50 protein-coding genes and 3 pseudogenes (2 of these 53 cut by a window edge) are annotated in these 56812 nt (G+C 68.0%); 23 read left to right on the forward strand and 30 right to left on the reverse strand.

Features of this window, described 5'->3' with window-relative positions:
* On the forward strand, positions 1 to 342 hold the 3' end of the coding sequence (locus ACFVTM_RS19490) for an aldo/keto reductase (protein WP_390205607.1). Its footprint begins 669 nt before the window's first position; 342 of the gene's 1011 nt are visible here — the last part of the coding sequence; its start codon lies off the left edge, out of view; it ends in the stop codon at positions 340 to 342.
* 21 nt (positions 343 to 363) lie between these two features.
* Entirely contained in the window at positions 364 to 1014 is a 651-nt protein-coding gene (locus ACFVTM_RS19495) for an MBL fold metallo-hydrolase (protein ID WP_390205608.1), read from the forward strand.
* A gap of 115 nt (positions 1015 to 1129) precedes the next feature.
* Here the strand turns inward: ACFVTM_RS19495 and ACFVTM_RS19500 are convergent, their stop codons facing one another.
* Positions 1130 to 3049: a DEAD/DEAH box helicase gene (locus ACFVTM_RS19500; RefSeq protein WP_390205609.1), complete on the reverse strand. Its 1920-nt coding sequence runs from the start codon at positions 3047 to 3049 to the stop codon at positions 1130 to 1132.
* 342 nt (positions 3050 to 3391) lie between these two features.
* On the reverse strand, positions 3392 to 3733 hold the full coding sequence (locus ACFVTM_RS19505; RefSeq protein WP_390205611.1) for a hypothetical protein: 342 nt from the start codon (positions 3731 to 3733) through the stop codon (positions 3392 to 3394).
* Positions 3734 to 3937: 204 nt separating this feature from the next.
* Here ACFVTM_RS19505 and ACFVTM_RS19510 point away from each other — a divergent pair, with 204 nt between their 5' ends.
* From ACFVTM_RS19510 to cycA, 3 genes are all read left to right on the forward strand, one after another.
* Positions 3938 to 4684, forward strand: coding sequence for an SAM-dependent methyltransferase (locus tag ACFVTM_RS19510; protein ID WP_390205612.1), 747 nt, complete (start codon positions 3938 to 3940; stop codon positions 4682 to 4684).
* Between the two features lie 169 nt (positions 4685 to 4853).
* A complete protein-coding gene (locus ACFVTM_RS19515; protein ID WP_390205613.1) occupies positions 4854 to 5042 on the forward strand; it encodes a hypothetical protein in 189 nt (62 codons plus the stop codon).
* 503 nt (positions 5043 to 5545) lie between these two features.
* Complete coding sequence (gene cycA / locus ACFVTM_RS19520; protein ID WP_390205614.1) at positions 5546 to 7051, forward strand: D-serine/D-alanine/glycine transporter; 1506 nt, start codon at positions 5546 to 5548, stop codon at positions 7049 to 7051.
* Between the two features lie 82 nt (positions 7052 to 7133).
* On the opposite strand, the gene ACFVTM_RS19525 is transcribed toward cycA, so the two are convergent.
* Positions 7134 to 8585 (reverse strand): MFS transporter, encoded by a 1452-nt coding sequence (locus ACFVTM_RS19525; protein WP_390205615.1) that lies wholly within the window; start codon positions 8583 to 8585, stop codon positions 7134 to 7136.
* Between the two features lie 228 nt (positions 8586 to 8813).
* Entirely contained in the window at positions 8814 to 9845 is a 1032-nt protein-coding gene (locus tag ACFVTM_RS19530) for an Lrp/AsnC family transcriptional regulator (protein ID WP_390205616.1), read from the reverse strand.
* Positions 9846 to 10025: 180 nt separating this feature from the next.
* Between ACFVTM_RS19530 and ACFVTM_RS19535 the strand changes: the two genes are divergently transcribed.
* Entirely contained in the window at positions 10026 to 11282 is a 1257-nt protein-coding gene (locus ACFVTM_RS19535; RefSeq protein WP_390205618.1) for a M20 family metallopeptidase, read from the forward strand.
* A 23-nt stretch (positions 11283 to 11305) separates the two neighbouring features.
* Positions 11306 to 12595 carry an MFS transporter gene (locus ACFVTM_RS19540; protein WP_390205619.1) on the forward strand — a complete coding sequence of 430 codons (1290 nt, stop codon included), beginning with the start codon at positions 11306 to 11308 and terminating at the stop codon, positions 12593 to 12595.
* Positions 12596 to 12731: 136 nt separating this feature from the next.
* On the opposite strand, the gene ACFVTM_RS19545 is transcribed toward ACFVTM_RS19540, so the two are convergent.
* Positions 12732 to 13991: an MFS transporter gene (locus ACFVTM_RS19545; protein WP_390205620.1), complete on the reverse strand. Its 1260-nt coding sequence runs from the start codon at positions 13989 to 13991 to the stop codon at positions 12732 to 12734.
* Positions 13992 to 14117: 126 nt separating this feature from the next.
* On the opposite strand from ACFVTM_RS19545, the gene trmB reads away from it, so the two are divergent.
* Positions 14118 to 15074, forward strand: a complete 957-nt coding sequence (gene trmB / locus ACFVTM_RS19550; RefSeq protein ID WP_390205621.1) for a tRNA (guanosine(46)-N7)-methyltransferase TrmB — start codon at positions 14118 to 14120, stop codon at positions 15072 to 15074.
* Positions 15075 to 15177: 103 nt separating this feature from the next.
* A complete protein-coding gene (locus ACFVTM_RS19555; RefSeq protein WP_390205622.1) occupies positions 15178 to 15981 on the forward strand; it encodes a DUF1206 domain-containing protein in 804 nt (267 codons plus the stop codon).
* A 16-nt stretch (positions 15982 to 15997) separates the two neighbouring features.
* Here ACFVTM_RS19555 and ACFVTM_RS19560 read toward each other — a convergent pair whose 3' ends face one another.
* Complete coding sequence (locus ACFVTM_RS19560; RefSeq protein WP_390205623.1) at positions 15998 to 16681, reverse strand: zf-HC2 domain-containing protein; 684 nt, start codon at positions 16679 to 16681, stop codon at positions 15998 to 16000.
* Positions 16678 to 17187 (reverse strand): sigma-70 family RNA polymerase sigma factor, encoded by a 510-nt coding sequence (locus ACFVTM_RS19565; RefSeq protein ID WP_390205624.1) that lies wholly within the window; start codon positions 17185 to 17187, stop codon positions 16678 to 16680. Before ACFVTM_RS19565 ends, ACFVTM_RS19560 begins: the two co-directional genes overlap by 4 nt.
* 202 nt (positions 17188 to 17389) lie before the next feature.
* Here ACFVTM_RS19565 and ACFVTM_RS19570 point away from each other — a divergent pair, with 202 nt between their 5' ends.
* The gene (locus ACFVTM_RS19570; protein ID WP_390205626.1) at positions 17390 to 17929 is read left to right on the forward strand and encodes a hypothetical protein; all 540 of its coding nucleotides are present in this window, start codon (positions 17390 to 17392) and stop codon (positions 17927 to 17929) included.
* A 146-nt stretch (positions 17930 to 18075) separates the two neighbouring features.
* Here the strand turns inward: ACFVTM_RS19570 and ACFVTM_RS19575 are convergent, their stop codons facing one another.
* Positions 18076 to 18987, reverse strand: a complete 912-nt coding sequence (locus tag ACFVTM_RS19575; protein ID WP_390205627.1) for a hypothetical protein — start codon at positions 18985 to 18987, stop codon at positions 18076 to 18078.
* A gap of 196 nt (positions 18988 to 19183) precedes the next feature.
* On the opposite strand from ACFVTM_RS19575, the gene ACFVTM_RS19580 reads away from it, so the two are divergent.
* On the forward strand, positions 19184 to 22633 hold the full coding sequence (locus ACFVTM_RS19580; RefSeq protein ID WP_390205629.1) for an SNF2-related protein: 3450 nt from the start codon (positions 19184 to 19186) through the stop codon (positions 22631 to 22633).
* Positions 22634 to 22665: 32 nt separating this feature from the next.
* Here ACFVTM_RS19580 and ACFVTM_RS19585 read toward each other — a convergent pair whose 3' ends face one another.
* Positions 22666 to 23139 carry a hypothetical protein gene (locus ACFVTM_RS19585; RefSeq protein ID WP_390205630.1) on the reverse strand — a complete coding sequence of 158 codons (474 nt, stop codon included), beginning with the start codon at positions 23137 to 23139 and terminating at the stop codon, positions 22666 to 22668.
* 18 nt (positions 23140 to 23157) lie between these two features.
* Complete coding sequence (locus ACFVTM_RS19590; protein WP_390205709.1) at positions 23158 to 25107, reverse strand: primary-amine oxidase; 1950 nt, start codon at positions 25105 to 25107, stop codon at positions 23158 to 23160.
* A 121-nt stretch (positions 25108 to 25228) separates the two neighbouring features.
* Between ACFVTM_RS19590 and ACFVTM_RS19595 the strand changes: the two genes are divergently transcribed.
* The 3 genes from ACFVTM_RS19595 (at position 25229) to ACFVTM_RS19605 (ending at position 27717) form a co-directional block, all read left to right on the forward strand.
* On the forward strand, positions 25229 to 25819 hold the full coding sequence (locus tag ACFVTM_RS19595) for a TetR/AcrR family transcriptional regulator (RefSeq protein ID WP_390205631.1): 591 nt from the start codon (positions 25229 to 25231) through the stop codon (positions 25817 to 25819).
* 133 nt (positions 25820 to 25952) lie between these two features.
* Positions 25953 to 26609, forward strand: a complete 657-nt coding sequence (locus ACFVTM_RS19600) for a D-alanyl-D-alanine carboxypeptidase family protein (protein ID WP_390205632.1) — start codon at positions 25953 to 25955, stop codon at positions 26607 to 26609.
* Positions 26610 to 26745: 136 nt separating this feature from the next.
* Complete coding sequence (locus ACFVTM_RS19605; protein WP_390205634.1) at positions 26746 to 27717, forward strand: helix-turn-helix domain-containing protein; 972 nt, start codon at positions 26746 to 26748, stop codon at positions 27715 to 27717.
* 55 nt (positions 27718 to 27772) lie between these two features.
* Here the strand turns inward: ACFVTM_RS19605 and ACFVTM_RS19610 are convergent, their stop codons facing one another.
* Both ACFVTM_RS19610 and ACFVTM_RS19615 read right to left on the reverse strand, forming a co-directional pair.
* Complete coding sequence (locus ACFVTM_RS19610) at positions 27773 to 28786, reverse strand: isopenicillin N synthase family dioxygenase (protein ID WP_390205635.1); 1014 nt, start codon at positions 28784 to 28786, stop codon at positions 27773 to 27775.
* Positions 28787 to 28965: 179 nt separating this feature from the next.
* A pseudogene (locus tag ACFVTM_RS19615) lies at positions 28966 to 30429 on the reverse strand (APC family permease); the annotation flags it as partial.
* 313 nt (positions 30430 to 30742) lie between these two features.
* Between ACFVTM_RS19615 and ACFVTM_RS19620 the strand changes: the two are divergent.
* Positions 30743 to 32152, forward strand: a complete 1410-nt coding sequence (locus tag ACFVTM_RS19620; RefSeq protein WP_390205636.1) for an aldehyde dehydrogenase family protein — start codon at positions 30743 to 30745, stop codon at positions 32150 to 32152.
* Positions 32153 to 32179: 27 nt separating this feature from the next.
* Here ACFVTM_RS19620 and ACFVTM_RS19625 read toward each other — a convergent pair whose 3' ends face one another.
* From ACFVTM_RS19625 to ACFVTM_RS19635, 3 genes are all read right to left on the reverse strand, one after another.
* Positions 32180 to 34354, reverse strand: a complete 2175-nt coding sequence (locus ACFVTM_RS19625; protein WP_390205637.1) for an elongation factor G-like protein EF-G2 — start codon at positions 34352 to 34354, stop codon at positions 32180 to 32182.
* A gap of 90 nt (positions 34355 to 34444) precedes the next feature.
* Complete coding sequence (locus ACFVTM_RS19630; protein ID WP_390205638.1) at positions 34445 to 34843, reverse strand: hypothetical protein; 399 nt, start codon at positions 34841 to 34843, stop codon at positions 34445 to 34447.
* A 235-nt stretch (positions 34844 to 35078) separates the two neighbouring features.
* The gene (locus ACFVTM_RS19635; protein ID WP_390205716.1) at positions 35079 to 35357 is read right to left on the reverse strand and encodes a hypothetical protein; all 279 of its coding nucleotides are present in this window, start codon (positions 35355 to 35357) and stop codon (positions 35079 to 35081) included.
* Between ACFVTM_RS19635 and ACFVTM_RS19640 the strand changes: the two are divergent.
* Both ACFVTM_RS19640 and ACFVTM_RS19645 read left to right on the forward strand, forming a co-directional pair.
* Positions 35304 to 35480, forward strand: a pseudogene (locus tag ACFVTM_RS19640) (FCD domain-containing protein); the annotation flags it as partial. The gene ACFVTM_RS19635 and the pseudogene ACFVTM_RS19640 overlap by 54 nt on opposite strands.
* A gap of 61 nt (positions 35481 to 35541) precedes the next feature.
* Positions 35542 to 35817 (forward strand): hypothetical protein, encoded by a 276-nt coding sequence (locus ACFVTM_RS19645; RefSeq protein WP_390205718.1) that lies wholly within the window; start codon positions 35542 to 35544, stop codon positions 35815 to 35817.
* Between the two features lie 136 nt (positions 35818 to 35953).
* Here the strand turns inward: ACFVTM_RS19645 and ACFVTM_RS19650 are convergent, their stop codons facing one another.
* From ACFVTM_RS19650 to ACFVTM_RS19675, 6 genes are all read right to left on the reverse strand, one after another.
* Positions 35954 to 36376 carry a heat shock protein transcriptional repressor HspR gene (locus ACFVTM_RS19650; protein ID WP_390205639.1) on the reverse strand — a complete coding sequence of 141 codons (423 nt, stop codon included), beginning with the start codon at positions 36374 to 36376 and terminating at the stop codon, positions 35954 to 35956.
* A 15-nt stretch (positions 36377 to 36391) separates the two neighbouring features.
* Entirely contained in the window at positions 36392 to 37375 is a 984-nt protein-coding gene (locus tag ACFVTM_RS19655) for a DnaJ C-terminal domain-containing protein (protein ID WP_390205641.1), read from the reverse strand.
* Between the two features lie 141 nt (positions 37376 to 37516).
* Positions 37517 to 38188 carry a nucleotide exchange factor GrpE gene (locus tag ACFVTM_RS19660; protein ID WP_390205642.1) on the reverse strand — a complete coding sequence of 224 codons (672 nt, stop codon included), beginning with the start codon at positions 38186 to 38188 and terminating at the stop codon, positions 37517 to 37519.
* A 2-nt stretch (positions 38189 to 38190) separates the two neighbouring features.
* The gene (dnaK, locus tag ACFVTM_RS19665; protein ID WP_390205643.1) at positions 38191 to 40053 is read right to left on the reverse strand and encodes a molecular chaperone DnaK; all 1863 of its coding nucleotides are present in this window, start codon (positions 40051 to 40053) and stop codon (positions 38191 to 38193) included.
* A gap of 322 nt (positions 40054 to 40375) precedes the next feature.
* Positions 40376 to 40831 (reverse strand): hypothetical protein, encoded by a 456-nt coding sequence (locus tag ACFVTM_RS19670; RefSeq protein WP_390205644.1) that lies wholly within the window; start codon positions 40829 to 40831, stop codon positions 40376 to 40378.
* Between the two features lie 91 nt (positions 40832 to 40922).
* Complete coding sequence (locus ACFVTM_RS19675; protein WP_390205645.1) at positions 40923 to 41723, reverse strand: TetR/AcrR family transcriptional regulator; 801 nt, start codon at positions 41721 to 41723, stop codon at positions 40923 to 40925.
* 135 nt (positions 41724 to 41858) lie between these two features.
* Between ACFVTM_RS19675 and ACFVTM_RS19680 the strand changes: the two genes are divergently transcribed.
* Positions 41859 to 42821: an NAD-dependent epimerase/dehydratase family protein gene (locus ACFVTM_RS19680; protein WP_390205647.1), complete on the forward strand. Its 963-nt coding sequence runs from the start codon at positions 41859 to 41861 to the stop codon at positions 42819 to 42821.
* Positions 42822 to 42860: 39 nt separating this feature from the next.
* On the opposite strand, the pseudogene ACFVTM_RS19685 reads toward ACFVTM_RS19680, so the two are convergent.
* Positions 42861 to 45274, reverse strand: a pseudogene (locus ACFVTM_RS19685) (MMPL family transporter).
* A 191-nt stretch (positions 45275 to 45465) separates the two neighbouring features.
* On the opposite strand from ACFVTM_RS19685, the gene ACFVTM_RS19690 reads away from it, so the two are divergent.
* On the forward strand, positions 45466 to 45978 hold the full coding sequence (locus ACFVTM_RS19690) for a MarR family winged helix-turn-helix transcriptional regulator (RefSeq protein ID WP_390205649.1): 513 nt from the start codon (positions 45466 to 45468) through the stop codon (positions 45976 to 45978).
* 16 nt (positions 45979 to 45994) lie between these two features.
* On the opposite strand, the gene ACFVTM_RS19695 is transcribed toward ACFVTM_RS19690, so the two are convergent.
* Entirely contained in the window at positions 45995 to 47338 is a 1344-nt protein-coding gene (locus tag ACFVTM_RS19695; RefSeq protein WP_390205651.1) for an APC family permease, read from the reverse strand.
* A gap of 153 nt (positions 47339 to 47491) precedes the next feature.
* On the opposite strand from ACFVTM_RS19695, the gene ACFVTM_RS19700 reads away from it, so the two are divergent.
* From ACFVTM_RS19700 to ACFVTM_RS19715, 4 genes are all read left to right on the forward strand, one after another.
* Positions 47492 to 48307, forward strand: a complete 816-nt coding sequence (locus ACFVTM_RS19700; RefSeq protein ID WP_390205653.1) for a methyltransferase domain-containing protein — start codon at positions 47492 to 47494, stop codon at positions 48305 to 48307.
* A gap of 136 nt (positions 48308 to 48443) precedes the next feature.
* Complete coding sequence (locus ACFVTM_RS19705; RefSeq protein ID WP_390205655.1) at positions 48444 to 48884, forward strand: hypothetical protein; 441 nt, start codon at positions 48444 to 48446, stop codon at positions 48882 to 48884.
* Between the two features lie 196 nt (positions 48885 to 49080).
* Complete coding sequence (locus ACFVTM_RS19710) at positions 49081 to 49632, forward strand: dihydrofolate reductase family protein (protein ID WP_390205657.1); 552 nt, start codon at positions 49081 to 49083, stop codon at positions 49630 to 49632.
* A 62-nt stretch (positions 49633 to 49694) separates the two neighbouring features.
* On the forward strand, positions 49695 to 50318 hold the full coding sequence (locus ACFVTM_RS19715) for a LysE family transporter (RefSeq protein WP_390205659.1): 624 nt from the start codon (positions 49695 to 49697) through the stop codon (positions 50316 to 50318).
* A 38-nt stretch (positions 50319 to 50356) separates the two neighbouring features.
* Here ACFVTM_RS19715 and ACFVTM_RS19720 read toward each other — a convergent pair whose 3' ends face one another.
* From ACFVTM_RS19720 to ACFVTM_RS19750, 7 genes are all read right to left on the reverse strand, one after another.
* Entirely contained in the window at positions 50357 to 50548 is a 192-nt protein-coding gene (locus ACFVTM_RS19720) for a PaaX family transcriptional regulator C-terminal domain-containing protein (RefSeq protein ID WP_390205711.1), read from the reverse strand.
* Positions 50545 to 52116 (reverse strand): long-chain fatty acid--CoA ligase, encoded by a 1572-nt coding sequence (locus tag ACFVTM_RS19725; RefSeq protein ID WP_390205660.1) that lies wholly within the window; start codon positions 52114 to 52116, stop codon positions 50545 to 50547. The genes ACFVTM_RS19720 and ACFVTM_RS19725 overlap by 4 nt, the downstream gene beginning before the upstream one ends.
* A gap of 12 nt (positions 52117 to 52128) precedes the next feature.
* On the reverse strand, positions 52129 to 53511 hold the full coding sequence (locus ACFVTM_RS19730; protein WP_390205661.1) for an MFS transporter: 1383 nt from the start codon (positions 53509 to 53511) through the stop codon (positions 52129 to 52131).
* An 89-nt stretch (positions 53512 to 53600) separates the two neighbouring features.
* A complete protein-coding gene (locus ACFVTM_RS19735; RefSeq protein ID WP_390205662.1) occupies positions 53601 to 54056 on the reverse strand; it encodes a MaoC family dehydratase in 456 nt (151 codons plus the stop codon).
* 79 nt (positions 54057 to 54135) lie between these two features.
* Positions 54136 to 55380, reverse strand: coding sequence for an acyl-CoA dehydrogenase family protein (locus ACFVTM_RS19740; RefSeq protein WP_390205663.1), 1245 nt, complete (start codon positions 55378 to 55380; stop codon positions 54136 to 54138).
* Positions 55370 to 56275 carry an amidohydrolase family protein gene (locus ACFVTM_RS19745; RefSeq protein WP_390205665.1) on the reverse strand — a complete coding sequence of 302 codons (906 nt, stop codon included), beginning with the start codon at positions 56273 to 56275 and terminating at the stop codon, positions 55370 to 55372. The genes ACFVTM_RS19740 and ACFVTM_RS19745 overlap by 11 nt, the downstream gene beginning before the upstream one ends.
* A 1-nt stretch (position 56276) precedes the next feature.
* A protein-coding gene (locus tag ACFVTM_RS19750; protein WP_390205667.1) for an SDR family NAD(P)-dependent oxidoreductase crosses the window boundary here: on the reverse strand, positions 56277 to 56812 show its 3' portion. The gene runs 403 nt beyond the window's last position; 536 of the gene's 939 nt are visible here — the last part of the coding sequence; its start codon lies off the right edge, out of view; it ends in the stop codon at positions 56277 to 56279.

The following is a 56812-nucleotide window of genomic DNA, read 5'->3' on the forward strand; positions in this document are numbered from 1 at the left end:
GACTTCCGCCGCAACATCCCCCGCTTTGCCGCGGACGCCGCCGACGCCAACCAGGGCGTGGTTGCCGCCGTACGGGCAGTCGCTGCGGAACTCAGCGTCGCCGGGCGGGCAGCGACTCCCGCCCAGGTGGCACTGGCCTGGCTGCTCGCGCAGGGCCGGAAGCTGGGACTGCCGGTGGTCCCCATCCCCGGCACCCGCAAGGCGGACCGGATCGACGAGAACCTGGGTGCCCTGGCGCTGGACTTCACCCCAGCGCAACTGAAGACGCTCGACGCCGCCGCGGACGCCGTCGTCGGCTCCCGCTCCGCGGACCCCAACTGGGTGTCCCAGGGCCGTGAATAGCGCGTCCGTAGACTGAAGCCCATGGATTCGCTCATTCACTCGTTACGTGACATCACCATCCGCCCGATCTCGGTCGGCGAGATGGACAACAACGTGTATCTGCTCACGGCCAAGGCGTCCGGCGCGCAGCTCCTGATCGATGCGGCCGATGATCTGGCCGCCATCCAGGGACTGCTCGCGGACGCCGCCGCGGATACCACCGCGACGCCGAAGCTCGCGCTGATTGCCACCACCCACCAGCACTGGGACCACGTCCGGGCGCTGGCAGGCCTGGTGGAAGCCACGGGGGCGAAGACGGCGGCCGGGGCAGAGGATGCCCCGGAGCTGCCGGTGCCCGTGGATGTGCTGCTGGATCACGGGGACGTCGGCAACTTCGACGGTTTCAACGTGACGGCAGTGCACTTGCGCGGGCATACGCCGGGGTCGATCGCCCTCGTGTACCAGGATCCGCAGGGCCCGGCCCACATCTTTTCCGGCGACTCGCTGTTTCCGGGCGGTGTGGGCAACACGCAGAAGGATCCGGCGCGGTTCAACCAGCTCATCACCGACGTGAGCGAGCGGCTGTTCGACGTGTATCCGGATGACACCGTGGTGCACCCGGGCCACGGCAAGCCCACCACGCTGGGCGCGGAACGACCGCACCTGGAAGAGTGGCGCGCCCGCGGCTGGTAACTGTCGCTGCGCTTCGTGGTTCCCGCTGCGCACAATGCCGGTCGCTGCGGGAATTCCCGTCGCGACCGGCATTATGCGCATCGCCACCTACTTTAGGTAGCGGGCAGGCGAAACCTTAGCGGCTGCGGCGTTCGTTCGACGCCGGTGCGGACGCGCGGCGGGGGCCGCCGCTGCGTGCCGGACGGCCTTCGCTGGAGCGGCCGTTGCCGCCGCCTGCGTAGGATCCGCCCGAGGTGCCGCCGGTGGTCGAGGACCAGACAGCCGCGTTGCCTCCGGACTTGGCGCCGGCTGCTGCGCGCTGGCCGGTTGCCGGGCGTCCGTTGCGCTGGCCGCCGGCTGTGGCACCCGTGCGGGGTGCGCCGCCGGTGCGCGGTGCGCCACCCGTGCGGGGAGCCCCACCGGTCCGGGGTGCGCCGCTGCGGGGAGCCGAAGCGCCACGGGCGTCGCTGCGTCCCTCGGCTGCGCGCCCGTCCGAACCGCGGCCGGCCGCGGCACGGCCGCCGGCGGCCGGGACGTCGTTGTGGTGCGCGTAGGCGGTGGCCCGGCCGCGGCCACGCGCGTTCCGGCGCTCGGCGCGCTCGGCGTCAGCGCGGTCCTGGTTCTGCTCGGCGAGACGGTCGGCGGCGTTGCGGGCGGCAGCCTTGCCTTCGTACGCGACGGCGCGGCGCTCGGCGCGCGGCAGATCGGTGCGGGGAGCCTCGGCTCCGACGCGTCCGCGTCCGCCGCGGCCGCCCCGGCCACCCGCGGTGGGTGAGGCCTGGCGGCGGGCGCGCTTGCGCTCGGCGTTGGCACCGGTGGAGGTACCGCCGCCGTGCTGGGCGGCCTTGGCTGCCAGCAGCGCCGCACGGGTCCGCGGATCAATCTTGTCGGCCATTTCGCCCACCAGTTCGGCAACCAGCGGGGAGTTGGCGGTGACGCGCTCGAAGTTGACCTCGACGCCGGCGGCCTTCATCAGCTTCTTGACGTCGGACTGCTGCTCGGGCAGGGTCAGCGTGACCACGGTGCCGTCGGAGCCGGCGCGGGCCGTACGGCCCGAGCGGTGCAGGTACGCCTTGTGCTCCGTGGGCGGATCCACGTGGATGACCAGTTCGACGTCGTCGACGTGAACGCCGCGGGCGGCGACGTCGGTAGCCACCAGGACCCGGACGTCACCGGAGGCGAACTCGGCCAGGTTGCGGTCACGGGCGTTCTGCGAAAGGTTGCCGTGAAGGTCGACGGCGGGGATGCCGGCGTCCGTCAGGGTCTTGGCCAGCTTGCGGGCGTGGTGCTTGGTGCGCATGAAGAGCACGCGGCGGCCGGCGCCGGAGGCGAGCTCGACGATCAGCTGCTTCTTGACGGTCTGGTCGTTGACCACCAGCACGTGGTGTTCCATGGTGGTCACCGCAGCCTGCGGGTCGTCCACGGAGTGGGTCAGCGGGTTGGACAGGTAGCGCTGGACGATCTTGTCCACGCCGTTGTCCAAGGTGGCGGAGAACAGCAGGCGCTGGCCCTGGGTGGGGGTCATGTCCATGAGCTTCTTGACCACCGGGAGGAAGCCGAGGTCGGCCATGTGGTCGGCCTCGTCCAGTACGGTGATCTCGACGGCCTCGAGGGTCAGGATGCGCTGGCGGATCAGGTCCTCCAGGCGGCCCGGGCAGGCGATGACGATGTCGACGCCGGCGCGCAAGGCCTTTTCCTGGCGGGCCTGGGAGATGCCGCCGTAGATCACGGTGGTGGTCAGGCCGGCAGCCTTGGCCAGCGGCTCGATTGTCGCGTTGATCTGGGTGGCCAGTTCGCGGGTGGGTGCAAGGACAAGGCCCATGGGGCGGCCGGGCTTGCGGAAGTAGCCCGCTTCCCGCTCGGCGAGTCGTGCCACAAGCGGGATGGCGAAGGCGATGGTCTTACCGGAGCCGGTGCGGCCGCGGCCCAGGACGTCGCGTCCGGCCAGGGTGTCCGGCAGGGTCTTGACCTGGATGGGGAACGGCTCAACAATTCCCTGGGCGGTAAGGGTGTCGGCGAGGGCCTTGGGCGTGCCGAGGGCAGCAAATGTAGTCATGTAGTCAAAGGTCTTTCAGGCGGTATCCATGCGGATATCGGCCCCCGGCGCCGGTTGGCTCAGGGGTTCGCCGAAGAAAAGTCAGGTGATCAACCGGGCTGCCGCCAAACATCAGCAAGCTGCGGCCGGGACCAAATGGAACGCGTTCATCGACGCAGGATGTGCCTCTCACATGAAAAAAACCCACTGCCTGCGGCGGATTCCCGAAGGAAGCCGGCAGGGGTCCGGTTGATGGACCGAAGCCGGTCAACCGAAACCAAAGTGGGCATCACTGCACATCAAGTTTCACCAGTCTATCATCCGGCAGGGCCGGGTCCCGTATCCGCGGCCGGCGGCCGGCTCCTAGCCCGCCAGGCTGGGGGCCTGGAACAGCGGCATGTGGGAAGCCCCGGAGGGTGTGTGGGCGGGCGCATGGGAGGGGGCGGTGCGGACGGGCGCCCGCGACGGTGACTTGCCTGCGGCCGGGGCCGCGGGGGCCGCCGCCCGCAGGATCACGAGCGCCTCGGCGTCGATGAGGCGGCGCGTCCCCGTCCCGGCATCCAGAATCCAGAACAGGTCCACGGCTGTGACGGTCTGCGTTACCGTGCCCCGGTGGAAGAGCTTGCCGTTGTGCCAGGCCTCGATTTCGTCCCCCACATTCAACTCAGTGGAGCTGCGGATGTGCCGTGCTGCGTCAACGTCCATGATCATTGCCCTTCCCCAGCGTTCAACCTCTTTGCGCCCAGCATTCACGACACAGGTTTCGGATGCGTTTCCGGAGCGTGATTTTCATGTGTCACCCTGCCTTCGCGCCGCTTTTCCGGGGCGTTTCCGCAGGCCAGGCCGTGTATTGACCGCCGTTGCGTCGCGGAGGAGCATGGTGGGCGGGCAAGGCGACGAGGAGAAGCCATGACAACACACAGCCACGAGCACGACGCCGCCGATCGAGCGGCGCAGGGCACTGCTGCGCCCGGTCCTGCGGCGCAGATGAACACAGCCCAAATCAACACAGTTCAGAGCAACACAGCGCCGATGAACGCGGCACAAGTGTGGGATGAGAAGTACAGCAGCCGCCCCCGAATGTGGAGCGGGGAGCCGAATCCGCAACTCGTCGCCGAGGCGGCGGACCTGGCCCCGGGCGAGGCCCTGGACCTGGGGTGCGGCGAGGGCGCGGACGCCATTTGGCTCGCTGCCCGCGGCTGGTCCGTGACCGGCCTGGACGTTTCCGCCGTCGCCCTTGAACGTGCGGCCGTGCACGCCCGGGACCGCGGCCAGGGCGCCAACATCACGTGGGTCCAACAGGATCTTGCCTCGTGGGTCCCGGACCGGTTGTTCGACCTCGTCTCGGCACAGTTCCTGCATTCCACCCAGATGCCGTGGCAGCAGGCATTGCAGCTCGCCGCCGCAGCGGTGCGGACCGGCGGGACGCTGCTGATCGTCGGCCATCATCCCGATGGACTGCCGCCGTGGGGTGCGCACCACACTCCGGAGAAGTTCTTCACCGCCGAGGACATTGCCCGGGAACTCCCGATCGAAGAGCCGCTGTGGCGCGTCGATGTCCTGGACAGCCGGAATCGCAGCATGGTGGGGCCCGACGGCGGGATCGCGCCACTCACCGATGCCGTGCTGCGGGCCACGCGTCTGGCCACCCAGTAAGCGGCCGGGCAGCAATCTGCAGAACTGTGTAACGCGGCCGGCCATCCAAGCCCGATCCGGGTCCGAATCACCAGTGACACCAGGACCAGGGTGGCTCTTCGAGCGCGCCTGTTGGCCCGGGTGGACGGACCGCTGCGCCGCGTTGGGCAGGAACCACGAGAGGAACACCATGGGACTCGACGACAACGTCAACCGCACGGTCATCCACCACATTGTCGCGGCCAAGGATGGCACCGGCAGGGCGCCGGGCAATGAGTACCTCAAACAGGATGGGCAGCCCGCGCAGGCCCCGCAGGAGGCCGGGCAGCGCGCCACCGACGCCGCCGACGGCAAAGCAAGCGCACGCAAGCTCAAGTAAGGCCAGCTGCGGGGAGTAGCCTCGGCACGCCGCGCACAAGCCACGGGCCGCGCTCTCGCCCGCTTTTCGGGCCCCGGCCCCGGGCCCTGGCCCGTCTTCAGCGGGCAAAAATGTGACAAAGGACAGCGGACGACAACTGAGGCTAAGATGGTCGACAGTTGTCGAACGGGCCCGTGCGCGGGTGGTTCGCGCAGAAGGCGGCGCAGGCGGCCGCGCCGGACTGCCGTGCCGCCGTCGCTTTTTCCCTAGGCCCCCCGATGGACGCGGGTTTCGGAGCCGTTTCCGCACCGCGCGGATTCCCGGTGCCGCCGGGAGAACCTGGGCGCATCACCGGCCGGCCAGCCACCCGGGCAGCCCGCCGCGACAACGGGACCACGAAATACCGGCCCTAATCTGGATCTACCCGCTAAAACTGTTACCTCCGTCACACCCTGACGGACCTGTGCGGCCCGCAGTGCGGAACCCCCGCCCGCTGCGACCGCCCGTGACAAGGAAGAAGCCTCATGTCTGAACGCACCACCTCGGCCGCTCCGGCCATCTCAGAATCTGACACTGCCGCCTCCACCAACAGTGACTCCGGCGCCGGGAGCCGCGAACCGCACCTTGCCCGCGCCCTCGGCAACCGCCACATCCAATTGCTGGCCATCGGCGGCGCCATCGGCACCGGCCTGTTCATGGGTTCCGGCAAGACCATCTCGCTCGCCGGCCCGTCCGTCATCTTCGTCTACATGATCATCGGCTTCATGCTGTTCTTCGTGATGCGTGCCATGGGCGAGATCCTGCTCTCCAACCTGAACTACAAGTCCTTCAGCGACTTCGCCGGCGACCTGCTCGGCCCCTGGGCCGGCTTCTTCACCGGCTGGTCCTACTGGTTCTTCTGGGTGGTCACCGGCGTGGCGGACATCGTCGCCATTGCCGGCTACGTGGACAAGCTGGCGCCCGGCACGCCCCTGTGGATCCCAGCGCTGCTCACGCCCGTAGTCCTTATCCTCCTGAACCTCCCCACCGTGAAGGCGTTCGGCGAAGCCGAGTTCTGGTTTGCGATCATCAAGGTGGTCGCCATCGTGGCCCTGATCATCACCGGCGCGGTCATGATCGCCACCCACTTCACCTCCCCGAGCGGCGCCGAAGCCAACCTCGCCAACATGTGGAACGACGGCGGCATGTTCCCGCACGGCATGTTCGGCTTCATCCTCGGCTTCCAGATCGCCATCTTCGCCTTCGCCGGCATTGAACTTGTCGGCACCGCCGCCGCCGAGACCAGGGACCCGGAGAAGAACCTGCCGCGTGCCATCAACTCCATCCCGGTCCGCGTCCTGCTCTTCTACGTCGGCGCCCTGGTGGTCATCATGGCGGTCAACCCGTGGCGCACCATCGATCCCGCCAGCAGCCCGTTCATCGGCATGTTCACCCTGGCCGGGCTGGGGATCGCCGCAGTGGTCATCAACCTTGTGGTCCTGACCTCCGCCGCCTCCAGCGCCAACTCCGGAATCTACTCGACCTCCCGGATGGTCTATGGCCTGGCCCAGGACGGGAACGCGCCCAAGGCGTTCGGCAAGCTGAGCGTCCGCAAGGTGCCGCAGAACGCACTGCTGTTCTCCTGCATCTTCCTGCTGGCCGGCCTTGTCCTGCTCTACGCCGGCGACTCCGTGATCGGCGCGTTCACGATCGTGACCTCCGTGGCCTCCGTGCTGACCATGTTCGTGTGGTCCATGATCCTGATCAGCTACATCGTCTTCCGCCGCCGCCGGCCGGCCCTGCACGAGGCTTCGGCCTTCAAGATGCCCGGCTCCGCGTTCATGCCGTACGTCGTGCTCGCGTTCTTCGTCTTCATGCTGGTGGCGCTGGCCCAGGCCGATGACACCCGCCTGGCGCTCGTCGTGGCACCCGTGTGGTTCCTGCTGCTGGGTGCGGCCTGGCACTTCAACCGGAAGTCCCCGCTGCAGCAGGCCCGGATTGTCGAATGGCAGGCCGTCCGCTCCGAGGAGGAAGCCCGCGCGGCTGTTTGATCCTCAAGCGAGACGCATAGGAGCCCTGGCCGGATCTTCCGGCCGGGGCTCCTTTGCAGTTCGGGGCTCTTTGCAGTTCGGGTTAGGCGGGCGTCCTGACGGCCGGGACGACGGCGACGCGCGGCGCGACCGCCACCGCGGCGATCCCGATCGCCGCCGTCAGCGCGAAGACCCCGGCAAACGGTGCCGCCGGCGTCAAGGTCGCGAACGCGGCGAACACGATCCCCGTGCCGGCCAGGGCCAGGGCGCCGCCGAGCGAGTCCGAAATGGACATCGCCGAGCTGTTGAAGCCCTCGGTGTCCCTGGTGGAAAGGGCCAGCGTCATGACGCTCAGCCGCGGATACATCAGGCCCATGCCTCCCCCGGCGAAGATCCATCCCGCGATCGCGACGGCCGCCGGCCAGGCCAACACCGTTGTCACAAAGGCCAGAGCGATGGCGCCGAGGACCAGGGCCGAGCCGATCCGCACCGCCCTGCGGTGCTCCAGGCGGTTCCCCAGCTTGCCCTGGACGGCCGACGCCGCCGCCCAGGCGATCGCGCCGCCGGTGAGCGTGAGGCCTGCGAAGGTCGGGGCGAAGGCGTAGCGCTCCACGAGCAGGTACGGCAGGTAGACCTCCGCGCCGAAGAACGCCGCGGACGCGAGTCCCCGGGTGAGGATCACGCTCGGCAGGCCGCGCCGGGCTGTCAGGGTTCCGCGCGGCATGAGCGGACGCACGGCCAGGAGCGCGACGGCGACAGCGGCCGCCGCCAGCACGCCCCCGGCGCCCGGTACCGCGGCGGACAGGTTCAGGCCCAGCACAGCGAGCGCTGCCAGCGCCGCCAGCGCCAACTTTGCGAGGCCGCCCGGCGTGCGGCCTCCGGCACCCTCTTCGCCTGGCGGGCGATCCGCTGGGTCCGGGGAATCGGCGTCGTCCGGGCTTCCGTTCAGGCCGCGCAGGGCCGGGGCCGTCAGGAGCAGGGCCGGAACCACGAGTCCCACCACGCCGACAAACACCCACTGCCAGCCGGCCAGTTCCGCCACGGCGCCCGCAGCGAACGGGCCCACGAGGGACGGGATGACCCACGCCGCGGAGAAGGCGGCGAAGATTTTCGGGTGCAGCACCTGCGGGTAGACCCGGGCGATGACGACGTAAAGCGCCACCGTGAGCCCGCCCCCGCCGAGTCCCTGCACCAGCCGCCCGGACACAAGAACCGGCATGGTCCCCGCAGTGCCGGCGATCAGCAGGCCGAGCACGAACATGCCCACCGCGGCCAGCAGGGGCGCCACCGGCCCCTTGCGGTCCGACCAGCTGCCGGCGGCCACCATGCCGATCACCCCGGTGGCGAGGGGCCCGGCGAAAGCCAGAGCATAGAGGCCAGCGCCGTCGAGTTCCCGGCTGACGAGCGGCATGATGGTGGTCACTGCCAGGGACTCGAAGGCCGCCAGGAACACCAGCGCGCACGCGCCGAGCGTCACCAGCAGGTAGCTGCGGTGGAAGATGCCGGCCGATTCGGGGGCGGCCTTCTGGCGGGCGGGCGGGTCAGTTCGAGGCACGGGCGGGGCCTGATCGGTATTCAGGGACACAGCCCTGGAATCCTCAACTCAACGATGAGGCCAAGGCGGGTCCGGGCGGGTCGGGACTGGTGGCGCGGCTCCTGGCCTGGCCAACTGGAAGATGAAGCAGGTGAAGGGCGCCTAGGGGAAGCATGCCACAGCTCGCAAAGCGGGGCACGCCGCGCGCCGCCTATCAGCAGTCAGTCCGCCGCGGTCAGTCCGCAGCGCTCAGTCTGTTGCGGCCAGCCCCTGGGCCGGCACCACGACGGCGCCGCTCGCCCGTGAGTCCGGGTTCAGCATCCACCCCACGCGCTTCACGGTGCTCAGCATGACCACGCTTTCCACGAGCACGATGCCGGGCACCTTCTGCTGCAGCGCCAGTTCGATGCTCATGACGTCCGCCAGGGACTGCAGCCACATGATGATCACGAAGTTCGTGGGCCCCGTGGTGGAAGCGCTGAGCCGCACGTTCCGCATGGTCCTCAATTCGGCGGCGGCCGCCTCGTGGCGCCCGGCGGGGACGTTGACGAACCATTGGCACGTCACGGGGAAGGCCGAGAATTTCTGGGCCACCTCGCACCGGAACGACAGGATGCCGCTGGCGAGCACACGGTTGAGCTGCCGCTGGACGGTGGCAGGGTGCCTGCCCAGCCCCCGGGCAATGTCCGCCGCCGTGGCCCTGCCGTCTCTGGCCAGGTACGGCAGGAGCGCCAGGTGGCTCTCCGGCAACGCGTCCCGGGCGGCAGCCGGGGCAACTCCGGTGGCCTCGGGACCGGCCAATGCCCGCACGGCGGCCTGCTGGGCCCGGCTCAACACATTGAGCCGCCAGGAGCCGCCGCTCGCGTGCAGCCGGGTGCACAGCGCCGTCTGATATTTCACGAGGCCGTCGATCTCCTTCAACCGCGAGACGACCTTCGAGCTGAAGTCGTCCAGGGAGGGCGTAATGACGGTCAGCATGAGGTCCCGGTTGCTGGCCGCCTCCTCCACTGTGACGATTTCCGGCATCTCGGCGAGCCTGGCGGTGACTTCCTCGCGCCGGTGCATTTCGCAGTCCACGGCCACGAACGCCAGGCACATCTGATGGGGGTCGCCGATCAGGTGGGCGGTGATCCAGGAAACGCCGGACGCCAGCAGCCGTTCCCAGCGGGCGGCGAGGGTGGTGGCGTGAACGCCCAGCACCTGGGCCGCATCCGCCCAGCTCAGGCGCGGCGCGATCTGCAGGACGTTGATCAGGGTGAGGTCGTCCTCGCTGAGTTCCATCACTTTCTCCTCCGTCGATGCACGAAACCTGCAACAGCAGTCGTTTTCTGCATTTTTTCAGGGCTTCGTCGGCATGTGAATCATGTCACTTCAGAATAGACGCAGTAAGTCCCCACCGGACCGAAGCAGGCCACACAGCCAGGCCGCATCACCAACCAAGCGACAAACGAGGAGCAACACGTGCCGATCACCGCAGACGCCCGGGAAATGCAGGCGGACCTCGCCCGGTTCCGCCATGAATTGCATCGGGAGCCCGAGATCGGCCTGACCCTGCCCCGCACCCAGGAGAAGGTGCTCAAAGCACTGGACGGGCTGCCCTATGAGATCACCCTGGGCCGGGACACGACGTCGGTCACCGCGGTATTGCGCGGCCAGGCGTCCGGGGCCGGCGCGGACTCCCGCCCGGCCGTGCTCCTGCGCGCGGACATGGACGGCCTGCCGGTGCAGGAGAAGACAGGCGTGGACTACACGTCCAGGATCGACGGTGCCATGCACGCCTGCGGCCACGACCTCCACACGTCCATGCTGGCGGGAGCCGCCACCCTCCTGGCCGAACGCCGGCATAACCTGGCCGGCGACGTCGTCCTGATGTTCCAGCCCGGCGAGGAAGGCTTCGACGGTGCCAGCCACATGATCCGCGAGGGCGTGCTGGATGCCGCCGGCCGGCGCGTGGACGCCGCGTACGGCATGCACGTCTTTTCCGCCCTGGAACCGCACGGCACGTTCTGCACCAAGCCCGGCGTTATGCTCAGCTCCTCCGACGGTCTCATGGTCACCGTGCTTGGTGCCGGCGGCCACGGTTCGGCCCCGCATTCGGCCAAGGACCCGGTGACGGTGGCCGCCGAAATGGTCACCGCCCTGCAGGTCATGGTCACCCGGCAGTTCAACATGTTCGATCCCGTAGTCCTCTCCGTGGGGGTCCTCCAGGCCGGTACCAAGCGCAACATCATCCCGGAAACCGCACGCATCGAGGCCACCATCAGGACCTTCTCGGAGGAATCCCGGCAGAAAATGATGGACGCCGTGCCGCGCCTGCTGAAGGGAATCGCGGCGGCGCACGGCCTCGACGTCGACGTCGACTACCAGCAGGAGTATCCGCTCACCATCACGGACGAGGACGAAACGAATACCGCGGAGAACGTCATTGAAGGCCTGTTCGGCGATTCCCGGCTCTCCCGCTGGGCCACCCCGCTCAGTGGCTCCGAGGATTTCTCGAGGGTTCTGGCCAAGGTCCCCGGCACGTTCATCGGGCTGAGCGCCGTCCCCCGCGGCGCGGACCATGCCACGTCCGCGTTCAACCACTCCCCGTACGCCACGTTCGACGACGGCGTGCTGGCCGACGGCGCCGCGCTCTACGCGGAACTGGCCATTTCGAGGCTGGCCGCGCTGGCGGCAGCGGACGTTCCCGCGGCCACCGCCGCCTCCACCCTTTCCTAGCCCACCCCCCGAGGGAGAAGACCATGACTGCAACCGCAAGCACCCCGCTGGCGACCCGGACATCCACCCGCAAGACGATCATCGGCACGGGCATCGGCAACGCCGTCGAATGGTACGACTGGGCCATCTACGCCACGTTCACGCCGTTCATCGCCAGCCAGCTCTTCAGCAAGTCGGATCCTGCGTCCGCGGTGCTGTCCACGCTGGCGATTTTCGCCGTCGGCTTCGTTGCCCGCCCTTTCGGGGGCTTCCTGTTCGGGTGGATCGGTGACCGGATCGGCCGCAAGGCCTCCATGACCCTGGCCGTGGGGCTCGCGTCGGTGGGCAGCCTGATGATCGGCATCGCGCCGACCTTCGCGGCGGTGGGCGTATGGGCGTCGCTCACGCTCCTGGTGGCGCGCCTGGTCCAGGGCCTGGCGCACGGCGGCGAGCTGCCGTCGTCGCAGACGTACCTGTCCGAAATGGCGCCAAAGGAACACCGCGGCTTCTGGGCCACCCTGATATACACCTCCGGCACTGTGGGAATCCTGTTCGGGACCCTGCTGGGCGCTGTCCTGAACATGGCGCTGAGCACGGAGGTCATGAACGCGTGGGGCTGGCGCATCCCGTTCCTGATCGGCGCGGCCATGGGTCTCTACGCGCTGATCATGCGGTCCCGGCTGCACGAAACGGACGTCTTTGAGGGCGAGGCCGCCACGGAGAAGCGCGCCCCGATCTGGCCGCAGATCGTCCGCCACCGCAAGCAGGCCTTCCAGGTGATCGGCCTGACCGTGGGCCTGACGGTGATCTACTACATCTGGGGCGTCGTCGCCCCCAGCTACGCCACCACCGCCCTGAAGATCGACCGCGGCGAGGCCCTGTGGGCGGGCGTGATCGGCAACATCGTGTTCATCGCGGCGCTGCCCTTCTGGGGCAAGCTGTCCGACCGGATCGGGCGCAAGAAGGTGCTGTGGGCCGGTGCGATCGGCGCAGGTGTCATGCACTTTCCGATGACCTGGCTGCTGAAGGACGCCGCGTGGCAGCTGGCCGTCAGCATGTCCGTCATGCTGATCTTCATCGCGGCCAGCGCCGCGATCGTGCCGGCCGTCTACGCCGAGCTGTTCCCGACGAGCATCCGCACGGTGGGCGTCGGTGTCCCCTACTCCATCTGCGTAGCGGTGTTCGGCGGAACCGCGCCCTACCTCCAGCAGTGGCTCGGCACCACCGTGCAGATGCCGCAGCTGTTCAACGTGTACGCCGTGCTTCTCCTGGCCATCTCCGCGGTCTTCGTCTTCACCATTCCGGAAACGAAGGGCAAGGACCTGACCGCCTGATCCCGGCCCCGGCCCTGCCCAGACCGCCTGCCCGGTTGCGCTATCAGTTGTTGCTGTTCTGGAGGCCTCAGAACAGCAACAACTGGTAGCGCATCGTGTTTTGGGGGGCGGAGGGTCAGCCGCCGGGTCGAATAGGTTACCCGATAAAACGGTCGCGCCCGGCCCTGTACCCGAACACGGCGGCGAGCGAGCCCACCAGCAGGAACAGCACGCCCGCCGCGGCAAACGATCCCGTGGACTGGTGCAGCTGGCCCACCATGAGGGTGCCGCTGGAGCCGAGTCCGTAACCCACGCCCTGCATCATCCCGGAGAGGTGGGCCGCGGTGTGCCCGTCGCGGGTCCGGACCATGATCAGCGTCAGCGCCGCGGCGGTCAAGCTCCCCTGGCCCAGGCCCAGCAGCCCGGTCCACAGCCAGATCAAGTCCAGGGGCCCAAAGATGCTGAGCGCAAAGCCCCCGCCGGTCATGAGGGCCACCACCGTGTTGATGGCACGCTGGTCCCGGAACCGGGTGGCCAGCGCCGGCGCGAACAGCGAGCCCAGCATCTGCAGCACAATCGAGGCCGAGACGATCATGCCGGCCGTGCCGCCGTCCACCCCGCGTTCGCGCAGGATCGGGGCCAGCCAGGCAAAGACGCTGAAGGACATCATGGCCTGCAGGACCATGAACGCAGTCACCTGCCAGGCCACGGCCGAGCGCCAGACGCTGACGTCGCCGGCCGGCCGGGGCGGTCCGCTGGGACGGGACCGGAGCGCCGCCGGCAGGAACAGGACAAGGACGACGCCGGCCGGCAGCGCCCAGAACCAGAGGGCCGCTGTCCATTGCCCTGTCGCGCGGAAGACCGGGAACGTGAAGCCCGCACCGAGGGCGGCCGAGGCGCAGATTGCCGTGGTGTACAGGCCGCCCATGAGGCCCAGCCGGCGCGGGAAGTCACGCTTGACGACACCGGGCAGCAGGACGTTGCACAGTGAAATCGCGGCGCCGCACGCAGCGGTTCCGGCGAGCAGGGCCGGAAGATGGCCGGCCGCCGGCAGCTCCACGGGCCGCAGCAGCAGCCCGGCAGTGAGCACCGCCATGGCGCCCAGCAACACCCGCTCAGCGCCGAACCGGTGGGCCAGTGCCGGGGCGAGCGGCGCGAACACGCCAAGCAGCGTCACGGGCACGGTGGTCAGCACCATGACCGCCCAGGCCGGCAGCCCGGCGTCGGCCGTCACCTCGGGGAGCACCGCGGCGAAACTCGAAAACACGGTGCGGAGGTTCAGCCCGATCAGGACCAGGCATACGCCCAAGTACGCGAGCGCGCGGCCGCTGGCGGCGCGCGGCGCTCCGGCGGGGTGGTTCCGGAGAACGACGCCGGCCGGATGATCCTGCTCGTCAGTTTTTCCTGCTGGGCTCATCCGCCCATTCTTGCAGTCCTTCCTGCAGCCGCCCGCGCAGTCACTCGTGCTGCCGGCCGCCCGCCGGCCCGCCGCCGGACGGCGGCGGGGCGCTCCGGCCCTGCAAACTCAACTATTCTGGAAGGGATGAGCGAATCCCCAGAATCCCCCGGCACGCCGGCAAACCCGGAGTCCGGCGCCCCGGAAGAGACCCGACTGCCGCGCCCCGTGACCCCCGGCAGCCAGGCCTCGTTCGGCACGTACGGGGGCCGTCCGGTGAGCTTCGTGCGCCGCGGCACGCGATTGCAGGGCCGCCGCCAGGCGGCCTGGGAGGAGCACTCCGACCGCTGGGCCGTTGAGGTCCCCCGCCACGTCGCCAACACCTCCGTGCATCCGGACTACGTCTTCGACGCGGAAGCCGAATTCGGCCGGACGGCGCCGCTGATTGTGGAAATCGGCTCCGGGCTGGGCGACGCCGTGTGCCATGCCGCGGAGCAAAACCCGGACAAGAACTTCCTGGCCGTGGAGGTCTACACCCCGGGCCTGGCCAACACGCTGATCAAGATCAACAGCCGCAAGCTCAGCAATGTACGGGTGGTGGAGGCAAACGCCCCGGAGGTGCTCGCGACCATGCTCCCGGCCGGCTCCGTCACCGAACTGTGGGTGTTCTTTCCGGATCCGTGGCACAAATCCCGGCACCACAAGCGCCGCCTCATTCAGCCGGCGTTCGCCGATCTGGCCGCCCGGGCCATCAAGCCCGGCGGCATCTTCCGGATCGCGACTGACTGGTCCAACTACGCCGTCCACGTCCGCGAGGTCATGGCAGGCTCCGCGGCGTTCGCGAACCTGCACGAGGGCGAGCGTGCAGGTGCCGACAGCCCCCTGACCCAGGTGTGGGAATCCGGCGTAGAGTCCCTCGTGGGCGGGGCGCCCGTCAAGGAGGGCAGGGCCCCGGTCAGCACCGAGCACACCGGACCCAACGAAGGCGTCGACTCGACCGGCGGCTGGGCGCCACGGTTTGAGGGGCGGATCCGCACGAGCTTCGAGAACAAGGCGCACGAAGCCGGGCGCCTGATCTTCGACCTCAGCTACCGCAGAATTTAGGCACCCCCGGTTCGCGGACATCTGTTGCTGCGCGGCTTCGCGTGGCACGATTACGGAACGAACCACGCTCGGTAGCACTAAGGAAACGACCATCAAACGAGAATTGAACGACGCCGCTGACGCCGCCGAAGACGTCACCAATTCGAAGCCCCTCGAAATCGCAGCGCGGGCGGGGTTCGCTGTGTCGGGGGTGCTGCACTTCCTCATCGGGCTGGTCGCGATCCGGCTCGCCATGGGCGGCCAGGGCCAGGCCGATGTCAGCGGCGCGGTGGAAGAGCTCGCCGGGCAGCCGGCGGGGCCGTTGCTGCTCTGGACTTCGTTTGCCGCCTGCGTTGCACTGGCCATCTGGCAGGCCTCCGACGCCATTTTCGATTTCGGGCACCTGCCGACCAAGAAGAAGATCGGCAATAAACTCAAGGCCGCCCTCCAGGCCGTGGTGTACACCGCGTTCGCCCTGACGCTCGCGTCGGTCGCCACCGGGGCCCGCTCGGACAACCGCGAGTCAGCTTCCGATATGACCGTAAACCTCATGAAGTCGCCAGGCGGTGTTGCGCTCTTGGTGGTCATCGGCGTGGCGATAGCCGTCACAGGGATCATCTACGCGATCCGAGGCTTCAGGAAGTCATTCCTCAAGTACCTGCGCGTGCCGTCCCAGCAGACGCGCACTGTGGTGACAGCCGTCGGCGTCGTGGGCTACGTCGCCAAGGGCTTCGCCCTGCTGCTGGTGGGCCTGCTCGTCATCATCGCCACCGTTACGGCGCACCCCGAAGAGTCAACCGGGCTCGACGGCAGCCTCAAGGCCCTGCGGGAGCAGCCGTTCGGCGTGTATCTGCTGGCCGCGGTGGGTGTCGGTTTGATCTGCTACGGCATCTTCATGGTGGTACGGGCCAAGCTCGCGAAGATGTAGGTCCGCGAGGAGGACGCTACCCCTGCGGCACGGCGATGACAGCCACGGTCTTCTGCTTCTCGTCGCGCATCTCGACACTGGCGATCCTGGCCAGCTGCACCGGCGTCGCCCCCGTTATCCGGACCCTGCCGGTGGGTGTGGCCGTCCATGCGCAGGCGCGGTCCTCGCCGCCGTCACGGTCCTTGACCCACAGCGAGAGGGTCCCGGCGACGGGCAGGCTCCGCCCGTCCACCGCCAGCTCCGTGCCCCAGGTTTTCTTCACCAGGCCCACCGAGACCTGCAGCCCGCTGCTGGCCGCCACGGAATAGCTCGCGTCCGGTTTGGCGGGTTGGCTCAGCAGCGGCCCGACCATGATGCCCACGCCCAGGCATGCGGCGGCCGCAGCGGCCACCGCCACCGTCCAGCGCCGCCGCACCTTCCGTCGGCGGGCGGCGACCTCATCCAGGAGCCGGCGCGGGACGGGCACCGGTTCCGGCGGAACAAGCGCCCGCTCCCGGGCGGCCGCAGCCGCCGCGGTGAGCGCGACGGCGTCTGACACCGGGATTGCGTCGAGCAGGGCCGGGAGGCTGGCGAGGTCGTCCAGCTCCTGCCGGCAGTCTGCGCATACGGCCAGGTGCTGTTCGAAGGTTGCAGCCTCGGCCCGCTCCAGTCCGCCGAGCAGATACGCGCCGAGGAGCTGATGCAGCTCGGTTTCGTTCACCTCTGCACCCCCATTTCGTCGAGGATCGTCCGCAGGGCCCGAACGGCGTAAAACGCCCGGGACTTCACCGTGCCGCTGGGGATCTTCAATTGGGCGGATGCCTCCTGGACTGTGCAGCGGCGGTAATGGAGCGCTACGAGGACTTCGCGGTGCTCCGCGCTGAGCCGGAGCAGCGCCTCTTCCATCAGGACCTTGTTGAGCAGGTCATCGATGCGTCCGGCGCCGCCAACGCTGTCGGGAGCGTCCGGGACATCGCGTTCGCCGGCTTCCTGCGGGCGCCGCTGGGCCTTGCGGTAGTTGTCGATCATGATGTTGCGCGCCGTCCTGAACAGGTAGCTGCGCAGGCTGCCGGTGATCTGCGGCGCCTGCTGCCAGACCCGCAGCACGGTTTCCTGGACGACGTCGTCGGCGAGGTGGGGATCGCGGGAGGCGCTGAGGACGAAGCGTTTCAAGGCCATCCCGTGGTCGCGGTAAATCGCAGCCACGACGTCTTCGTCCAGCGGCATTGCGCACCTCCCGGGAGTTGTTGTCCTGCGCCCCTCCGCCTGTATGACGTACGGGCGGCCCCAATAGTTCAGTGTGCCGCAGGACTGCCTACATAAACGGCACTGGCATAAACGGCATTGGCGTGAACCATTCCGCGCTCCACGGCGTCCTATCATGTAGCGCCGGCCTCCGAGTTGGGCTGGCTCGAGTCTAGGAGCAGCTATGAAGAAGAAGCACCTCAGCATTGGCTTGTCCGCATTCGCCCTTGCCGCTCTACTGTCCGGCTGCGGTGGCGGTGCGACCACAACGACGCCGACATCGGCGGCGCCGGCTACCTCCGCCGCGTCTACTCCAACAGAGTCGTCCGCCGCATCCAGTTCGGCGCCGGCGTCCGCTGCGGACCTCACAGTGGCCGAGTCCAAGGCGGGCCAGATCGTGGTGGGTGGCAAAGGACTGAGCGTCTATTACTTCACCAAGGACACGAAGGACTCCGGGACCAGCGCCTGCACCGGCGAGTGCCTCGTGGCGTGGCCTCCGGTCACCTCGACGACGGCGACCCCCACCGTTGAGGGCGTCACCGGCAAGGTCGGAACCATTCAGACGACTGACGGAAAGATGCAGATCACCATTAACGGAATGCCGATCTACTACTACGCCAAGGACCAGGCCGCGGGAGACATCACCGGCCAGGGCGTCGGCGGGGTCTGGTACCTCGTGGCACCCTCCGGCGAGATGATCAAGACCGCACCAAGCAGCTACTAGGCTCGAGGGCCAGGCCCCGTCCTTTCCGGCTGGCCAGGCCGGGCCTGCCGGGTCCGGCGTACGGCCGGCGCCTGCTCTTTGGGGGGAGGCGCCGGCCGTACCCGGGGAGGCCGCTTACGCGCCGGCCTCTCTTATGCGTCGGCCTCCTACGCGTCGGCCGGGTCAAACTCCGATGCCTCTTCAAACTCCACCGCGGCGAGGATTTCCTGGGTGCGGGGATTCAGCATGAAGGCCTCGTCGTCGTCTTCCAGCATGAGGAATTCGCCCTGTTCCGTGGTGAAGTGCCACGCCAGGGTGGTTTCCCCGTTGTGCTCATAGTTGGGATCACCCATGGTGATCCGCTCCAGGGTGTGCCCGGCAATGTCGCACAGCTCCCGGATGATCTGTTCAAACTCCGGCGCGTCCAGGAGGGCTTCCTCCGCGGCCGCCGCCTGGCGCTCCGCAAGGTCCGGAACCCTGGCCACCCGTCCTGCGATGTGGGCGTCGAGGTCGTCGTCGTCAAGGACCAGAAGATCCTCCTGACCGCGTAGCCAGGCGGCGTTCAAAGCCGAGATGTCCTCTGTTTCGAGAATCGACTCGAATTCCCCGTCCAGCTCTTCGATGCGCCGGACAGCGTCGGAGACCCCGTCCCCCGGTGCGCCTCCGTCTGTTTCCCCTGCAAGGGTCCAGCCGCTGCCGCCGTCGAGGTAGGTGTCGACGTCGGTGTCGGTGAGGGCGCCGAAGGCGGCCACGGTGCGGTTGAAGAGGTCCAGGTGCGCGGCGGCACCCATGGCCGCCAGGCCTTCCCGGACGTAGGGATCCACGTCCTCGCGTTCGGGGACGGTGAAGACGTACTGCGCGAAGCCGCCGGCGAGCGCCTGCGTCAGGTAGAAGTCCACGTAGTAGCTGCGCAGGGCTGTCGGGGAGATCTCGTCCGCGTCCAGCAACTCCTCGAACATGGCATTGACCACGTTGACGTTCGCGTCGACAACGTCCTCGTTTCCGCCCTTGAGGCTCTCCGTGGTCAGCACTGTCGGGTAGCTGGGGGCGGACTGGATGGTGGGCTCGCCGTTGGTCATTCGGAATCCTTACTGCTGGCACTACTGATACTCCGGACCTCACCACGGTAGGCGGGTCTTCACGGCGGGCAACCGAGCCCCAGTTGAACGTCAGGCGAAGTTTGGGCGGCGGTTCCGCGGGGACCGGCGAAGTTCCGGGTCCTGCGAAGCGTCGGTAAGATGGATCAGATGACCACCTGCCGAAAGTAGCGCGCACATGCCATCCCATCCGGACGAGAGTGCGGCACTGGCAATACAGACTCCCGCGATCAACGACCGCTCCCTGGCGGCCGGACTGGCCTACGCCATGGGGAGCCGCGTTTCCGGAATGTCCTTCGACGCCGCCACAGGCCTGCTGCTGGGCAAGGTGCGGGGCGGATCCGAGGTGCCCTACTCCACGACGGCGAAGCTTGTCCGGAAGCCCAGCGGCTGGAGCTGCACGGTGGGCGTCTGCAGCTGCCCCGTCCGCAAGGACTGCAAGCACGTGGCGGCCCTGCTCTTCGCCGCCGAAGACAACCCGGCGACCCGCATGCAGCTGCTCGCCCCGGCCGAGGCCACGCGGCTGTCCCGCCAGAGCGCCCCGCCGGAAATGGCCGACTGGGAGCAGGCACTCAGCCCCCTGATCGCCCGCCCGGGGATCACGCCGTCCGACAACGGCACCCCGCTGGCGCTGCAGTTCGACGTCGAGGAACCCGCCCCGCACTTTTCCTACACGGGCCGCCGCGATCCGCTCCGGAGTGTCCGCCAGCTCAAGGCACGCCCGGTGATCATGGGGGCCAAGGGCAAGTGGATCCGCGGCGATGTCTCCTGGAGCACCCTGAGTTACTTGAACTACCGGCGCGAATGCAACGAGACACACGTGGAATGGATGCAGGAATTCCTCGCCTCGCACACCGCCGTGGCGAACCGCCAGCACTCGGGCACCGGACTGTGGCTGGGGCTCAACACCTACGCCGGCAAGAACCTGTGGAACCTGCTGTCCCAGGCCCAGAAGATCGGCGTCGCCCTGGTGCACAGCCGCGGCGCCGAGCCGGTGCGGCTCGTCGAGCAGCCTGCCGCCGTCGGGCTGAACCTGGCGCGCTTCGGCACCGGCGGGGACGACGGCGGGCTCTCGCTCGCGCCGACCATCACGGTCGAAGGCGAAGTGGTGGATCCGGCGACGGTCGGGACCATCGGCCGCCCGGCGCATGGGATCTTCCTGGCCACCGACGGCGACGCCCTGCCCGGCGTCGCCCCCACAGACCCCGTCATCACCCTCGCCCCGCTCGAAAGCGGGCTCAGCGAGGAGCTGCTGACCTTCGTCACCGGCGGGACCACCCTGCACATCCCCGCACGGGACGAAAGCCGCTTCCTGACCGGCTTCTACCCCAAGCTCAAGCAGACCGCCCGGGTGACGGCCTCCGACGAATCTGTGGAACTCCCCACGCTTGCTATCCCCACCCTGTCCCTGCTGGCCAACTACGGGGCGGACCACCGGGTCCGGCTGCACTGGGAATGGCACTACACGTCCGGGAACCTCGTCACGGCCCAGCCGCTGTGGCGGCATCCGGGCGACCACGGCTACCGGGACGACCCCGCCGAGGCCCGGATCCTTGAGGGGGTCGGGCAGCCCTGGGACGTGGTGCCGGCCTTGGGCGAGTCCGCGACGGGCGGCTGGGGCACCCCGCGCCTGGCCGCCACGGCGGAACTGGCCGGGCTGGACACCCTCGCCTTCACCGAGGACGTGCTGCCCCGGCTCCGCGACCTTCCCGACGTCTCCGTGGACACCTCCGGTGAGATTGCGGATTACCGCGAGGCCGAGGAGGCCCCGGTGGTGGCGATCTCCACGAAGGCGACGGACAGCCGTGACTGGTTCGACCTGGGCATCGTCATCACGCTGGAGGGCCAGCCGGTCTCCTTCGCGGCCCTGTTTTCCGCCCTCGCCGCCGGCCAGACCCGGATGCTGCTGCCCAGCGGGGCGTACTTCTCCCTGGACCTGCCCGAACTGCACCAGCTGCGGGCGCTGATCGATGAGGCCCGCTCCCTGCAGGACAACCCCGGCGACAAGGACGCCCCGCTGCAGATCAGCCGCTTCCAGGCCGGGCTGTGGGACGAACTCGCGCACCTCGGCATCGTGGACGAACAGGCTGCCGCCTGGCGCGAATCCGTGGGCGGCCTGCTGGAAGGCGGCATCAAGGGCCTCCCCCTGCCCGCGACGCTGAACGCCGAGCTGCGCCCGTACCAGCTGGAGGGCTTCAACTGGCTGAGCTTCCTGTACCGGCACGGGCTCGGCGGCGTGCTGGCCGACGACATGGGCCTGGGCAAGACGGTGCAGGCCCTGGCGCTGATCTGCGCGGCAAAAGTCGCCGCCGCGGCTGTTACAGAATCCGCCGAACCGCCTGCTGCCCGGACCGCTGGCTCAACCGCGGAGGAGCCCGCCGCCCGAACCGCGCCGTTCCTGGTCGTCGCCCCCACCAGCGTGGTGGGCAACTGGGAGGCGGAGACGGCACGGTTCGCGCCGGGCCTGAGCGTGCGGGCCATCGGCGAAACCTTCGCCAAGAGCGGCTCGGACCCGGCCGAGGCGATGGCCGGCGCGGACATCGTCATCACCTCCTATGCCCTGTTCCGGATCGACTACGAGGCCTACGCCTCCCGGACCTGGGCGGGTCTGGTCCTGGACGAGGCCCAGTTCGTCAAGAACCACCAGTCCAAGGCCTACCAGTGCGCCCGCAAACTGCCCGCCGCCTTCAAGCTCGCCATCACAGGCACTCCACTGGAGAACAACCTGATGGAGTTCTGGGCCCTGACCTCGATTGTGGCCCCCGGACTCTTTTCCAGCCCCAAACGGTTCGCCGAGTATTACCAGAAGCCGGTGGAGAAGAACGGCGACAAGGGGCAGCTGGACAAGCTCCGGCGGCGGGTCCGGCCGCTCATGATGCGGCGCACCAAGGAGCAGGTCATCAAGGACCTGCCGCCCAAGCAGGAGCAGATCCTGGAAGTGGTGCTGAATCCGCGGCACCAGAAGGTCTACCAGACGCACCTGCAGCGGGAGCGCCAAAAGATCCTGGGCCTCATTGAGGACGTCAACAAGAACCGGTTCACCATCTTCCAGTCGCTGACCCTGCTCCGGCAGCTCAGCCTGGATCCCTCGCTGATCGACCCCTCCCTGTCCGGGGTGCGCTCCAGCAAGCTCGATGTCCTGTTCGAGCAGCTCGCGGACCTCGTGGCCGAGGGCCACCGGGCCCTGATCTTCAGCCAGTTCACCGGCTTCCTGGGCAAGGTCCGGGAACGGCTGGTGGAGGAGGGCATCGAGTTCTGCTACCTCGACGGCGGCACGCGCAACCGCACCGACGTCGTGAACGAGTTCAAGAACGGCGCCGCGCCGGTGTTCCTCATCAGCCTCAAGGCCGGCGGATTCGGCCTGAACCTGACCGAGGCCGACTACGTGTTCCTGCTGGACCCGTGGTGGAACCCGGCGTCGGAGGCCCAGGCCGTGGACCGCACCCACCGGATCGGCCAGGCCCGGAACGTCATGGTCTACCGGCTCGTCGCCAAGGACACGATCGAGGAAAAGGTCATGGCGCTGAAGGCGAAGAAATCCCAGCTCTTCGCCGACGTCATGGAAGGCGACGCGCTGACCGGCGGCGCATTGACCGCCGAGGACCTGGCGGGGCTGTTCAACGACTGAGCTTCACAGGAGTCAGTTTCAAGAACTGGCGGTCAGCCGATCACACCCGCAGGTTCACGGCTCCCGGCCAGCGAACCGCGCAGCCGGGCGAGCAGCGTGGCCGCGGCGAGCGCCGTGGTCAGTTCCAGGGCGATGATGGCCAGCAGGGCGCCGGAATCCGACGGCGGTGCGGCGGCCGCGGCGGTCGCGAAACCGTGGTGGCCGTGGCCGCCGGAGGTCCCGGCACCGAAACCCAACAGCAGGACCGCGTGCACCCCGGTCATGGCCAGGGCCGAAGCCATGACCTGCCGGAGCGCCCTGGCCCGGGGCCGGCGCCAGATGTGCACGGCACATGGCAGGCACACGGCCACCATGGCGAGCATGAGCAGGTTCAGCCAGGTCCCGTGCTGGTTCCCGGCGACGAGAAAGAGATGTGCGAGGCACGACGCTGCCGTCACGGCGGCGCAGGTCCGGGGGTGCAGGACGGAGCCGCGTGAACGGCCCCGTCCCGGCATAAGAGTCACCATCACAATCGCCGGGTCCGGCTAGCCACCGCAGTGGCCTGAGCCGGCGTCGCTGTGGCAAGGTGTGGACTGCTTGTTCGGGTTGGCGGGCACATCCAGCACAGGGCTGCGGTCAAAGAAGCCTTCCGGCCTGAGCTTGAAACCGACCGTGTCCACCGGCATGATGGGCCAGTCCTCGGGGCGCGGGAAGTGGGTCAGGCCGAACGTGTGCCAGACGACGATGTCCTGGCCGTCCAGGTCGCGGTCCTTGGCCACGTACTCCGGCAGCCCCGCTCCCCCGGCGTGCTGGTTCACGAAGTCGCCCGTCGGGTACCGCTCGTCCTCGGCGAACCGGGTCACCCACAGGTCCTTCGTGGCAAAGGCGGCACGCCGGGCGATGGAGGACTCCGGGTCTGCCAGCAGGGTGGGCTGGCCCTGGGCGTGGAGCTTGTAAGCCACGGGCTCGCCGAGCCGGTTCCGTGAGTGCGGGTTGGAGATGACCCAGGTCCGGCCGCTGCGGGCATCGGCCTCGCGCACGCCTTCGGATTCGCGGGCGATGACCGTGCGCTTCCGGGAGAAGGCGTTGCCGCGTTCGTTGCCGGCGCCCATCGCCTGCCGGACCACGTCTTCCTCCTCGACCCGGTTGGTGAGGCCATCGATCGCCATGTCCAGGCGGGCGCTGAACAGGTGCTGGTGGTACGGGGCGCCGAGGCCCGGGGCGAGCTGGGAGATGTTCGCCGAGCCGCCTTCCGGGTAGGCGGAGGTGAAGACGACGCCGGTGGCTTTGGCTTCGAACTCGATGGTCCCGTCAAGGTAGAGGTACCAGTAGAAGCCGTAGTCGTAGTTGCCGATGGTGGTGAAGAAGGAGATCACCAGGCGGCGGTTGCGGCGGGTGTAGTTGATGCCGGTCCAGAGGTCGCTGTGCTTGGCCAGGATGCTCCAGTCCTCCTCGTGCATGCAGATGCCGTTGCGGATCTCCCGGGGATTGCCGAAGGCGTCGCTGATGACGGGGCTGAGGTAGGTGATCTCGCCGAGGCAGTCGCAGCCAAGTTCCAGCGAGTTGGCGTACTGGCCCACCAGGTATTCGCCGGTGTCGAAGTAGTTCTGCCAGGACCGGATCGGCGACGGATCCCCGTACGGGACCACCATTTCGGCGATGGACGCGCGGTTGATGATGGGGCGCAGGCGGCCACCGTCCTGGAACGCGAGGTTGTGCAGCACCACCCCTTCGCGGACATCGAAGCCGACGTCCAGGCTCCACTTTTCCCACTCGATGTGGTTTCCGCCGGTGACCGTGAAGCTCGGCCCGTCCGGCTGGGTGATGCTGATGGGTTTCTGCGTGGTCCGCAGCGGCCCCGTCAGCTCGGGGTCCGTGTAATTGCCGTGCTCGGCCGGAATTGGGAAGATGCCGGTGTCCAGCACCTGCGTCACGGTCTTGGCAACGACATCCACGTAGGCCACCAGCCCGTCGACCGGGTGCGCCCAGGCGCTGTCCTCCGGGAAGTCCTGGACAAAAGCCAGCCCGCGGAGGATGCGGCGGCCCTTCTCCTCCGGGTATTCAAAGACGCCGGCGGACAGTGGAGCGACGCGGACTTTGCCGACGTCCAGGCCCCGGACGGCCAGCGCCGTGAGCCACCGTTCGTCTGTGGCCAAAAGCTGCTCGACGACGTCGAACTCCTCCTCCAGGACCGGGAGCTCGCCGGTCACCGCCGTGTCGAGTTCGACGGCGGAAATAACCTCGCCGCGGGACACCGAGACGGTCACGTCGGCAGGCCTTCCCCCGGCGACGTCGTGGACGAAGACCCGGAACCGGCGGTCCGCGGTTCCCTCCGGCGCGTTCCTGGCGGGGTCCACCAGTCCCAGGTACGCGATGCGCTTGGTCTCGCCCAGCAGGCCCGCCGTGCGCAGGATGCCTTGGACTGCGGTGATTTCGGCGCCCGTGGCCAAGCTGTACGGACTATGCGAGGTGCGGATGTCGGTTTGTGCGGTCATCATGACGGCCTTCGTTCGGGGACCCTGGCGGGTCGGAACTTTATTTTCTATAGTTGTAGAGAATACGGAAAAGTAAGCTGTGCCACAAGAGTCCGACGCCAGAAAATTGGGGAGCTGCCCGGTGCCAAAGATTGTCGACCACGACCAGCGGCGGCTCGAACTTGTCGATGCGACATGGCGGACCATCGCCCGGCTCGGCATCGAAAGTGCCACCATGCGGGAGATTGCCCTCGAGGCCGGGTTTGCGAACGGCGCCCTCAAGCCGTACTTCCCCACGAAGGATGACCTGCTGACTTTTGCGTTCGGGCACGTGTTCAACCGCACCAATGAGCGCATCGCGGAGGTCACCGCCGGGCAGTCCGGGCTCGCGGCCCTGAGATCGTTCTGCGTCGAGGTGCTGCCCCTGGATGAGGAGCGGATCAACGAGGCCCGGATTGTGATTCCGTTCTGGCAGAAGGCCATCAACGATCCCGACAAGGCCCGGATCCACCGGGACTCGATGCAGCAGTGGCTGGCGGCGATGCAGCAACACCTCGCCGAGGCGCGCCGGTCCGGAACCGTGACTACCGCCGTCGACGACGCCGCGCTGGCCGGGCAGCTGCTCAACTTCCTCCTCGGCGCGCAGATCACGGCGGCCCTGGCCCCCGAGGGCCAGGTGGAGCTCGGCCTGAACGAGCAGCTGGAGGGATTCCTGACCCTGCTGGGAAGCTGAGGCGCGCGGCCGACGGAGGCCGGCCGGCTCTTGACCGCGACCCTCTCGACGGCGCGCCTGCAGACGGGTACTGTTCCCCCATCTTGTTCCGGACAATTCTTGGGGGGCAACCGTGCTTAGAAGAATCAGCAGGATGACAGGTGCCGTGGCGGGTCTGGTGCTTTCGCTCGGCATGATCGCACCGCCGGTGACGGCAGTGGCCTCGGTGGGTTACGACCTCGACACGGCCTCCAGCCTTCAGGTGGTGGTCAACAAGCACCGGCAGCTGAACCCGACCGGGTATGTGCCGGGGCCGCTGGTCGCAGTCCAGGGGGAACGGTTGCGCGCGCAGGCCGCGGACGCCTACAAGCAGTTTGCCAGAGCGGCCAAGTCGGCCGGCGTGAATGTCCTGCCGATCAGTGGCTACCGCTCGTTCAGCCAGCAGGCCAGCCTTTACGACAGCTACGTCCGCCAATACGGACAGGCGACGGCCGACACGCTTGCCGCCAGGCCCGGCTACAGCGAACACCAGACGGGCCTTGCCATGGACATCGGCAATGCCAGCGGAACCTGCGCCCTGCAGGCCTGCTTCGCAAATACTCCGGCGGGGAAGTGGGCGGCCACGCACGGCTGGGAGTACGGGTTCATCATCCGATATCCGGCCGGCGCCGAGGCCACTACCGGCTACACCTACGAGCCATGGCATATGCGCTATGTCGGACGGGCCGTCGCCCAGGACATGAAAGACACCGGCATTGCCGCCCTGGAGGATTACTTCGGCCTGGAAAAGGCACCCGATTACCTCCGATGACCGGAGATCTTTTTTCGCCGAGTGTCGAAAAAAGATGACATTCGAAGGCGGCGCCGCTACCCTGAAAGGACTGTGTCCCACGACACAGTCCAAAAAACGGTACAGTCCCCAAGATACGACGGCGTCAGGATCTTCGATGACCGCAGTTGCAGCCCGCCCCCTCGCCAGCCCTGCCGGACAGGACGTCCACACCAGCACGGCGGCCTCCTTCGACCATTGGAGGCATCTGGTCGCGGAGTCCTTTGTGCCCCTGGCCGCCTCGACCGCCGATCCGGACAACTTCCGTGGCCGCATGCGGGCCCGACGGCTGGACCGCGTGGCCATCGTCGAAGTCTCTTCCACCGGCCATGAGGTCCACCGCACGCCGGCGCTGATTGCCCAGTCCAACCAGCGCTACTTCAAGCTCAACCTCCAACTGCAGGGCACCGGCCTCCTCATCCAGGACAACCGCGAAGCCCTCCTGCGCCCGGGCGATCTGTCCATTTACGACACCAGCCGCCCCTACACGCTGGCCTTCGAAGAGGACGCCCGGCTCATGGTGGTGATGTTCCCCTGGGACGCAATGTCCCTGCCGGCGGACTGCATCGCGCAGCTCTCGGCGGTGCGGATGGCTGCCGACGGCGGCCTCGCCGCGATCGTCGGCCCCTTCATCGCCCATCTTGCAGAGAACCTGGACGCACTGGGCGGCCCGAGCGGGTCCCGCCTGGCCACGAACGCCCTCGATCTCGTGTCCACGATGCTGCATTCGGAGCTGGACATGTCCGCGGACCGGATGAGGCCGCAGGCCCTCCTGGCAGCCTCTGTCCGCGAGTACATCGACGCCCACCTGGCCGATCCGCTGCTCTCGCCCGCGTCCATCGCGGCGGCCCATTTCATCTCCACCCGGCACCTGCACAACGTCTTCCATGAGTCCGGGACCACCGTGGCGAGCTGGATCCGGACCCAGCGGCTGGAAGGGGCGCGCCGCGAACTGCGGGATCCGCTCCTGGCCGGGATGCCGGTGGGGGCCGTCGCCGGGCGCTGGGGCTTCCTGGACGCCGCCCACTTCAGCCGGTCCTTCCGTGATGCCTTCGGCGAATCCCCCAGCGACTGGCGGCGCGGCGCCTGAGCAGGACCTTCGCCGGCGGCTAAAAGCACCTGCCATCGCCGGCGCCGCGGGGACGTCAGCTTGTGATCAGATCCGCATGGTGATCTGCGGCAACGTTCGGGTGCGCCCGGAGCCGGTAGCGAAGGGCGTTGTCCCCGTAGGTTTCCAGAATCGGGCTGTTGGTCGGGTCAACCGACAGTCCGCGGGCTTTGGCCTGAAACTCCGGGCTCACCGCAAGCTTGGGCATGGTCGCGTCCAGAGCAGGGTTGTAGAAGAACGGCAGAGAGATCCGGTCAGTGCCGCGCAGGGGCGAGATCACGCGGTGCAGAGTCGCCTTTAGGTAGCCGTTCGTGGCCAGCTCGAGCATCTCGCCGATGTTGACCACGAATGTTCCGGGCACCTGAGGTGCGTCGATCCACGTCCCCTGGTACTCGACCTGGAGTCCGCCCTTTCCTGGTTCGACCAGGAGGAGCGTCAGGACGCCGCCGTCGCGGTGGGACCCGACGCCCTGCTTCGGCTCCGGGTTGGATTCCCCTGGATAGCGCACAATCTTGAGCAAGGGGAACGCCCGTGCGGCAAACGCCGCGTCGAAGGTGTCCTCGGGCGCTCCGAGGGACACGGCAAGCGCCCGGAGGAGAGTGAGGGAGATGGCACTTAGCCGCTCGGTCCACTCGGAGACAATCGCCCGCATTTCGGGCAGCGCATCCGGCCACAGGTTTGGCCCCTCCAGGCGCCAGTAGTCAGCAACGCCGGCACCCGGCTCCACAGCGTCACGCTCGACGCCGATGTCTATCTGCTCACGCCAGTCGACAGCTCCGTCCGTGAGTTCGCCGCCGACGCGGGTGTAGCCGCGGAACTGCGGGCTGTGGACGTTCTCGATGGCGAGCTTCTGTTCCTCGGGCAGTTCGAAGAAGCGGCGTGAGACGTCGAGAACAGCGTCGGTGAGCTCTTGCGGGATGCCGTGGCCGGCCAGATAAAGGAACCCGACTTCATGCATGGCGTTACGCAGTTCGTCCCGAAACCGGGAGGCCTCCTCCGGCCCCGCAGTCAATCGAGAGAAGTCAAGGACGGGCAGTGATTCGAGTGACAATGCTTTTAGTCCTTTAGCGCTAGATTGGCAAACCGAAGCCTGTATTTGCTCCAATGTTACGGAAGGAGTTCCGGCTGTGGGGACAAACGTGTCGAAATATGTCATCCGGAGCGGGGCACTGCCTCACGGCAGCCTTGAGGCAGTGCCCATCGCTACGCCGTGATCCCTGCCGGCGCTGCCCGGCGTTCCACGCCGATTTCCACCAGGACGCCGGCCGCAAAGACAACGGGGACCGCGACCAGCAGGCCAATCGCCGTTTCGGCGCTGCCGCCGATCAGTGCCGTGAAGTTGCTGACCACCAGGGACAGGACCCAGCCCAGCAGCACGGTGGCCAGGACCGGCGCCACCGCCGTCTGCCAGAGCTGACCGGCGACCCTTTCGCGGCGGAAGTACGCGACGACGGCCAGGGACGACAGCATGTAGAGCACCAGGAGTGCCGCCACGGCCAGCCCGCTGAACCAGGAAAAGAGGGTCAGGACGGGATCCAGGGACAGCAGGGCGAACGGCGCCACGAGCAGGAGCGCGATCACGGTCTGGACGCGCGCCGCGACGGCAGGGGCGCGGTGCCGGTTGGTCCTTGCCAAGGCGGCGGGCATCGATCCCCGCAGTGCCAGCGAATGGAGGTAGCGGTTGATGCCGTTGTGGAAGGCGATGATGCCGGCGAGCAGGGACGTCACCAGCAGGATGCCGGTAACGGTTCCGGCCCACGGCCCGAACAGCTCCACCATCGGCGTCAACACGAACGACGTCGAGTCACCCGACTCGAGGGCCGCACCTGCGGCATCGATGACGTGCGAGGGGCCGTAATAGCTGACCAGCATCCACGAAATGAAGGAGAAGAACACCGCGATCACGCCCACCGACAGATATGTGGCGCGGGCCACCGTGCGGTGCGCATCCTTGGCCTCGGCCGAGTAGATGGCCGTGGATTCGAAGCCGAACATGGATGCGACAGCGAACATGATGGCCACGCCCGGGGCGCCGGTGGCGATTGCCTCGGGAGAGAAGGACGCCGCCACGCTGAGCCCCTCTGGCCCGCCGCCGCGCAGCAGCACGGTGACCCCGAACATGAGCAGGATCGCGACCTCCAGGCCCACGAGCAGCGCCAGGACCCGCGCCCCAAGTTCGATGTTGAGCGATCCCAGCACCTGCACGCCCGCCATGGTGAGCACGGCGAGCAGCCACCACGGCACTTCGACGCCGGCGGTCCCGAGGACGCCCGAGAACGCCGCACCGTACAGCCCGTACATCGCAGCCTGGACGGTGCTGTACGCCAGCAGCGCGAGCCACGCGGCGCCGGCGCCGGTCTTCCGCCCGAAGGCGGCAGTTACATAGGCGTAAAAGGCGCCGTTGGCCTGGATCCTGCGGCTCATCGCGACGAACCCGACGGCGAAGATCACGATGACGATGCCCACCACCAGATACGCCCCGGGCGCCCCGGCCCCGTTCCCGAGGGCCGCAGCCAGCGGCGACGCCCCGACGATGCCGGTCAACGGCGCCTGGGCGGACAAGACAAAGAAGAGAATGCCCATGACGCCGACGCTGCCGGCGCGCAGCGCGGTGGAATGCTCCGTGCGGGGACGTGCCTCCGCGGTCCGGGACTCGGAATTTGAAATACTCATCGGATCCTTCTTAACGGTCATGAGTCTGGGAAATGACGGCCTGGGAAATGCTGGAAAAATGCGGCCTGAATAATGGGAGGTGCTCCTGCACCGTGCAAACCAGCATGGCAGGTGATGCCCGTCACCCTTTTGTCGATTAGTGACCGGTTGTTGTTCCCCAGCGCAATGGAACCCAGCGCAATGGCCTCCGGGGCCGGCGTGATCATTCGCACTGGGTCAACTGCAGTTCACGCAAAGACAAGACTGCACGCCCGGCGCCGGAGGAGACTCGGACATGACAGAGACGCCCGCGCACAAGCCTCTTAGTGCCTCACCTACTCGATGTGGAGTAACCATGGAAACCTACGACGCCCTTCTCGCCTCGATCACCCCGACGTCCGGCCCGACCCGGACCATCCTGGACCCGGCCACCGGCACCGCGGTCGGCGAAGCGCCGGTCCACACCGTCGCGGACCTCGAGAACGCCATCGCCGCCGCCACTGCCGCGCAGCCGGCCTGGGCCGCGCTGGGCCACGACGCCCGGTCCGCCGCACTGCTCAGGGCCGCCGACGCCGTCGAACGCTCCACCGAGGAACTCGCCCGGCTGCTCTCCCGCGAGCAGGGCAAGCCGCTCAACGGCCCCAACGCCCGCTTCGAGGTCGGCGCCTGCGCCGCCTGGCTCCGCACGGCCGCCGCCACGCCCCTGGACCCGGAAACCCTGGTGGACGACGGCGAGACCCGCGCCGAACTGCACTACCGGCCCATCGGCGTCGTCGGCGCGATCGGCCCGTGGAACTGGCCCATGATGATCACCGTCTGGCAGCTCGCCCCCGCCCTGCGGATGGGCAACGCCGTGGTGGTCAAACCCTCCGAATACACCCCGCTCTCCGTCCTGGCCCTCGTCGAAATCCTCAACCAGGAACTCCCCGACGGCCTCCTGACCGCCGTCTCCGGCGGCCGCGAGGTCGGCGCCCGGCTGGCCGAACACCCCGGGATCGGCAAGATCATGTTCACCGGCTCCACCGCCACCGGCAAGGCCATCATCAAATCCTCCGCCGACACCGTCAAGCGCCTCACCCTGGAGCTCGGCGGCAACGACGCCGGCATCGTCCTGCCCGACGCCGACCCCAAGACGATCGCCGAGGGCCTCTTCTGGGGCGCGTTCATCAACACCGGCCAGACCTGCGCGGCCCTCAAACGCCTCTACGTCCACGAGGACATCTACGACGCCGTCTGCGAAGAACTCACCACAGTCGCCGCCGCCATGCCGATGGGCAACGGCCTGGACGAGAACAACGTCCTCGGCCCGCTGCAGAACCGGGCCCAGTACGACATCGTCGCAGGGCTCGTGGACGCCGCCCGGGACTCCGGCGCCCGGATCCTCACCGGCGGCAACCCGGAGCAGGACCGGCCCGGCCACTTCTACCCCACCACCCTCGTCGCCGACATCGACAACGACAACCCGCTCGTCGCCGAGGAACAGTTCGGCCCCGCCCTGCCCATCATCCGCTACACCACCCTGGACCAGGCCGTCGCCCTGGCCAACGGGCTCGACGTCGGGCTCGGCGCCTCCGTCTGGTCCTCCGACCCCGCAGAAGCCCGCAAGGTCGCCGCCCGGCTCGAGGCCGGGACCGTCTGGATCAACAAACACGGCGCCGTGGACCCGCGCATCCCCTTCGGCGGAGCCAAGCAGTCCGGCTACGGCCTGGAATTCGGCACCGAAGGCCTCAAAGCCCTCGGCATCCCCCAGATCATCAACGGCTGAGCTGGCCCGGCGGCCGGTTCTGGGCCATCAGTGCAGCGGCTGCGGCACGGGTTCGTGCCGCAGGTAGCTGCGCCGGAACCGGCCGCTGCCGGCGGTCAGGGCCCGCAACTCCACCGAGTAGCGCAACAGTTCCTGGTCCGGAACCTCGGCAAGGATCTCCGTGCCGTCGGCCCCTGCGGAGGTGGTTCCGGTCAGCCGTGCCCGCCGGGAGGACAAGTCGCTCATCACGGCGCCCACGTGGTCCTCCGACACGCTGATGGTCACGGACGAGACCGGCTCCAGGAACTGAATCCGGGAGGCCGCCGCCGCTTCCCGGAGGGCCAGCGCGCCGGCAGCCTGGAAGGCGGCGTCGGAGGAATCGACGCTGTGGGTCTTGCCGCCGATCAGCGTGACCTTGATATCCACCACCGGGAACCCCGCGGAGACGCCCTTCTGCATCTGGGCCCGCACGCCCTTTTCCACCGAGGTGATGAACGGCCCGGGAATCACCCCGCCCACCGTCTTGTCGACAAACTCAAACCCGGCGCCGCGGTCCAGGGGTACCACCTCGATGTCGCAGACGGCGTACTGGCCGTGGCCGCCGGATTGTTTGACATAGCGCCCGTGCCCGGCCGCCGGCGCGGCAAACGTTTCGCGCAGCGGCGTGACCACCGGGACGGTCTGCAGGTTCACGCCCTGGTCCCGCAGCCTGCCCAGGACGACGTCGGCGTGGGCCTCGCCCATGCACCACAGAATCAGCTGGTGGGTTTCGGCATTGCGTTCCACCCGCAGCGTGGGATCCCCGGCGGTGACCTTCCCCAGATTCCTGGCCAGGGCGTCCTCGTCGCCGTGCGTGGCAGCTTCGACGGCCACTGGCATAAGCGGATCCGGCATGTCCCAGGGCGCCACCAGCAGCGGAAGATCCTTGGCCGAAATCGTGTCTCCGGTCTCGGCGGTGCCCAGCTTGGTCAGTGCGCAGATATCCCCGGCCACGCAGAACGGCACAGGCCGCAGCCCCGATCCCAGCGGCGAGTAGACATGGGTGACCCGCTCGTCGCTGTCGTGGTCCTCGTGGCCGCGGTCGGCCATTCCGCGGCCGCCCACATGGATGGCCGCGTCCTCACGCACGGCACCGGAGAAGACGCGCACCAGGCAGACCCTGCCGAGGAACGGATCGATTGTCGTGCGGACCACTTCGCCGAGCAGCGGGCCGTCGGGGTCGCACCCCAGCGGGCCGACGGGCACGCCGGCGAGGTCCGTCGCCGCCGGGACGTCGTGCTCCGCGGGCGTTGGAAAGGCGCGAACCAGGACGTCCAGCAGCTCCGCCAGGCCCAGCCCGGACTCCGCTGACGCCGGCAGCACCGGGTGAAAGGACCCGCGCGCTACGGCCGTCTCGAGATCGGCGATCAGGACCTCGGGGGCGATGTCCTCACCCTCGAGGTAGCGGTCCATGAGCGACTCGTCCTCACTTTCGGCAATAATCCCCTCGATCAGCGCACCCCGCGCGGACTCCGCCGCGGCAAGTTCGCCGTCGGTCGCGGCCCGCGTCGTCGGCGTCGGTTCTGCCTGGCCATACTGGGAAACCGTCCCGCTCAGCAGCCCCAGCAATCCGGTGGTGCCGGCGTCCGCGGGGACGGGCAGGTAGAGCGGCAGGATGGTGTCGCCGAAAGCCAGATGGCAGCGGGCGACGGCGGCGTCGAAATCCGCGCGCGGGTGGTCCAGGCGGCTGATGACCACGGCCCGAGGCATGCCGAGCCGTTGGCACTCGCTCCAGAGCGCGGTGGTCGCGGCGTCGATGTCGTCGGTGGCCGAGACGACAAAAAGCACTGCATCCGCCGCCCGCAGCCCGGCACGCAGCTCGCCGATGAAATCCGTGTAGCCCGGGGTGTCCAGGAGGTTGATCTTGATGTCCCCGACCGTCACCGGCACCACCGCCAGCGCAACGGAACGCTGCTGGGCGATGGCCGAGGGATCCGAGTCGCTCACCGTGGTGCCCTCGGCGATCGAACCTTTTCGCGTGATAGCTCCGGTGGCGGCCAGCAAGGCCTCGGTGAGCATCGTTTTTCCGGAACCGGAATGGCCCACCAGTGCCACGTTCCGGATCTTGTCCGGCTGCTCCGGCGGCGCAGCACCGTTGGCTTCCGCCCTCCGGAGGTCAGAGGTGCCCCGGGCCGGGCCCCTTGACGGGCCCTTTAACGGAGTTTTTGCGCCTTTCGACGGCATGGAAACCTCCTGGCGTCGGATCCACTCGAGCCCTGCAGGGCCCTTTGTAAGGATTGGACACCCTGGGACGCCCGGACAGCAAGGGCTTTTTCACGCCGCGGCCGGAGCAACCATGGACCCGGATGCCGCCCGGTTCCGGAGCCAACGGCCCAGGGCCTTGCCTTTGCCCTTCCACCAGTTGTCTTCGTCGGCGCCCTGGTGCCACCGGAAGATGACGGCAACCAGGATGAAGACCCCGGCGCCGACGTCCTGCCAGGAGCCGGCAGCGGCATCGATGAGCACGCTGAACGCCATCACCAGGATCGAAGGCAGGGCAAGGGTCCGGAACATCGTGTTGGCCAGGTACCGCCCGTGGGACCGCGGCACGGACACCGCTCGGAGGAAATCGAAGCACAGGCAGACGACCACGAGGGATTGCCCCAGGGACATCAGGATGTGCCCCGGCACGGTGCCGGCAAACAGGACGGCTGCCTGAAGTCCCGGGCTCACCGCGTGCCCGCAAATGTTGCCGTGGACGGATCAAACTCGACTGGATCATGCATGCGATGCCCCCCGGCGTCTACGCTGCTTCGCTGGCTCCGCGCCCGGGTCCCCCGCAGGATCTGTGAGCGTGTCAGCCAGAACTTCCTGACACTCCAATTCAACGCGCCACGCAGGCCTGAAGTCACGCATATGAGGTACCCGACTATCGGATGGCCGGTTACCTGTTCGCACTCCGGTGTACTCAGTTTTTTCCGGCGGATACTTGCCCGGGCAGCGCCCGCCGTGACAGCGAAAGGTGACCGTTGACACAGCGCGGCAATCCATCGTGGATATCCGTCCCGGCGGCGGAGCCGACGGCGGGGCAGTGCTGGTCGGGGAACCGGGATCCGAATTCGTCAACCTGCTCAAGCTCCAGCTCGCACTGGGTCAATTCGACCAGAACGAGGTACTGGAAACGCGGATCGCATTGGAAACCTGGTGCTGTGAAGCCGCGGTACGGGCCAGCGATCAGGACCACCACGAACTGGCCCTGATCCTGGATGCGATGGATGACCCCGACATTTCAACAGCAGAGTTCAACCGACTGGACGCCGCATTCCACGTCCGGATCGCCGAATCAACAGGGAACACACTTTCCTCCCACCGGATGGGCTCGCTTCGGACGGTAATCAACCGCCAGATGTGGGCTGCCGATCCTCCACGACATGCTCGCCGGTTCCCAGTGCGCCTGGTTCTCCGAGCTGTTCCCCGCCAACACCCGCACCTCCGGGACGTCCATTGGATACCAGTTCTCGGCGGCCATCTCGGGCTTTATCCCCCTGATCGCAGCAGCCACGGCGGCCGCCTGGGGCTGGAGCAGCGTGGCAATCGTCTACATGGCCTGCGGCGCGATCGGGCTCATCGCGGCCCTGGTCATGCGGGAAACCTGGGGTCGGCGCGACCGCGCCGCCGTCGACCAGCTCATCGCGTCCGGCAAGTAGGCATCCGGGCAGCACGCAAGCCTCCAGCACAAGCGGCCCAACACAGGCGGCGCCCCACGCAAGAAACGGCTGTGCCCGGGACCAATTGGTCCCCAACACAGCCGTTTGGCACATCCGTTTGGCACTGCCGCTTGTCCTAGTCGATCCCCCGCGGCCGCCAAACCACCAGCGCCTGCGACCTCGCCTGCGGTCGCTTGCCGCGGGCCAGGCTGACCACGTCGCCGGCAGCCCCGGCGGCAAAGATCCGCGAATCCGTAGTCGGGCGCCGGCGGCCCAGCTCCTCGGTCAGTTCACTGACCCGGCGCTGCAGCGCAGCCACCTGGTTCTCCAGCTGCAGGATCCGCTTGATGCCCTCCAGCGACACCCCCTCGTGCGAGAGCCGCTGGACCTCGCGGAGCATGTTCACATCCCGCTGCGAATAGCGCCTCGACTTGCCCGGGGCGCGGCTGGGCGAGACGATGCCCATCCGGTCGTATTGACGCAGGGTTTGCGGGTGCATGTCCGCCAGTTCCGCGGCAACGGAGATGACGAAGATCGGCTGATCGAAGTCGATGGCCATGGCTGGATCCCGTCCTTAGAGCCGGGCCTTGGCTGCCAGGCCCGTGCGGACGTCCTCATCCGCGGTTGCGGCGGCGAAGGCCTTCACGGCCTCCTCCGCTTCCTTGTTCAGCCTCCGAGGAACGGCGACGTCGATTGTCACCAGCAGATCGCCGGTGGCCTTCGCGTGCTTGACGCCGCGGCCCTTGACGCGCAGCGTCCGGCCCGAGGGCGTGCCGGCCGGAACCCTGACCTTGACCTTGTCGCCGTCGATCGTGGGAACCTCGATATCCGCGCCCAGGGCGGCCTCCGGGAAGGAGACCGGGACGTGGATCCGCAGGTTGTCGCCGTCGCGGACGTAGAAATCGTGGGGCTTCACCGAGACGGTGACCATGAGGTCGCCGTTGCCGGCGGGGCCGTACTGGCCCTTGCCGCGGACACGGACCTTTTGTCCGTCCTTGATTCCGGCGGGGATGCGGACGTCGATCACCTCGCCGTCCGGTTCGCGGAGGCCGATCGTGGTGCCGCGAATTGACCCGGCAAATGAGATCGAGGTGGACGCGTTGCGGTCCGCGCCCTTCTGCGGAGTCCGCTGGAAGGTCTGGCCCCCGCCACCGAATCCGCCGCCGCCGAAGAGATCTGCGAACTCGGGCGGAATGCCGCCGGACGTGCTGTAACCGCCGGAGTGGCGGCCCCCGCCGCCGGTGAAGAGACCGCCGAAGAGGTCCTCGAAGCCGGCCCCGCCGGCAGCCCCGCCGCCACCGCCGGGGGCAAAGCGCGCGCCGCCGCCCATGGCACGGATGGCATCGTACTGCTGCCGCTCATCCGGATCGGAGAGCACGGAATAGGCCTCGGAGATGTCCTTGAACTTCTTCTCCGCCGCCGCGTCACCGGCATTCGTATCCGGGTGGTGCTGCCGAGCAAGCTTCCGGTAAGCCTTCTTGATGTCGGCGTCGGAAGCGTCCTTGGCGACACCAAGGATCTTATAGAAGTCCTTGTCCACCCAGTCCTGGCTAGCCAATGGCGTTTCCTCTCAAATCTGTTCTTACGGGCGCTGAGCAATACATGGGCCCCCGCCCCTTCGCGTGGTGGCTTGGTCCTTGCGGACCAAGCCACCCGGCGGAGGGGCGGGGCCCCCTCATCCGCGAAGGCGAAGGTGACGTTACGCCGGAACAGCCACAATCACCTGGGCTGCGCGGAGGACGCGGTCGCCGGACTTGTAGCCCGCGCGCAGGACCTGACTCACGGTGTCGAGCTCGACGTCGCCGGGCTGCTGGATGAGGGCCTCGTGGATGGTCGGATCGAACTCCACGCCGGTCTCATCGATGCGGACCAGTCCGTACGTCTTCAGCGCGGCCTCCAGCTTGGCTGCGATCGCGGCGAAAGGGCCGTCCGCGAGGTCGCCGTGCTGGCGGGCGGCGTCGACGTCGTCCAACACCGGGAGCAGGGAGTTCAGGACGCCGATGACGGCCATCTCCCCTGCCACGGCGCGGTCGCGTTCGACCCGTTTGCGGTAGTTGACGTACTCGGCCTGCAGCCGGCGGAGGTCATTCCTGAGCTCCTCTGCCTCAGCGGCCCCCACGCCCTGGGCCACGGATTCCTCCGCAGGCACCTGGACGCTGTTCAGGATGTCCTCGGCCTGGGAAAGAGCGTCCCCGGAGTCGGAATCCCCTGCGGTGGCGCGCTCCTGGTCGGGACGGCGGGCCTGTCCGGTCTTCGGGTCAACCTTGCGGTTGTCGTGGATGACCGGTTTCTGCGGCTCGTTCTCCTGATCGTTGCCCTGGCTCCGGCTCCCGGAAGAACCGTGCTCTTCTTCGTTACCGTGGTGCGGCATGATTACTTCTTCTCGTCTTCGTCAACGATTTCGGCATCGACGATGTCCTCGTCGGAGCCGGCCGCCTGCTCGCCTTCGGGGGCACCGTGCGCGCCGGTGGCGCCGTCAGGCGATCCGGCGTGGGCGTAGATGGCCTCGCCGAGCTTGGACTGGGACGCCTGCAGCTTCTCGAACGCGGTCTTCACGGCTGCGTCATCGGTGCCTTCAAGCGCCTTCTTGAGGGCGTCGACGTCGGCCTTGACCTCGGTCTTGACCTCTTCGGGCAGCTTGTCGGCGTTGTCGGCGATCAGCTTGTCCACGGAGTACGCGAGCTGCTCGGCCGTGTTGCGGGTGTCGGCGGCCTCGCGGCGGGCCTTGTCCTCGGCTGCGTGCTCCTCGGCGTCGCGGACCATGCGGTCGATGTCTTCCTTGGACAGCGCGGTGCCGCCGGTGATGGTCATGGACTGCTCCTTGCCGGTGCCCTTGTCCTTCGCCGAAACGTGCACGATGCCGTTGGCGTCGATGTCGAAGGTGACCTCGACCTGCGGGACGCCGCGGGGAGCCGGAGCGATGCCGGTCAGCTCGAACGTGCCCAGCGGCTTGTTGTCGCGGGTGAACTCACGCTCGCCCTGGAAGACCTGGATGGCCACAGACGGCTGGTTGTCATCCGCGGTGGTGAAGGTCTCGGACCGCTTGGTGGGGATGGCGGTGTTGCGTTCGATCAGGTGCGTCATGATGCCGCCCTTGGTTTCGATGCCAAGGGACAACGGGGTGACGTCGATCAGGAGCACGTCCTTGCGTTCGCCCTTGAGGACACCGGCCTGCAGGGCGGCGCCGACGGCGACGACCTCATCGGGGTTGACGCCCTTGTTGGGCTCCTTGCCGCCGGCCAGTTCCTTGACGAGTTCGTAGACGGCCGGCATGCGGGTGGAGCCGCCGACGAGCACGATGTGGTCGATCTCGGAGAGCTTGATGCCGGCTTCCTTGATGACGTCCTGGAACGGCTTCTTGGTCCGGTCCAGCAGGTCCTTGGTGAGATCCTGGAACTTGGCGCGGGTCAGCTGCTCGTCCAGGTGGACCGGGCCGTCGGGGGTGACGGACAGGTACTGGAGGGAGACGTTGGTGCTGGAGGAGGACGAGAGTTCCTTCTTGGCCTGCTCAGCGGCCTCGCGGAGGCGCTGCAGGGCAATCTTGTCCTTGGTCAGGTCGATGCCCTTGACCTTGAGCTGGTTCAGCAGGTACTCCACGACGCGCTGGTCCCAGTCGTCGCCGCCGAGGTGGTTGTCACCGGCGGTGGCGCGGACCTGGATGGTGGAGAAGTTGTCCTCGTCCTTGCCGACTTCGAGGAGGGAGACGTCGAACGTTCCGCCGCCGAGGTCGAAGACCAGGATGAGTTCGTCTTCCTTGCCCTTGTCCAGGCCGTAGGCCAGGGCGGCCGCGGTGGGCTCGTTGACGATGCGCAGGACGTTCAGGCCGGCGATTTCCCCGGCTTCCTTGGTGGCCTGGCGCTGGGCGTCGTTGAAGTAGGCCGGGACGGTGACGACGGCGTCGGTGACCTTTTCGCCCAGGTAGGACTCGGCGTCGTTCTTCAGCTTCATGAGGATACGGGCGGAAATTTCCTGCGCCGTGTACTTCTTGTCGTCGATCGCGACGGACCAGTCAGTGCCCATGTGGCGCTTGACGGAGGCGATGGTGCGGTCAATGTTGTTGACGGCCTGGCGCTTGGCGATCTCGCCGACCAGGACCTCGCCGGACTTGGAGAAGGCAACAACCGACGGCGTGGTGCGGCCACCCTCGGCGTTGGCAATGACGGTGGGCTCGCCGCCTTCGAGAACGGAGACAACGGAGTTGGTGGTTCCGAGGTCAATACCTACTGCACGTGACATGGATGGCTTCCTTACTTTCCTGGAATCTTGCGGAGATGGCCGCGGACCACGGTGGTTTCAACCAGATCGGGCCCGACCGTTATTGAGCGATCTACACTCAACTTTACCCAGACTCGGACATTAGTCAATCCAAGTTGAGCGTCATCCACTCAACTTTGCCATCTAGTCCGGGCCGCGACCGGTCCCCGCACCCTAAATTCCCCGGATTTCAGCACGTGCAACCACCCCCGGGCGGCATTTCGCCCTGCGCGAACCTGCCCGCAGGCCCATGGCGGGGACCAGCCGGCGCCCGCGCCGGCTGGTCACGCCAGCTTCCTTCACGCTAGTCGTCGCCCCGCACGGCGTCGCCGTCGGCAGACTCTCCCGCTGCCGGCCGGCCGGGATGCTCGGGACTGGATGTTCCGGCGGTCCCGTAGTCACCTTCGGGATACTCCCCCTCCTCGACGACGCCGGTGGGCTCACCCGAGACCCCGCCCTCGCCGTAGTCGCCCTCGGGATAGTCGCCTTCCACTTCGCCGACGACGGCCGCTCCGGCCACGCCGGCGTCGCCGTAGTCCCCCGTCGCATATCCCCCCTCGACGGCCGTAGGCGGAACTTCGCCTGCCGCGCCGGCGTCGCCGTAGTCGCCCTCGACGTACTGCCCCTCTGGCACCGCGGCCTCCGCTTCACCCTCGGCTGGAACCGCATCGGCGTTTTTGGGCGCCGCATTTCCGGACATGCTCTCTGCGGACATGCTCTCTTCAGGCCTGCTGTCTTCGGACCTGTTCTCTTCAGACATGGATGGATCCTTCCTGGACGCATCGGGCGCGCCCGTGCGGGCGCAGGGGCAGTCTATCGAGCGCCACCGCGGGGCAACAGGGGAACCTGATTTATAGGGCAGCGCCGGTCGCCGGCAGCCCGGCGACATCGGCCAGCACAGCGAGGTGGTGGCTAAAAAGCTCCTCCCGGGCGGTGAACGTGTCGGCGCCGTACTGGCCAAAGACTTCGAAGCTGACGGCGCCGAAGAGCGAGGTCCAGGCCAGGGCGCCGCGGGCCAGAAGGTCATCCGGCACCGCCAGGCCGAACTCCGCCCGGATTTTTGCCAGATCCCCGGCCAGCCCCGCAACCACGGCAGGACTCCGCCGGCCCGTGGCGGCAAGCCGCCCGGCCCGGAAGGCGCCGTCGAGGATTCCCATGAGGTTAGTAATCACCCTGATGCCGGGACCGGTGGTCCGCTCGGCCGGGGCCTGGTATCCGGGCACCGGACTGCCGAAGAGCAGGGCGTAGCGGGCGGGTTCGCGCAGCGCCCAGTCCCGCACCGCGCGGCCCAGCGCCGCAAAGCGGCCGCCGAAGTCGGCTTCCGGCACCGCGCCGACGGCGGCATCCACGTCATCGCCAAGCTCGTTGTACGCATCAATCAGGAGAAGGGTCAGCAGCTCCTCGCGGTTCTCCACATAGCGGTAGACCGCCGAGGAGACGACGCCGAGATCGCGGGCCACCGCCCGGAGGGACAGCGCGGCGGCGCCGTGCAGCGCCAGGTGCTCCCGGCCCAGCCGGACAATATCGGCGACCGTCTGGGCCCGGGCACGCTCGCGCGGGGTGCGGGGCCGGGCAGTCGCGGCATCCGGAAGAGCATCACCGTCAGCATCAACGTCAGCTTCGATTCCGGCTTTAATCCTGTCTTCTGGCATGAGTCCAGCATTTCACAAACAAGAGCACTGTCAACAAATGTGAGCGCCGCTCTTGACTAATGTGCCCGAGGGGCACATCCTGAGTTGAGAGAGCACTGCTCTCCCATCATTAACGGCGATTCTAAGGAGATCGGAATGTCTCAGCCAGAAGCCTCCGGGCAGCAATCGCGCGGGCTCTATGTCGTGACAGGGGCCGGCCCCGTGGGCTGGACCGTCGCTGAACAGCTGGCCGCGGCAGACCACCGCGTGCGCATTCTGACGAGGTCCGGAGGCGGGCCGACCCACCCGCTGGTCGAGAAAATGTCCATCGATGTTTCGGAGCCCGCCCAGCTCGGCGAGGCCTTCCACGGCGCCGCGGCCGTCTTCCACTGCATCCACGGCTCGCGGTACAACGCCGACGTCTGGGCGAGGGAACTCCCTTCAGCCGAGCACAGCGTGCTCGCGGCGGCGGGCGAGGCGGGCGCCGTCGTCGTCTTCCCGGAAAGCCTGTATTCGTACAGCGAACCGGAGAAGATCATGGCAGAGGACAGCCCCCGGCTGGCCCAGGGCGGCAAACGAGGTGTCCGCACGGCACTTCTAAAGGCCCGCGCGGCATCTGCCACCGCTACAGTCAGCATGGTGGCCGGCGATTTCTTCGGCCCGCGGGTCCGCAATTCGCACGCAGGCGAGCGCATGGTCCGCCCCGTCGCGGCCGGCAAGCCAATGCAGGTGGTCGGGCGGGCGGACCAGCCGCATTCCTTCACCTATGTTCCCGACCTCGCGGCCGCCATGATTGCCGCGGCGGACAAGCCGAACATGTGGAACCGGGTGTGGCATGCGCCGACCGGGCCTGCACTGAGCCAGCGCGAGCTTGCTGGGGCATTCGCCAAGGCAGCCGGCGCCCGGGCCCCGCGTGTCACGGCGGTACCCGGATGGGCACTGAAGGCGATGGGGGTGTTTTCCCCCGATATGCGCGAAATTGCCGAGACGCTGTACCAGTTCCAGCGCCCGTTCGTGATGGAGTCCGCAGCAAGCCAGGCTGCCCTGGAGCTGACGCCGACCCCGCTGCACGAAGCAGCCGCAGCCACCGTCGCCTGGTGGGGGGACGGTGGACAGTGACTGGGGGACAGTGCCGGCGGCTGCGGCATTCGGTTCCGCCTAGCGGACTCCGGCCTCCTCATTTTCCGCCGGCCGCGAGGACGCCGGCCGGGAGGACAGAGCACCACCGCGGGCCGCGGCATCGTTCCCGGGCCGGCCGAGCCTGCCGGGCCACCAGAGCCGCGGGCCGATGTCATAGGCCAGCGCGGGCACCAGCAGGGAGCGGACCAGCACTGTGTCCAGCAAGACACCGAACGCGACGATGAAGGCGAGCTGCACCAGGAACATGATCGGAATGACGCCCAGGGCCGCGAAGGTGGCGGCGAGGACCACCCCCGCCGAGGTGATGACCCCACCGGTCACACTGAGGCCGCGCAGGATGCCGGGCCGGGTGCCGTGGTTGAGGGATTCCTCCCGGACCCGGCTCATCAGGAAGATGTTGTAGTCAACGCCCAGCGCCACGAGGAAGACGAAGCCGAACAGGGGCACCGTTGCATCTGCGCCCGGGAAGCCGAAGACGTTGTTGAACACGAAGGCTGAGACGCCCATCGCCGCTGCGTAGGACAGGACCACTGAGGCGACCAGCAGGACCGGGGCGAGCACCGAGCGGAGCAGCAGCATGAGGATCACCAGGATCACGCCCAGAACCACCGGGATGATGGTGACGAGGTCACGCTGGGCCGTGGTGTTCGTGTCCAGGGCGGTCGCCGTCACGCCACCGACCAGCACGCCACCGTCAATCTTCTTCAGCTCCTGGCGGAGCGACACCACAACGTTTTCGGCTTCGGTGGAGTCCGCGGCGTAGTTCAGCGTCGCGTTGATCAGGACCTTCCCGTCGCGGGCCGCCGGGGCCGTGGGGGCACTCGGGTTGGCCGGGTTGGCCGGGGCGCCAGTCATGATGGGGGCGCCGCCATCGGCCAGCAGGTAGGCGTCCCCGACGCCGTTGCTCACCTTGACCCGATCCAGCACCTGTTCGGCCTTTGCCTGGTCGGCCACGATCACCGCCGGGCTGCCGGACCCGGCGTCGAAGTGCCGGCCCAGGGCATCTTGCCCGTCGACGGCGTTGGAGGCGGTGAGGATGACGTCAGTCTGGGCCACGCCGTTGGCCTTGAGCTGCAGGATGCCGGCACCGGCCACAAGGAGCAGCAGGACCGAGGCAACCCAGACGGTGCGCGGCCGGCGGGCAACGAGGGAACCGCGGTGGCCCGCCACAGTCCCTTCTGGCCCTCCAGCCCGGTCACCAGCTCCGGTTCCCGCTGGGTATCCGGGAGCAGCCTGGGCCGGAACGGCCAGAACGCGGCCCGGCCCAGGAGCGCCATCAGGGCCGGCAGCAGGGTCAGTGCCGCGAAGAGCGCGCAGAGGATGCCCGCCGCTGCCACCGGGCCGAGTGCCTTGTTGGAGTTGAGGTCGGAGAACAGCAAGCAGAGCAGCGCAATGATTACGGTGGCGCCGGAGGCAAGGATCGGCTCCCAGGCCGCCTTCCACGCGGTGAGCGCGGCGGCCGTCCGGTCGGTGGTGTGGGTCAGGGCTTCTCGGAACCGGGCCACGTACAGCAAGGCGTAGTCGGTGGCGGCGCCGATCACCAATATGGACAGGATGCCCTGGCTTTGGCCGTTCAGCTGGATCCAGCCGGCCTTGGCCATGCCGAACACCAGCAGGATTGCGGCGCACAGCGCAAACACGGACGTGAACAGCACCATGACGGGCAGCAGCAGGGAACGGTAGACGACCAGCAGGATCAGAAACACGGCGCCGAGGGCCACGAACAGCAGGATGCCGTCAATGCCGGCGAAGGCACTCACTAGGTCCGCCGTGAGCCCGGCCGGTCCGGTAACGAAGGCCCGCATTCCTGCCGGCGCGGACGCCTGGACCTCGTTGCGCAGTTCCTTGACCACCGTCTTCACTTCCGCCGAGGAAGGAATGGGCACCACGAACTGGACTGCCTTGGCGTCCCCGGAGGGGATGGGGCCGATCACCGTGCTGCCGGCTTGCAGGGCCTCCAGCTTGCCCTTGAGTGCCGCGGCCTCGCGGAGCTGGGCCGGGGTGAAGGCGGAGTCGCTCTCAACCACGATCACCGCGGGAATCTCCTTGGACTCCCGGAACTTGGCCTGCCAGTCCGCGACCTCGGTGGCCTCCGCCCCGGCGGGAAGGAAGGATGCCTGATCGTTCGATGACACCTCGCTCAGGCGGCCGAATGTCGGGCCACCGACGCCGGCGATCGCCAGCCAGGCCACGACAAGCACGGCGGGAACCAGCCATCGCAGCCAGAACGGGACGCGCGCAGTTCGGTTTCTGCCCCGCTTTCGGTTTTCTGCGCCGCTTTCGGACGATCGCGCCGCTGATCCGGGGCGCGGTGGCCCGATTTCGCCGCGGATTTCCGAAAGTGGTGGGCGCGTGGAATCTTTCATGTGTCCTTCCGGGCGTACGTTGCGGTGGGACCGACATTCAGCTCCATAGTAGACTATCTCTATCATGGAGATAACCCTGGGGTGGTGTGGCCGGAGGAGAATGGTGGGAAGGCCATCGCCGTCCGCCGCAGAAACTTCCGGGCTGCAGCAAACACTGCACTAAACTCGCCAAGTGGCCGTGAACGACGCCGGCCGGCCGCGGCCAGACCGCCGCGGCCACACACAAGAACGCCGCATTTACGAAAGGGAGATACGCCGTGTCAGCCGAAGCCCCGGGAACCCCCGCCGCGGCCGGCCCGCCGCCCCTCGTCCGGCTCCTGCAGGAATTCACCCTCGAAGCCAACCGCTACGTGGATTCCGCCGGCGGCCGCCATGACATGCACCGCACGGACCTCAACGCCCTTGCCCTCATGATGCGCCACGCGGCGCGGAACCAGATTGTCACGCCCGGCGTGCTCCGGAAGGAGCTGAACCTCAGCTCCCCGGCCACCACCGCCCTGGTGGACCGGCTTCACAATTCAGGCCACGTAGTCCGCGAGCGCGAGGGCGCTGACCGCCGCCAGGTTCAACTGCGCATGACCCCCAAGGCCTACCGGGACGGCGGCGCAATGTTCCTCCCGCTGGCCCGCCACATGGGCGCTGCAATGGAAGGCTTCACGCCGGAGGAACTTCAGATTGTTACCCGGTTCATGAACTCCATGATCGATGCCACCGTCCGGGCCGGCGAAGAAGCCGCCCGAGGCCCTTCACCGGACAAGGCCCCCGGCTGACGCACCGCACGCACCGTCACAGGTGCGCTGCAGCCTGCCGCCGCCCAGCCGGCTCCGGCTGCCCGGCCTTCGGCGTCACGTCGGGCCGCCGGCCGGAAAGCGTGCCGACCACGACGGCGGCCGCTGCCAGTCCCAGCGGGATCCCGAGCGCCCAGCCGCTGAAGAGCAGGACCGCCACCATGACGACGGCGGCCACCATGACGCCGTACCAGGCGACGGTCCGCGGCCGGAGCAGCCGGATGCCGGCGGCCAGGCCAAAGGCGGTGACGGCCGTGAAGCACGCCGAGGCTGCCCCGATCTGGAACTGCATGTCGGTGAGGCCGGCAATGGCCGCGGCGAAGGACAGCAACGTCAGGACGGCCAGGGTTGCCAGGCTTCCGGCGGGCACTTGTCCCCGCCCGGCGCCGCGGGCAAGGGCCCGCGGCAGCACGCCGTCGAACGCCAGCGCGGCCCCGAGCCGGCTGGCGCCGGCCACGAACGTGTTGATGGGGCCGAACGTGAGCACGGCGGCGGCGACGGCCGTGAGCGGGGCCGCCAGTGAGCCCAATCCTTTCTCCAGCAATGCCGCGACGGGCACCGGCGTAGCGGGCAGTTGCGGGCCGAGGACGGCCACCGAGGCGGCGACGACGCCGATGTAGACCGCGCCCACCACAATCAGGGTGAGCCAGGTGGCCCGCCGGAGATCGCGCCCGGGGTTCCGGAACTCCCCGGCCAGGTGGGAGACGGCTTCCCAGCCGGCGAAGCAGAAGAACAGCAGGCTCGCGGCACCGCCGACCGCCCAGTAGCCGTGCGGGGCAAAGGGCTGGAAATTTTCCGCCTTTGCATGGGGCGCTGCGAGCACCACAGCGAGCGCGAGCAGCCCCACCAGCAGCACCATGAGAGCCAGTTGCATGCGGCTGGAAACCATGATGCCGACGGCGTTGCTCGCGAAGGCGGCCAGCAGGATCACCGCCGCCGCGAGGACCGCGGTGTCCCGTCCGCCGCCGACGGCGTGGGCGATGTAGTTGCCGCCGATCACGGCCGTTGCCGGAGCACCGAAGGGGATCGAAAAGTAGAAGAGGTAGCCGGCCACCACCGAGGCGCGGCGCCCGAAAGCGCGCTTGACGAAATGGGCGATCCCTCCGGCGTCGGGCTGCTGACGGCTCATTTCGGCGAAGCTGAACGCGACCGGAATGCAGAACACCAGCAGGACCGCCCAGGCCAGGAGCGACGCCGGGCCGGCCTCCTTGGCGGCAATGGCGGGAAGCACCAGGACGCCGGATCCCAGGATCGCCCCCACGTAAATCCCGGTGGCCCGGAACAGGCCCAGACCCTTGCCGCTGGCACTGCTACCTGCGCTGTTGCCGTTGTTGGTTTCCACTCCTCCATTCAGCCGCAGGGCCTCCGGCGCCGGAAGCGGCAAAACTGACGGTCAGCCGCAAAAAACTGCCTTCCGACGCGCTCAACCGGAAACCATTGCGGGCACGTTGGCTGGGTCCGCCCATTTCCGATCCCGGGAGGGTAGCGTTCCATTATGAGTGCGCAGCAGCCTGACGATGTGTATACGCACGGCCACCACGAATCGGTGGTCCGCGCCCACGCCTCCCGCACGGCGGAAAACTCGGCGGCGTTCGTGATCCCGCATCTCATGCCAGGAGTGACGGTCCTCGACGTCGGGTGCGGGCCAGGCAGCATCACGTGCGACTTCGCGGAGTTGGTGGCGCCGGGCAGGGTCACGGGCCTGGACCGCTCGCCCGACATCATCGCCCAGGCCGCGGCCCTCGCCGCCGAGCGCGGCGTGGACAATGTCGATTTTGCGGCCGGCAACGTCTACGACCTCGACTTTCCTGACGAGTCGTTCGACGTCGTCCACGCCCATCAGGTCCTCCAGCACCTCACGGATCCCGTCGCAGCCCTTCGGGAGATGCGGCGCGTGGCCAGGGCCGGCGGGATCGTGGCGGTGCGCGACGCCGATTTCCACGGCATGAGCTGGTACCCGGCCATCGCCGAGCTGGACGACTGGATGGAGCTGTACCAGCGGATCGCCCGCCGCAACGGTGCCGAACCGGACGCCGGACGCCGGCTGGTGTCCTGGGCGCAGGCGGCCGGCTTCACGGACGTGGCCCCCTCCAGCAGCAACTGGCTCTACGCCACCAGCCAGCAGCGGCGGTGGCAGGCGCGGGTGTGGGGCGAACGGGTGGTGCATTCATCCTTCGCCGACCAGGCGCTCGAGTACGGCTTTGCCAGCGAGGCGGACCTGGCCCGGATCTCCGCCGGCTGGCACCGGTGGGGCTCGACCGACGACGGCTGGTTCCTGATTCCCAACGGCGAGGTCATCGCCCGGGCGTGAGGCCTTCCGCCGGGCTGCGGTCACAGCACCTCCACAGCAACCCGAAAGTGCAGCCATAACTCCGCGTCCGACGCTGGTTCCAGGCCGAATCCTCGGCCGGTCCGGAATCCGGGCCCCAGCGAAGGAGTTTTTCACAATGGCAAAGATCAACAAGGCTACTGCGGGCATCATGCTCGCCGCGGTGATCGGCGGCGGCGCCATCGGCGCGTCGACCATCCCCGCGATGGCTGCCGATTCCAGCGGCAGCTCGTCCTCGACCCAGGCCACCGGTGGCTACGGCACGGGCGGCCAGCGCGGCCCGCACCAGGCCAACGGGAAGACGGAGGAGGTCCTCACCGGCGACACCGCCACGAAGGTCGAAGCGGCGGTGAAGGCCGCCCAGCCGGATGCCACGATCGAGCGGATGGAGACCGACGCCGACGGCGCCACCTACGAAGCCCACATCACCAAGGCGGACGGCACGCGCGCCACCGTGCTGCTGGATGCGAACTTCACCGTGACCGAAACCCAGGAAGGCCAGGGCGGCCCGGGCGGGGACCACGGCGGCCCGGCCGCGGACTACACCTCCAACGGCTGACCCCGAGCGGGCCTTGGGCACGCCCCCGGGCATGCCCAAGGCCCGCGAACCGCAAACCCGGTCCTCGATTTCAGCATCTCTTTCAGCATCGCAGCCGGCGTCCAGGACGTTCGCCCACGAATTCTCAACAGGCATTCCCTGCCTCGCTATCTCCCGATAGGGTGCACGCAGTACACCCTTGAATAAGGAGAACCCCATGCGCAAAGTGACGGCCGGCCTGTTCTGCTCGGTGGACGGCGTGGTTGAAGATCCGTTCCTGTGGCAGTTCGACAGCTTCGACGATGAACTGGGCGCCGGGATGGGCGAGATGATGGGCCGGATCGACACCGGGCTCCTGGGCCGCGTCGGGTACCAGCAGTGGGCGGAATACTGGCCCAATGCCGAAGCCGACGCTGACTTCGGCGGGTTCATCAACCCGTTGCCCAAATTCGTAGCATCCCGGACCCTGGCCGGGAGCCTCGAGTGGCAGAACTCGACCCTGATCGAGGGACCGCTGGAAGCCTTCGTGGCGGACCTGAAGAACGGCGACGGCGGCGATATCGGCGTCTTCAGCAGCATCTCGCTGGTCCGCCAACTGCTCTTCGCGGGCTTGCTCGACTCGCTGATGCTGATTGTCCACCCCGTCATCGCCGGCAGTGGCCGGCGGCTCTTCAACGACGGCGACCCCCTGACCCGGCTGGAATTGCAGTCCTCCCAGCAGACCAGCAAGGGCAACATGATTCTCAGCTACGGCCTCCGCGGCAGCTGACTCCCGTCAGCTGTCCCGGCGTCCCGCCAGGCAGACCACTACCGGGACCGTAAACTTGGTTCGTGCAACCCTCTCTTTGGCTGGCCCTGGCCGGCGCCGGCGTCCTGATCAGCTTCACTCCCGGTGCGGGCGCCATCAACACCATGAGCAACTCCCTGAACTCGGGATTCCGCCGCTCCATGTGGGGCATCCTGGGCCAGCAGGCCGCCCTGGTGGTACACATCCTGATCGTCGCCCTCGGCGTCGGGGTACTGGTGGCAAGCTCGCCGGTCGCATTCAACGTGATCCGCTACGCCGGGGCCGCCTATCTGGTGTACCTGGGCATCCGGCAATTCCTGCGCAAACCGGACCTTGACCAGGAGAAAGCCGCCGCCCTGCGCAACGAACCGGCCCTGTCCATGTTCCGCCGCGGCCTCTGGGTCAATCTGCTCAACCCCAAGGCCGTCGTCTTCTTCCTGGCCTTCATGCCCCAGTTCATCCGACCGGAGCAGCCGCTGCTCCCTCAGTACGCGGTCCTGTCCGCCACCGTGATCGTGATCGACATCCTGGTCATGTGGTTCTTCTTCGCTGCGGCGGCGCGATCGTTCCAGCGCTTCACGCACGACGCCGCCGGGCAGAAAGTCCTGAACCGGACATTCGGCGGGCTCTTCGTCGGCGTCGGCATCCTGCTGGCCTCAATCCACTAAGCGGGTACGCCGGTGGCGGGCGGTGACGCCGCGGAGGGTCAGAGCCCGGAGGTCACCGACAGCACCCGCGCCGTTACCGCCAGTTCGGGAGCCTCCCGGGCCACGACTTCCTCGACGTAGGCGGTGGCAGTCCTCGGCCAGCCTTCGGGCAGGAGCTCGGCGGAAAGGTCCGGGTCGCTCCACGGGAACGCCCGCCAGGCGTCCATCAGCTCGGTCCTGACCCCCGTCAGACTTGGCCGGGCGTGAGCTTCCGCAGGTCGGCCTTCCGGATCTTGCCGCTCGCGGTCCTGGGCATTTCTGCCACGAAAACCACGGACTTGGGGATCTTGTACCGCGCGAGCCTGCCCTCGAGGTGGGCGCGCAGCTGTTCTTCCGTGAGCCGGGTGCCTTCGCGCAGCAGCACGACGGCCCGCGGCACCTCGCCCCATTTCTCGTCCGGCACGCCGATCACCGCGACGCTGCCGACGGCGTCGAGCTCGGCGATCGCCTGCTCCACCTCGGCGGGATAGATGTTCTCCCCGCCGGAGATGATCATGTCCTTGAGCCGGTCGGAGATGAATACGAATCCGTCCGGATCCTTGTAGCCCATGTCTCCGGACTTGAACCAGCCGTCGTCTGTGTAGGAATCCGTCGAGGCCTCGGGGCGGTTCCAGTACTGGTGAATGACGTTGGGGCCCTTGATCTGGATTTCGCCCACCGTTCCGGGCGCGGCCGGGCCCGCCGCCGGGTCCAGTGGATCGGCCACCCGGACATCGGTGAAGAAATGCGGCAGCCCGGAGGATCCCGCCTTGTCCCGGGACCGCGCCGCCGGCAATGTGGTGGCGCCGGGGGCGGTCTCGGTCATGCCGTAGCCGTTGGAGAACCGCAGTCCCCGCCGTTCGTAGGCCTCCAGGACCCGCATCGGCACGGACGACCCGCCGCACGTCAGTTTATTCAGCGAGCTGAGGTCCGTGGCGTCCCAGTCCGGATGCTCGCACAGCATCTGGTAGGTGGTGGGCACCCCGCTGATGGTCGTTGCGCGGTGCCGCTCGATCAGCTCGAGTGTCCGGCGGGGATCGAACTTGGCTTCCAGGACCACGGTGCCGCCCTTGAGGAGCGTGGGCAGGACGCCCATGTCGAGGGAGGCGACGTGGAACATCGGGGAGATCATGAGGGCCACGTCGGTGGAGGCAAAGTCGAAATCGACCAGTACGTTGATGCAGTTCCACGTGATGTTGCCGTGCGTCAGGAGAGCCCCTTTGGGGTTTCCTGTGGTTCCGGAGGTGTAGAGGATCATGGCGGCGTCGTCCAGCCCAACGGGCTCATCCTGCGGCAGCGTCGCACCGGAGGCGATCACGGCCTCAAACCCCTCCACGCCGGCACCGGGGGCGGCAACTCCGCCGCCGCCGTCGTGCACCGTTGGGTCCTCGACGACGATCCGCGAGCGCACCGCGGTCTCCGCCGTGCCGCCTTCCGCGAGCACTGTCAGCGCCGCCGAGTGGACCAGCAGGACAGCGCCGCTGTCCTGGAGCTGGAACTGGATTTCAGGCGGCGCGAGCCGGGTGTTCAGCGGGACGAAGACCGCGCCGGCCAGGCCTGCGGCGAAAAGCGTCTCCAGGAAGGAGGGATCGTTTTCGCCAAGGTAGGCCACCCGATCGCCCTTGGCCACGCCCCGGTCCCGGAAGGCGTTCGCGAGCCGGATGGAACGTTCCGCGAGCTGGACGTAGCTGAGCTGGCGCTCTCCGGCGATGACGGCGGTCTTGCTGCCCGACTTCGGGCGGCGCCGTTGCAGCCACGAGCCGATGCCAAAATTCTCCACGGCAAATCCTTTCTAGTTAGACGGTAGTGCCTGCGACACGGGTTGGGACCCGACGGTCTGCAGATCGTTGTTCTTGGGCTCGCGCGTGAGCAGGATGAAGACGATCGACACGACAGACATGATGGCCAGGTACCAGACCACGGCGGCGGTATCCTGCCCGGAATCCTTGAAGATCTGAGCCACGATGCCCGGCGTGAACCCCGCCCCGAGGAGGGTGGCGAGCTGGTAGCCCAGCGAGGCGCCGGTGTAACGGGAGGTGGTGCCGAACTGCTCCGACACGAAGGCCGCGAGCGGGCCGAAGAGCGTGGAATGGATCATGAGGCCGACGGCGAACGCCACGAAGATCAGCCCGATGTTGTTCGAGGACAGGAGCTGGAACATCGGCGTGAGGTACAGGATGAACAGCACGAGCCCGCCGATCATCACCGGCCGCCGGCCCAGCTTGTCCGAGAGCCGGCCGCCCATGATCACGAAGGCGATGGACACGAAGGAGGCTGCGGCAAAGGCGTAGAGCACGCCCTGCCGGTCAGCGCCCTTGGAGACCGCGTAGGTCACGGAAAACGTCGCCAGCACCACCTGGAGCGCGAAACCTGCCGCTCCGGCCAGCATGGTGAAAATCAGCGTCTTGGGCCGGCGCAGGACATGCAGGAGCGGGATCTCGCGGCGCGCTGCGGCGCTGCTCTGCGATGGGTTGTTCGCGGCCGCCTCGGCCTCGATGGCCGCCTTGAAAATGGGGCTCTCGGAGACCTTGAGCCGGACAAACATGCCGATGCCCAGCAGGACGAAGGACAGCAGGAACGGCACGCGCCAGCCCCAGGCCAGGAACTGGTCGTTGGGCAGTGCCGCGAAGGCGCCCATGACCAGGGTTCCCAGCACCGCGCCGGTGGGGGCGCCGGCGTTGACGAAGGAGGCCGCGAAGCCGCGCTTGCCCGATTCCGAGTGCTCCAGCGCCATGAGGGCGGCGCCGCCCCACTCCCCGCCCACAGCGATGCCCTGACAGACGCGGAGGACCACCAGCATCACGGCACCCCAGGGTCCGGCCACCGAGGCCCCGGGCACCAGCCCGATCAGGGTGGAGGCGATGCCCATGACCAGCATCGAGACGATCAGCATGCCCTTGCGCCCGAGCCTGTCGCCAAAGTGGCCGAAGATAATGCCGCCCAGCGGCCGCGCGACATAGCCGGCAGCAAAGGTCCCGTAGGCGGCTACTACGCCCACCCATTCGTCCATGCCGGAGAAGAACACCTTGGGAAACACCACCGCGGCGGCCGTGGCGTAGAGCAGGAAGTCGTAATACTCGATGGTGCTGCCGAGATAGCTGGAGGCAATGACGGTCCGTGCTTCACGGCGACGCGTACCGGCGTCCATGGCCTTCAACTGCGAAATCTGGGACATCGTTGTTCCTTTTGGCAGAGGGATGGGGAGCAGAGGGATGGGGAGCAGAGGGATGGTGCAGCAGCCGTAGCCGCTGACGTAGAAGCGGCCTACTTGTAGAAGCGGGCGAGGAACTCGGCAACGACGGCGGGGCGCTCCTGGCCTTCGATCTCGATCGTGTTGGCCACCTTGATCTGGGCACCGCCCTTGACCTCGGTGACCTCTGCGATGGTTGCGCGCATGCGGATGCGTGAGCCCACCTTGACCGGGGAGGTGAAGCGGACCTTGTCGAGTCCGTAGTTGACCTTGGTGGTGACGCCGTCGACGTCGAACAGTTCGCCCCAGAACGGGATGATGAGCGAGAGGGTGAGGAAGCCGTGGGCGATCGTGGCGCCGAAGGGGCCGTCCTTGGCGCGTTCCGGGTCCATGTGGATCCACTGGTCGTCCCCGGTGGCGTCGGCGAATTTGTTGATCTGTTCCTGGGTGATTTCGCGGTAGTCGGTGGCGCCGAGGTCGGTGCCGGCGAGGGTGAGCAGTTTGTCGAAGTCGACGACGAGGTTGGGCATCTTTGCCTCCTGGTTGGGCTTGGTTTGTTGGTTCGGTGAAAGTACGACGGCGGGTGCCGGGTTCCGGGGTTGGTGCTGGTCAGCGGGTGAAGGCGCTTTCGCCGGTGAGGGCCCGGCCAATGATGAGTGCGTTGATCTCGTGGGTGCCCTCGTAGGAGTAGACAGCCTCGGCGTCGGCATGGAACCGGGCGACGTCGGACGCGAGCGTAATGCCGTTCCCGCCGACCACCTCCCGGGCCAGGGCCACGGTCTCGCGCATGAGCAGCGACGCCTGCATCTTGGCGAGGGCGGAGTCCTGGTCGCGGTAGATGCCCCTGTCCTGCTGTTCGGTCAGCCGGACCACCAGAGACAGGGAGGAGGTGACGTTGCCGAGCATCCGGGCCAGTTTCTCCTGGACCAACTGGAAGGATCCCAGCGGGCGGCCGAACTGCTGGCGCTGCGTGACGTAGCGGAGGGCCGCCTCGAAGGCCCCGGCGGAAATGCCGGTGGCGATCCAGGCGACGTCGGAGCGCATGGCCCGGAGCATCGCGGCGACGTCCCGGAAGGAGTTCACGTTGTGCAGGCGCATGGCTTCGGGAACCCGGACGCCGTCGAGGGTGATGTGGGCGTTCTGCATCATCCGCAGGGACGTCTTGCCGTGGATTTTCTCGAGCGTCACCCCCTCGGCCTGCCGGTCCACGAGGAACGCCTTGACCTGGTGGTCGGCAACGTCCCGGGCGAACACGGCCAGCACGTCGGCCGTGGCGGCGCCCCCGATCCAACGCTTAGCGCCGTCGAGAACCCAGTAGTCGCCGCCGCTGTCGCGGACCCGCCGCGCTGCGGTGGACAGCCCGCCGGCGATGTCTGAGCCGGATTCCGGTTCGGTCAGCGAAAACACGCCCTTCAGCGAGAAGTCAATGACTTTCGGCATCCATTCGGCCTGCTGCTCCGCCGACGCTCCCACCCGGATAGCCGTGCGGAACAGCCCGGCCTGGGCCGTGTACCAGGTGGCTAGAGAGGCGTCCGTCCTGGCGAGTTCGAAGATCCGGAAACCCTGGTAGATGCCCCGGGCGGGTCTGGATCCCGGGGCTCCGGTCAGTTCCGCCGGCTCCATGAGGTCCAAGTCAATCAGGGGCTGCGCCAGCTGCTCCGGGAACTCGCCGCGTTCCCAGTAGTCGGCCAGCAGCGGCTGTGCCTGCTCGTCGAGGAAGCTCCGCAGCCTGCCGAGAACGTGCCGCTCGCCGTCCGTGAGGAGGGATTCGGCGTCGTAGTAATCGCAGGCGCTGTACAGACGCTCTTGTGGCGCGGTCCCCCGGACCGCCTCGGGTCGGGCTTCAACGCTCAATTTGGCCTCCAAGGCCAAGCAGCCGGACCGCGTTGTCCTTGAGGATCTTCGGCCTGACCTCGTCCTTGAGCGGCAGGTCCGCGAAGGCGCCCAGCCACTTCTGCGGCGTGATCAGCGGGTAATCCGTTCCAAAGAGCACCTTGTCCTGCAGCACCGAGTTGGCCATGCGGACCAGCGACTCCGGAAAGTATTTCGGTGACCAGCCGGACAGGTCGATGAACACGTTGGCCTTGTGCGTGGCGATCGAATTGGCCTCGTCCTGCCACGGCACCGAGGGGTGGGCCATGATGATCTGCAGCTCCGGGAAGTCGGCGGCAACGGCGTCGAGCAGGAGCGGGTTGGAGTAGGCCAGCTTGATGCCGTAGCCGCCTGGAAGGCCGGCGCCCATGCCGTTCTGGCCAGTGTGGAAGATGGCCGGCAGCCCCAGTTCCTGGAGCGTTTCCCAGAGCGGGTAGAACTGCTCGTTGGACGGATCGAAGCCCTGCAGGCTCGGGTGGAACTTGAAGCCCCGGGCGCCGAGATCGATTGCCTGGTGCTTGGCACCCTGGATGGCCTCGGCGCCGGTGCGGGGGTCCACGCTGCCGAAGGGGATCAGGACGTCGTTGTTGCGGGCGGCGCCGGCGATAAGTTCCGGGATGCTGTTGGGCTCGTGCTTGAGCTGGGTCCGGGCGTCCACGGTGAAGACGACGGCGGCCATGTTCAGTCCGCGGTAGATCTCCGCGATCCGGTCCAGCGACGGAGTGCGGTCCTCGGCCCTGAAGTACTTGGCGGAGGCCTCGGTCAGGGCCGCCGGCAGGGATCCGTGGCCGCAACTGTCCACTTCGAGGTGCACGTGCATGTCGATCGCATCGAGCTTCGCGGCGTCGATACCGAGTTCGTAGCGCTGGGCAGCCATGTCAGCGGGCCCCGGCCGGCTCTGCCGGCTTCAGGTCTTCCGGCAGCGGCAGGAAGTCCTCGCCGACGCTTTGGAGTTTGTCGCCAAACAGCGCACCGAAGCTCTCGACGAGATCCTGGTAGCCCCAGCCGCCCTCACGGTACTCGGTGGCCGCGGCCTCGGGGTGGGTCCAGACCTGCAGCCGGTCACCGCCCGCGCCGATCGCCTGGCCGGACACCCCGGCAGCCGCGTCGGAGGCGAGGAAGGCGACGAGCCCTGAGACGTCGTCGGCTGTGCCGAAGCCCAGCTCGTGGCGGAAGAAGGACGGCATGGCCTCTCCGCGGTCATCCGCCTCAACGGCTTTCTGGAAGTACGGGACGGTCCTGGTCATGGCCGTGGCGGCCACCGGGATGACGGCGTTGGCCGTGACGCCGGCCTTTTTCATTTCCAGCGCCCAGGTCCGCACCATGCCCACGATCCCGGCCTTCGCGGCGGCGTAGTTGGTCTGGCCGAAGTTGCCCCGCTGGCCTGTCGGTGAACCGATGGTGATGATGCGGC

Origin of the sequence: Arthrobacter sp. NPDC058130 (assembly GCF_042884475.1) — a bacterium.
Classification (GTDB): Bacteria; Actinomycetota; Actinomycetes; order Actinomycetales; family Micrococcaceae; genus Arthrobacter.

What these genes read in the sequence shown, in the direction of transcription:
- ACFVTM_RS19495 (WP_390205608.1), top strand. Translation starts at nt 364, where the DNA reads ATGGATTCGCTCATTCACTCGTTACGTGACATCACCATCCGCCCGATC.
- ACFVTM_RS19500 (WP_390205609.1), bottom strand. Translation starts at nt 3,049, where the DNA reads ATGACTACATTTGCTGCCCTCGGCACGCCCAAGGCCCTCGCCGACACC.
- ACFVTM_RS19505 (WP_390205611.1), bottom strand. Translation starts at nt 3,733, where the DNA reads ATGGACGTTGACGCAGCACGGCACATCCGCAGCTCCACTGAGTTGAAT.
- ACFVTM_RS19510 (WP_390205612.1), top strand. Translation starts at nt 3,938, where the DNA reads ATGACAACACACAGCCACGAGCACGACGCCGCCGATCGAGCGGCGCAG.
- ACFVTM_RS19515 (WP_390205613.1), top strand. Translation starts at nt 4,854, where the DNA reads ATGGGACTCGACGACAACGTCAACCGCACGGTCATCCACCACATTGTC.
- cycA (WP_390205614.1), top strand. Translation starts at nt 5,546, where the DNA reads ATGTCTGAACGCACCACCTCGGCCGCTCCGGCCATCTCAGAATCTGAC.
- ACFVTM_RS19530 (WP_390205616.1), bottom strand. Translation starts at nt 9,845, where the DNA reads ATGGAACTCAGCGAGGACGACCTCACCCTGATCAACGTCCTGCAGATC.
- ACFVTM_RS19540 (WP_390205619.1), top strand. Translation starts at nt 11,306, where the DNA reads ATGACTGCAACCGCAAGCACCCCGCTGGCGACCCGGACATCCACCCGC.
- ACFVTM_RS19545 (WP_390205620.1), bottom strand. Translation starts at nt 13,991, where the DNA reads ATGAGCCCAGCAGGAAAAACTGACGAGCAGGATCATCCGGCCGGCGTC.
- trmB (WP_390205621.1), top strand. Translation starts at nt 14,118, where the DNA reads ATGAGCGAATCCCCAGAATCCCCCGGCACGCCGGCAAACCCGGAGTCC.
- ACFVTM_RS19565 (WP_390205624.1), bottom strand. Translation starts at nt 17,187, where the DNA reads ATGCCGCTGGACGAAGACGTCGTGGCTGCGATTTACCGCGACCACGGG.
- ACFVTM_RS19570 (WP_390205626.1), top strand. Translation starts at nt 17,390, where the DNA reads ATGAAGAAGAAGCACCTCAGCATTGGCTTGTCCGCATTCGCCCTTGCC.
- ACFVTM_RS19575 (WP_390205627.1), bottom strand. Translation starts at nt 18,987, where the DNA reads ATGACCAACGGCGAGCCCACCATCCAGTCCGCCCCCAGCTACCCGACA.
- ACFVTM_RS19580 (WP_390205629.1), top strand. Translation starts at nt 19,184, where the DNA reads ATGCCATCCCATCCGGACGAGAGTGCGGCACTGGCAATACAGACTCCC.
- ACFVTM_RS19585 (WP_390205630.1), bottom strand. Translation starts at nt 23,139, where the DNA reads ATGGTGACTCTTATGCCGGGACGGGGCCGTTCACGCGGCTCCGTCCTG.
- ACFVTM_RS19590 (WP_390205709.1), bottom strand. Translation starts at nt 25,107, where the DNA reads ATGACCGCACAAACCGACATCCGCACCTCGCATAGTCCGTACAGCTTG.
- ACFVTM_RS19600 (WP_390205632.1), top strand. Translation starts at nt 25,953, where the DNA reads ATGACAGGTGCCGTGGCGGGTCTGGTGCTTTCGCTCGGCATGATCGCA.
- ACFVTM_RS19605 (WP_390205634.1), top strand. Translation starts at nt 26,746, where the DNA reads ATGACCGCAGTTGCAGCCCGCCCCCTCGCCAGCCCTGCCGGACAGGAC.
- ACFVTM_RS19620 (WP_390205636.1), top strand. Translation starts at nt 30,743, where the DNA reads ATGGAAACCTACGACGCCCTTCTCGCCTCGATCACCCCGACGTCCGGC.
- ACFVTM_RS19625 (WP_390205637.1), bottom strand. Translation starts at nt 34,354, where the DNA reads ATGCCGTCGAAAGGCGCAAAAACTCCGTTAAAGGGCCCGTCAAGGGGC.
- ACFVTM_RS19645 (WP_390205718.1), top strand. Translation starts at nt 35,542, where the DNA reads ATGCTCGCCGGTTCCCAGTGCGCCTGGTTCTCCGAGCTGTTCCCCGCC.
- ACFVTM_RS19650 (WP_390205639.1), bottom strand. Translation starts at nt 36,376, where the DNA reads ATGGCCATCGACTTCGATCAGCCGATCTTCGTCATCTCCGTTGCCGCG.
- ACFVTM_RS19660 (WP_390205642.1), bottom strand. Translation starts at nt 38,188, where the DNA reads ATGCCGCACCACGGTAACGAAGAAGAGCACGGTTCTTCCGGGAGCCGG.
- dnaK (WP_390205643.1), bottom strand. Translation starts at nt 40,053, where the DNA reads ATGTCACGTGCAGTAGGTATTGACCTCGGAACCACCAACTCCGTTGTC.
- ACFVTM_RS19670 (WP_390205644.1), bottom strand. Translation starts at nt 40,831, where the DNA reads ATGTCTGAAGAGAACAGGTCCGAAGACAGCAGGCCTGAAGAGAGCATG.
- ACFVTM_RS19675 (WP_390205645.1), bottom strand. Translation starts at nt 41,723, where the DNA reads ATGCCAGAAGACAGGATTAAAGCCGGAATCGAAGCTGACGTTGATGCT.
- ACFVTM_RS19680 (WP_390205647.1), top strand. Translation starts at nt 41,859, where the DNA reads ATGTCTCAGCCAGAAGCCTCCGGGCAGCAATCGCGCGGGCTCTATGTC.
- ACFVTM_RS19700 (WP_390205653.1), top strand. Translation starts at nt 47,492, where the DNA reads ATGAGTGCGCAGCAGCCTGACGATGTGTATACGCACGGCCACCACGAA.
- ACFVTM_RS19705 (WP_390205655.1), top strand. Translation starts at nt 48,444, where the DNA reads ATGGCAAAGATCAACAAGGCTACTGCGGGCATCATGCTCGCCGCGGTG.
- ACFVTM_RS19710 (WP_390205657.1), top strand. Translation starts at nt 49,081, where the DNA reads ATGCGCAAAGTGACGGCCGGCCTGTTCTGCTCGGTGGACGGCGTGGTT.
- ACFVTM_RS19730 (WP_390205661.1), bottom strand. Translation starts at nt 53,511, where the DNA reads ATGTCCCAGATTTCGCAGTTGAAGGCCATGGACGCCGGTACGCGTCGC.
- ACFVTM_RS19735 (WP_390205662.1), bottom strand. Translation starts at nt 54,056, where the DNA reads ATGCCCAACCTCGTCGTCGACTTCGACAAACTGCTCACCCTCGCCGGC.
- ACFVTM_RS19745 (WP_390205665.1), bottom strand. Translation starts at nt 56,275, where the DNA reads ATGGCTGCCCAGCGCTACGAACTCGGTATCGACGCCGCGAAGCTCGAT.